The organism is Microcoleus sp. AT3-A2 (assembly GCF_036705685.1).
Taxonomy (GTDB): Bacteria; Cyanobacteriota; Cyanobacteriia; order Cyanobacteriales; family Microcoleaceae; genus Microcoleus.
The window spans coordinates 1-57513 of record NZ_JAUBVF010000005.1 but is presented as its reverse complement, the minus strand read 5'-3'; the positions used below and the strand labels follow the sequence as shown (position 1 = coordinate 57513).

General features: G+C 45.9%; 56 protein-coding genes (1 of these 56 only partly in view). 33 read left to right on the top strand and 23 right to left on the bottom strand.

What is annotated here, in order from left to right:
- The 3 genes from QUB37_RS05105 to rppA form a co-directional block, all read left to right on the top strand.
- Positions 1-86, top strand: partial view of a hypothetical protein gene (locus QUB37_RS05105; protein ID WP_333159732.1) — the end only. It extends 172 nt beyond the left edge of the window; the window shows 86 of its 258 coding nt (coding positions 173-258); the start codon falls outside the window, past its left edge; the stop codon is at positions 84-86.
- 503 nt (positions 87-589) lie between these two features.
- A complete protein-coding gene (locus QUB37_RS05100) occupies positions 590-1240 on the top strand; it encodes a glutathione S-transferase family protein (RefSeq protein ID WP_333159730.1) in 651 nt (216 codons plus the stop codon).
- Positions 1241-1292: 52 nt separating this feature from the next.
- Positions 1293-1979 (top strand): two-component system response regulator RppA, encoded by a 687-nt coding sequence (rppA, locus tag QUB37_RS05095; protein ID WP_333159728.1) that lies wholly within the window; start codon positions 1293-1295, stop codon positions 1977-1979.
- Between the two features lie 155 nt (positions 1980-2134).
- Here rppA and QUB37_RS05090 read toward each other — a convergent pair whose 3' ends face one another.
- The 4 genes from QUB37_RS05090 to tmk all read right to left on the bottom strand — a co-directional run bounded on the left by QUB37_RS05090 (position 2135) and on the right by tmk (position 5795).
- On the bottom strand, positions 2135-2971 hold the full coding sequence (locus QUB37_RS05090) for a metallophosphoesterase (protein WP_333159726.1): 837 nt from the start codon (positions 2969-2971) through the stop codon (positions 2135-2137).
- Between the two features lie 548 nt (positions 2972-3519).
- Positions 3520-3993 (bottom strand): peptide-methionine (S)-S-oxide reductase MsrA, encoded by a 474-nt coding sequence (msrA, locus tag QUB37_RS05085; protein WP_333159724.1) that lies wholly within the window; start codon positions 3991-3993, stop codon positions 3520-3522.
- A gap of 39 nt (positions 3994-4032) precedes the next feature.
- On the bottom strand, positions 4033-4995 hold the full coding sequence (locus tag QUB37_RS05080; protein ID WP_333159722.1) for a DNA polymerase III subunit delta': 963 nt from the start codon (positions 4993-4995) through the stop codon (positions 4033-4035).
- Between the two features lie 131 nt (positions 4996-5126).
- A complete protein-coding gene (gene tmk, locus QUB37_RS05075) occupies positions 5127-5795 on the bottom strand; it encodes a dTMP kinase (protein WP_333159720.1) in 669 nt (222 codons plus the stop codon).
- A gap of 105 nt (positions 5796-5900) precedes the next feature.
- Between tmk and QUB37_RS05070 the strand changes: the two genes are divergently transcribed.
- A complete protein-coding gene (locus tag QUB37_RS05070) occupies positions 5901-6248 on the top strand; it encodes a hypothetical protein (RefSeq protein ID WP_190659999.1) in 348 nt (115 codons plus the stop codon).
- A gap of 197 nt (positions 6249-6445) precedes the next feature.
- On the opposite strand, the gene QUB37_RS05065 is transcribed toward QUB37_RS05070, so the two are convergent.
- Positions 6446-8965 carry a heavy metal translocating P-type ATPase gene (locus QUB37_RS05065; RefSeq protein WP_333159718.1) on the bottom strand — a complete coding sequence of 840 codons (2520 nt, stop codon included), beginning with the start codon at positions 8963-8965 and terminating at the stop codon, positions 6446-6448.
- A 300-nt stretch (positions 8966-9265) separates the two neighbouring features.
- Here QUB37_RS05065 and QUB37_RS05060 point away from each other — a divergent pair, with 300 nt between their 5' ends.
- On the top strand, positions 9266-9451 hold the full coding sequence (locus QUB37_RS05060) for a DDE transposase family protein (RefSeq protein ID WP_333159716.1): 186 nt from the start codon (positions 9266-9268) through the stop codon (positions 9449-9451).
- Between the two features lie 384 nt (positions 9452-9835).
- Here the strand turns inward: QUB37_RS05060 and ctpC are convergent, their stop codons facing one another.
- On the bottom strand, positions 9836-11191 hold the full coding sequence (ctpC, locus tag QUB37_RS05055) for a carboxyl-terminal processing protease CtpC (RefSeq protein WP_333159714.1): 1356 nt from the start codon (positions 11189-11191) through the stop codon (positions 9836-9838).
- Between the two features lie 346 nt (positions 11192-11537).
- Positions 11538-12758, bottom strand: a complete 1221-nt coding sequence (ispG, locus tag QUB37_RS05050; protein WP_333159712.1) for a (E)-4-hydroxy-3-methylbut-2-enyl-diphosphate synthase — start codon at positions 12756-12758, stop codon at positions 11538-11540.
- 79 nt (positions 12759-12837) lie between these two features.
- Between ispG and QUB37_RS05045 the strand changes: the two genes are divergently transcribed.
- The 9 genes from QUB37_RS05045 (at position 12838) to QUB37_RS05005 (ending at position 17144) form a co-directional block, all read left to right on the top strand.
- Positions 12838-12978 carry a hypothetical protein gene (locus QUB37_RS05045; protein ID WP_333159710.1) on the top strand — a complete coding sequence of 47 codons (141 nt, stop codon included), beginning with the start codon at positions 12838-12840 and terminating at the stop codon, positions 12976-12978.
- Between the two features lie 74 nt (positions 12979-13052).
- Positions 13053-14408, top strand: coding sequence for a serine/threonine-protein kinase (locus QUB37_RS05040; RefSeq protein ID WP_333159708.1), 1356 nt, complete (start codon positions 13053-13055; stop codon positions 14406-14408).
- 302 nt (positions 14409-14710) lie between these two features.
- A complete protein-coding gene (locus QUB37_RS05035; protein WP_333159706.1) occupies positions 14711-14980 on the top strand; it encodes a DUF4258 domain-containing protein in 270 nt (89 codons plus the stop codon).
- A gap of 2 nt (positions 14981-14982) precedes the next feature.
- A complete protein-coding gene (locus QUB37_RS05030) occupies positions 14983-15225 on the top strand; it encodes a YgiT-type zinc finger protein (RefSeq protein ID WP_333107999.1) in 243 nt (80 codons plus the stop codon).
- Positions 15226-15242: 17 nt separating this feature from the next.
- On the top strand, positions 15243-15539 hold the full coding sequence (locus QUB37_RS05025) for a hypothetical protein (protein WP_333159703.1): 297 nt from the start codon (positions 15243-15245) through the stop codon (positions 15537-15539).
- A complete protein-coding gene (locus tag QUB37_RS05020; RefSeq protein WP_333159701.1) occupies positions 15526-15750 on the top strand; it encodes a hypothetical protein in 225 nt (74 codons plus the stop codon). Before QUB37_RS05025 ends, QUB37_RS05020 begins: the two co-directional genes overlap by 14 nt.
- 121 nt (positions 15751-15871) lie before the next feature.
- Entirely contained in the window at positions 15872-16120 is a 249-nt protein-coding gene (locus tag QUB37_RS05015; RefSeq protein WP_015174616.1) for an AbrB/MazE/SpoVT family DNA-binding domain-containing protein, read from the top strand.
- Positions 16114-16389 carry a type II toxin-antitoxin system PemK/MazF family toxin gene (locus QUB37_RS05010; RefSeq protein ID WP_333159699.1) on the top strand — a complete coding sequence of 92 codons (276 nt, stop codon included), beginning with the start codon at positions 16114-16116 and terminating at the stop codon, positions 16387-16389. The genes QUB37_RS05015 and QUB37_RS05010 overlap by 7 nt, the downstream gene beginning before the upstream one ends.
- A 251-nt stretch (positions 16390-16640) precedes the next feature.
- A complete protein-coding gene (locus tag QUB37_RS05005; protein ID WP_333159697.1) occupies positions 16641-17144 on the top strand; it encodes a DUF2243 domain-containing protein in 504 nt (167 codons plus the stop codon).
- A gap of 71 nt (positions 17145-17215) precedes the next feature.
- Here the strand turns inward: QUB37_RS05005 and QUB37_RS05000 are convergent, their stop codons facing one another.
- The 3 genes from QUB37_RS05000 to QUB37_RS04990 all read right to left on the bottom strand — a co-directional run bounded on the left by QUB37_RS05000 (position 17216) and on the right by QUB37_RS04990 (position 25677).
- Complete coding sequence (locus QUB37_RS05000) at positions 17216-18178, bottom strand: Rpn family recombination-promoting nuclease/putative transposase (RefSeq protein ID WP_333159695.1); 963 nt, start codon at positions 18176-18178, stop codon at positions 17216-17218.
- A gap of 125 nt (positions 18179-18303) precedes the next feature.
- Positions 18304-18669, bottom strand: coding sequence for a hypothetical protein (locus QUB37_RS04995; RefSeq protein ID WP_333159693.1), 366 nt, complete (start codon positions 18667-18669; stop codon positions 18304-18306).
- A gap of 342 nt (positions 18670-19011) precedes the next feature.
- The gene (locus QUB37_RS04990) at positions 19012-25677 is read right to left on the bottom strand and encodes a translocation/assembly module TamB domain-containing protein (RefSeq protein WP_333159691.1); all 6666 of its coding nucleotides are present in this window, start codon (positions 25675-25677) and stop codon (positions 19012-19014) included.
- A gap of 383 nt (positions 25678-26060) precedes the next feature.
- Here QUB37_RS04990 and QUB37_RS04985 point away from each other — a divergent pair, with 383 nt between their 5' ends.
- Both QUB37_RS04985 and murQ read left to right on the top strand, forming a co-directional pair.
- Positions 26061-26435, top strand: coding sequence for a DUF3110 domain-containing protein (locus tag QUB37_RS04985; protein WP_242720559.1), 375 nt, complete (start codon positions 26061-26063; stop codon positions 26433-26435).
- Between the two features lie 241 nt (positions 26436-26676).
- Positions 26677-27591: an N-acetylmuramic acid 6-phosphate etherase gene (gene murQ, locus QUB37_RS04980; protein WP_333159687.1), complete on the top strand. Its 915-nt coding sequence runs from the start codon at positions 26677-26679 to the stop codon at positions 27589-27591.
- Between the two features lie 31 nt (positions 27592-27622).
- Here the strand turns inward: murQ and QUB37_RS04975 are convergent, their stop codons facing one another.
- The 4 genes from QUB37_RS04975 to QUB37_RS04960 all read right to left on the bottom strand — a co-directional run bounded on the left by QUB37_RS04975 (position 27623) and on the right by QUB37_RS04960 (position 31523).
- Entirely contained in the window at positions 27623-28150 is a 528-nt protein-coding gene (locus tag QUB37_RS04975) for an adenylate kinase (protein ID WP_333159685.1), read from the bottom strand.
- Between the two features lie 172 nt (positions 28151-28322).
- Positions 28323-29594, bottom strand: coding sequence for a CAP domain-containing protein (locus QUB37_RS04970; protein WP_333159683.1), 1272 nt, complete (start codon positions 29592-29594; stop codon positions 28323-28325).
- 522 nt (positions 29595-30116) lie between these two features.
- On the bottom strand, positions 30117-30791 hold the full coding sequence (nblB, locus tag QUB37_RS04965) for a phycobilisome degradation protein NblB (protein ID WP_333159681.1): 675 nt from the start codon (positions 30789-30791) through the stop codon (positions 30117-30119).
- Positions 30792-31061: 270 nt separating this feature from the next.
- Complete coding sequence (locus QUB37_RS04960) at positions 31062-31523, bottom strand: CBS domain-containing protein (protein ID WP_333159679.1); 462 nt, start codon at positions 31521-31523, stop codon at positions 31062-31064.
- Positions 31524-31766: 243 nt separating this feature from the next.
- Between QUB37_RS04960 and QUB37_RS04955 the strand changes: the two genes are divergently transcribed.
- The 3 genes from QUB37_RS04955 (at position 31767) to QUB37_RS04945 (ending at position 34731) form a co-directional block, all read left to right on the top strand.
- Complete coding sequence (locus QUB37_RS04955; RefSeq protein ID WP_333159677.1) at positions 31767-32093, top strand: (2Fe-2S) ferredoxin domain-containing protein; 327 nt, start codon at positions 31767-31769, stop codon at positions 32091-32093.
- An 81-nt stretch (positions 32094-32174) separates the two neighbouring features.
- Positions 32175-33617 carry a D-alanyl-D-alanine carboxypeptidase/D-alanyl-D-alanine endopeptidase gene (gene dacB / locus QUB37_RS04950; RefSeq protein WP_445300004.1) on the top strand — a complete coding sequence of 481 codons (1443 nt, stop codon included), beginning with the start codon at positions 32175-32177 and terminating at the stop codon, positions 33615-33617.
- A gap of 217 nt (positions 33618-33834) precedes the next feature.
- The gene (locus QUB37_RS04945; protein ID WP_333159673.1) at positions 33835-34731 is read left to right on the top strand and encodes an alpha/beta hydrolase; all 897 of its coding nucleotides are present in this window, start codon (positions 33835-33837) and stop codon (positions 34729-34731) included.
- A 149-nt stretch (positions 34732-34880) separates the two neighbouring features.
- Here QUB37_RS04945 and QUB37_RS04940 read toward each other — a convergent pair whose 3' ends face one another.
- Positions 34881-35105, bottom strand: a complete 225-nt coding sequence (locus QUB37_RS04940) for a helix-turn-helix transcriptional regulator (RefSeq protein WP_333159671.1) — start codon at positions 35103-35105, stop codon at positions 34881-34883.
- Positions 35106-35134: 29 nt separating this feature from the next.
- On the bottom strand, positions 35135-35608 hold the full coding sequence (locus QUB37_RS04935; RefSeq protein WP_333159669.1) for a Coq4 family protein: 474 nt from the start codon (positions 35606-35608) through the stop codon (positions 35135-35137).
- A gap of 613 nt (positions 35609-36221) precedes the next feature.
- Here QUB37_RS04935 and QUB37_RS04930 point away from each other — a divergent pair.
- A complete protein-coding gene (locus tag QUB37_RS04930; RefSeq protein WP_333159667.1) occupies positions 36222-36941 on the top strand; it encodes a hypothetical protein in 720 nt (239 codons plus the stop codon).
- Positions 36942-37060: 119 nt separating this feature from the next.
- Here the strand turns inward: QUB37_RS04930 and QUB37_RS04925 are convergent, their stop codons facing one another.
- Complete coding sequence (locus QUB37_RS04925) at positions 37061-38545, bottom strand: NarK family nitrate/nitrite MFS transporter (protein ID WP_333159665.1); 1485 nt, start codon at positions 38543-38545, stop codon at positions 37061-37063.
- 300 nt (positions 38546-38845) lie between these two features.
- Here QUB37_RS04925 and QUB37_RS04920 point away from each other — a divergent pair, with 300 nt between their 5' ends.
- A complete protein-coding gene (locus QUB37_RS04920; RefSeq protein ID WP_333159663.1) occupies positions 38846-39283 on the top strand; it encodes a hypothetical protein in 438 nt (145 codons plus the stop codon).
- 294 nt (positions 39284-39577) lie between these two features.
- On the opposite strand, the gene recA is transcribed toward QUB37_RS04920, so the two are convergent.
- Both recA and QUB37_RS04910 read right to left on the bottom strand, forming a co-directional pair.
- On the bottom strand, positions 39578-40714 hold the full coding sequence (gene recA, locus QUB37_RS04915; protein WP_333159661.1) for a recombinase RecA: 1137 nt from the start codon (positions 40712-40714) through the stop codon (positions 39578-39580).
- 187 nt (positions 40715-40901) lie between these two features.
- On the bottom strand, positions 40902-41123 hold the full coding sequence (locus QUB37_RS04910) for a hypothetical protein (RefSeq protein ID WP_333159659.1): 222 nt from the start codon (positions 41121-41123) through the stop codon (positions 40902-40904).
- Positions 41124-41498: 375 nt separating this feature from the next.
- Between QUB37_RS04910 and QUB37_RS04905 the strand changes: the two genes are divergently transcribed.
- The 3 genes from QUB37_RS04905 (at position 41499) to QUB37_RS04895 (ending at position 46611) form a co-directional block, all read left to right on the top strand.
- Positions 41499-43115, top strand: coding sequence for a glycosyltransferase family 39 protein (locus QUB37_RS04905; protein WP_333159657.1), 1617 nt, complete (start codon positions 41499-41501; stop codon positions 43113-43115).
- Positions 43116-43596: 481 nt separating this feature from the next.
- A complete protein-coding gene (locus tag QUB37_RS04900) occupies positions 43597-44922 on the top strand; it encodes a transposase (RefSeq protein ID WP_333159655.1) in 1326 nt (441 codons plus the stop codon).
- A gap of 147 nt (positions 44923-45069) precedes the next feature.
- A complete protein-coding gene (locus QUB37_RS04895) occupies positions 45070-46611 on the top strand; it encodes a peptide ligase PGM1-related protein (protein ID WP_333159653.1) in 1542 nt (513 codons plus the stop codon).
- 166 nt (positions 46612-46777) lie between these two features.
- Here QUB37_RS04895 and lepB read toward each other — a convergent pair whose 3' ends face one another.
- Positions 46778-47386: a signal peptidase I gene (lepB, locus tag QUB37_RS04890; RefSeq protein WP_333159651.1), complete on the bottom strand. Its 609-nt coding sequence runs from the start codon at positions 47384-47386 to the stop codon at positions 46778-46780.
- An 89-nt stretch (positions 47387-47475) separates the two neighbouring features.
- Between lepB and QUB37_RS04885 the strand changes: the two genes are divergently transcribed.
- The 3 genes from QUB37_RS04885 to QUB37_RS04875 all read left to right on the top strand — a co-directional run bounded on the left by QUB37_RS04885 (position 47476) and on the right by QUB37_RS04875 (position 49531).
- Positions 47476-48798: a dihydroorotase gene (locus QUB37_RS04885; protein WP_333159649.1), complete on the top strand. Its 1323-nt coding sequence runs from the start codon at positions 47476-47478 to the stop codon at positions 48796-48798.
- 61 nt (positions 48799-48859) lie between these two features.
- A complete protein-coding gene (locus QUB37_RS04880) occupies positions 48860-49186 on the top strand; it encodes a DUF433 domain-containing protein (protein WP_333159647.1) in 327 nt (108 codons plus the stop codon).
- A gap of 3 nt (positions 49187-49189) precedes the next feature.
- On the top strand, positions 49190-49531 hold the full coding sequence (locus QUB37_RS04875) for a DUF5615 family PIN-like protein (RefSeq protein WP_333159645.1): 342 nt from the start codon (positions 49190-49192) through the stop codon (positions 49529-49531).
- A 16-nt stretch (positions 49532-49547) separates the two neighbouring features.
- Here the strand turns inward: QUB37_RS04875 and tsaE are convergent, their stop codons facing one another.
- Together tsaE and QUB37_RS04865 are read right to left on the bottom strand one after the other, a co-directional pair.
- Positions 49548-49997: a tRNA (adenosine(37)-N6)-threonylcarbamoyltransferase complex ATPase subunit type 1 TsaE gene (gene tsaE / locus QUB37_RS04870; RefSeq protein ID WP_333159643.1), complete on the bottom strand. Its 450-nt coding sequence runs from the start codon at positions 49995-49997 to the stop codon at positions 49548-49550.
- 133 nt (positions 49998-50130) lie between these two features.
- The gene (locus QUB37_RS04865) at positions 50131-51531 is read right to left on the bottom strand and encodes a gluconeogenesis factor YvcK family protein (protein WP_333159641.1); all 1401 of its coding nucleotides are present in this window, start codon (positions 51529-51531) and stop codon (positions 50131-50133) included.
- A gap of 171 nt (positions 51532-51702) precedes the next feature.
- On the opposite strand from QUB37_RS04865, the gene QUB37_RS04860 reads away from it, so the two are divergent.
- The 4 genes from QUB37_RS04860 to QUB37_RS04845 all read left to right on the top strand — a co-directional run bounded on the left by QUB37_RS04860 (position 51703) and on the right by QUB37_RS04845 (position 55494).
- Entirely contained in the window at positions 51703-52485 is a 783-nt protein-coding gene (locus QUB37_RS04860; RefSeq protein ID WP_333159639.1) for an ATP-binding cassette domain-containing protein, read from the top strand.
- A gap of 230 nt (positions 52486-52715) precedes the next feature.
- Positions 52716-52976: a four helix bundle protein gene (locus QUB37_RS04855; protein WP_333159915.1), complete on the top strand. Its 261-nt coding sequence runs from the start codon at positions 52716-52718 to the stop codon at positions 52974-52976.
- A gap of 90 nt (positions 52977-53066) precedes the next feature.
- A complete protein-coding gene (locus tag QUB37_RS04850; protein WP_333159637.1) occupies positions 53067-54557 on the top strand; it encodes an MlaD family protein in 1491 nt (496 codons plus the stop codon).
- Between the two features lie 181 nt (positions 54558-54738).
- Entirely contained in the window at positions 54739-55494 is a 756-nt protein-coding gene (locus tag QUB37_RS04845) for a Uma2 family endonuclease (protein WP_333159635.1), read from the top strand.
- Between the two features lie 217 nt (positions 55495-55711).
- Here QUB37_RS04845 and QUB37_RS04840 read toward each other — a convergent pair whose 3' ends face one another.
- Positions 55712-55918, bottom strand: coding sequence for a hypothetical protein (locus tag QUB37_RS04840; RefSeq protein WP_333159633.1), 207 nt, complete (start codon positions 55916-55918; stop codon positions 55712-55714).
- Positions 55919-55974: 56 nt separating this feature from the next.
- On the opposite strand from QUB37_RS04840, the gene QUB37_RS04835 reads away from it, so the two are divergent.
- Both QUB37_RS04835 and QUB37_RS04830 read left to right on the top strand, forming a co-directional pair.
- Positions 55975-56370: a tetratricopeptide repeat protein gene (locus QUB37_RS04835; RefSeq protein WP_333159631.1), complete on the top strand. Its 396-nt coding sequence runs from the start codon at positions 55975-55977 to the stop codon at positions 56368-56370.
- Positions 56371-56417: 47 nt separating this feature from the next.
- Entirely contained in the window at positions 56418-57464 is a 1047-nt protein-coding gene (locus QUB37_RS04830) for a class I SAM-dependent methyltransferase (RefSeq protein ID WP_333159629.1), read from the top strand.
- Positions 57465-57513 lie beyond the last annotated feature (49 nt).

Sequence of the window (57513 nt, the reverse complement as noted above, 5' to 3'; positions counted from 1 at the left end):
TCTCGTTCCATGTGGAATCAAGCGTGTTCGATCAAGCCCCCCGATCGAAGTTTGCAGAAAAACGCGGAACGCTGGGAGGCTGTTAATTTGACAACTCTCCGCCCTAGAAGGGCAGAGATTCTTGTATCATTCAGTCCACTTAATAAGTACAGCTTCCTGTACTTACCGCAAGATGGTTCTGTCCTCAAGCTTTCGACTCATTGCAGAGTCTTGTTCCCGTGTGCCCCACGGTACAATTCAAAACCCAAAATACTGGTTTCTAGGCGTACTTGTTGCTCGAAGTTTTTACCCGCGCAAGCTTTTCTGCGCCCAAGCCCATAACTTCAGTTTTCAAGGTGCGTTGCCTTCCAGCGACTGGGTTTTTAATGTGGTTGAATACCCTAGCCACATTACAATATTATCACGACCAAGAATAAAAAGTCGTCCTAGAAGGACGGGGCTTTAGACCCAATTTTTTGGTAAAATGCTTGCAGAGGCTGGTGCAGAAAACGGGCCGATCGCCTGATCGCCATTGTGTGTCACGCCTTTGTATATTCAACTCTAAAACTTAAAATTGCACGGGCGATCGGAAATAGCTGACAGCTACATTATGACCAAATTGACTCTGGTAATCGGCAACAAAAATTATTCCTCTTGGTCGCTGCGCGCTTGGCTGGCGATGAAACAAGCTGGACTGGAATTTGCCGAGGTGAGAATCCCCTTAGACTGGCCGACAACGCATGAAGAAATTCGGCGCTATTCTCCTTCGGGAAAAGTGCCAGTTTTAATCGACGGCGATCTGAAAGTGTGGGAATCTTTAGCAATTTGCGAATACGTTGCAGAACGCTTTGCAAATGATTTGTGGCCGACAGATGTAGCCCAACGGGCGATCGCCCGTTCCATCTGCGCCGAAATGCACGCGGGGTTCCAAAATTTGCGCGACAATATGCCGATGGACTGCCGCAACCGCTATCCGGGAGAAGGGATGACTCCCGGTGTAGAAGCAGAGATTCATCGCATCTTTGCCATTTGGCGCGAATGCCGCCAAAAATTCGGAACAGGCGGCAATATGCTATTCGGAAAATTCACAATTGTTGACGCTATGTTTGCCCCCGTTGTCATGCGTTTTATCACCTACGGAGTCAAATTAGATTCAGTAGCAAAAGCTTATGCGGATGCGATTTTTGCCTTGCCTGCAATCCAGGAATGGCTAGCAGCAGCTTGCAGCGAAACGGAAAGTATTCCACACATTAAAATCTAGCAAAAATCAGTTTACTTAACCTAAAATCTCAAATCTCAAATTTGAAATCAGGATGCGGATTCTTTTAGTTGATGATGAAGTTGAGTTGACTGACCCTTTGAGTCGAGTCTTAAGCCGCGAAGGTTATACAGTTGATGTGGCATTTGACGGAGAAAGTGGCAGCAATTTAGCCATGCAGGGCAATTACGATTTGCTAATTTTGGATTGGATGCTGCCGAGACAAACCGGACTGGCAATTTGCCAGAATTTGCGATCGCAAGGAAGGAATACGCCAGTGCTATTTCTCACCGCCAAAGATACCGTAGACGATCGCGTACAAGGACTCGACGCCGGTGCAGACGACTATTTAGTCAAACCTTTTGAACTGCGAGAACTGCTAGCCAGAGTCCGCGCATTGCTGCGGCGGCCTCCTACTTTTGATGCCGAGGTTGCTGTCGGCCGGCTGCAAGTTGGAGATTTACAGCTAGACTACGACAATCAATTAGCTTATCGGGGCGATCGTACAATTGACTTATCAGAAAAAGAATGTCAGTTATTAGAATACTTAATGCGCCATACCGGTCAATTGCTAACACACGAACAAATCCACCAGTATTTGTGGAGTGAAGCCGAAAAACCCAGCAGCAATGTATTAGCCGCTCAAATTCGCCTGCTGCGCCGCAAAATAGAAGCCCCTGGCGAATCTGTGCTAATTCACACAGTCTACGGCAGAGGCTATCGTTTTGGAGAAGCAAATTAAAAATAATAGCAATTGTACAAAAATCCCTCTTTTCTCTTCCATCGGACTGACATCCATGACATCCGTTACATCCGTCGAGCGAATCCGTTGCCGAACTTCCTTTTTCCTTCGGCTATATTATCTATTATCGGGAAAGTGTGCACCCTAAACAGCCTTTACGTATCTTGACAAACCAAAGTAATTACTGTCACCTCCGGCGGACAAAATAGCCTCCCCGGCGAATAAGTTCCCAAACCCCGATTTACGTACAGCAAATTACTCCCAACCTGATGCAAACCGCTAGCCCATTCCCAGTGAGTAACTACTCGATCCCAAGCCGACATAAAAGGAATGAACTTTCGGATTCGTTTAGGAATCAAATAGCCAATTTTTCTGACCCAAGCGTACAAAGGGCCGATACCAGGAATAACAATTTGACCACCGTGAGTGTGCCCAGAAAACTGCAAATCAATCCGCCAATTTTGCAGCTTTTCAGCAGTATCAGGATTGTGAGACAAGACAATCCGAGGAATCGCGGGATTTATGGATGTCATTACAGGTTTAGGCGCAAAATCGCCCGACCAAAAATCTGCTAACCCAACTAAAGCCAATTCAGAACCCAAAGGATAGATTGCTTCGTTGTACAAAACCCGAATCCCGACGCTATTTAAAGCCTTAGTAACCTCTCTTTTTGCCTCCGGCCAGTAGTGGTCATGATTGCCCAAAACCGCGTAAATTCCCACCCGACTTTGCAAGTTTTTCAATCGCTGCACTAAGCCGTAAATAGGTGCGGGGTCATAGCTAATAAAGTCACCAGTTAAAAAAATCAGGTCTGGTTCGGCTTCATTGGCTGCTGCAATCGCCTCTTCTAGCAACCATTCCGACAGTCGCACCCCGTCATAGTGAAAGTCTGTAAGCTGTACAATTTTAGTACCGGATAGATTTGCTGGAAGATTAGCGATTGGTATTGTTAAATACTCTATTCGCAGTTTCCCAGTTAATAACCTGTGCATAAATCTAAAGTTTATTGATGACAGAGCGCCACCTCTAGCTTAGCAAATAAACAAGCAAGACTGCCAAACTAGATATTCTTCCCTTTTCCTTCTGTCATCTGACTAATGACTACAGTCCAGGACGCAAAAAGTGGGATTACTCAAGAAAATTGAGACAGAAATGCCCAATCTTTATTTAGGCTTTCTTGCAAAATTGTTTGGGTATTACGCGCCAAACTACTACAGCATTTTTATAATATTATGAGTGGCGTAACAAGCTGTTTAAAACGCGATCTTCTTCAGAGTGGCATTCCCCGCCCCGCATCTATATTCTTTTAGCAATTGTCAAAGCTTAGATTCGTGTCGCATCCCCATCGCATCGACCTACCACGGGGGGATTTCCCCTACCAAACACTATCTCATCACTAATGATTTATTACTAAGCAGGTGGAAATAAACATGGCTTGGGAGAGGCAGAGTTTTGCATTAATAATAAACTGGCGGCTAGTATATATCATTGCCTTATCCGCCCCTACGATATTTTATTTTTTGTCGAGTTTGCCTACTTTTTAACTAATAACTTTTGACGAATGCCGCTTTTTCTCAATATATTGCTGGTGGTAATCCTCTGCCATATAAAATTCACCAGCAGGTTTTATTTCGGTTGCAATATCTTTGTCGTATTTACCGGAAGTTTGCAATTTTTGTTTGGATGCGCGAGCGGCTTTTTCTTGTTCGGAATTGTGATAAAAAATCACAGACCTGTACTGTTCGCCTCTGTCGGGGCCTTGGCGGTTGATTTGGGTAGGATCGTGACAGTTCCAGAATATTTCTAGCAGTGCTTCGTAACTCACCTGCGATCGATCGTACTCTATCAGCACAGATTCAGCGTGACCAGTGACTCTAGCACAAACATCCAGGTAGCAGGGATTCGGCCAGTGACCTCCTGTGTAGCCTGCAGCAGTCGAGACGACACCAGCAACGGCGCGAAACTTGTGTTCAACTCCCCAAAAACAACCGGCGGCAAATGTGGCTTTTTCCATCGTGTTACTCATCGTATTGCGCTCAAACTTGGCACTAGGTTATGCTTGACATATTCCCATCAGTGTGCATTCCCAAACTAATCGCGGCTGTACGTAGTTTAGCAAATATTGTCGTGCTTTTTCCAAGGGCTCTAAGGGCGATCGACTAATTCCCCCTGCCAAAAATTGCTGCCAATAACAGTGTTGTAAATAATCGATTAACCACAACTGAGATTCAGTATCTAAAGTTTTATCAATTTCCTTTGCCAATTCCAAAGCAGACCGCAGATTTTGAGGCAACTGCTTCACCTTTTGCAGCAAATCATCGGGTATTGATTGCAGTTGCTGCCAAATAGCAATTGCCTCCCCAGGACTGCCCTGAGCCATGCCCAGTACCTCGGAATGATCCAAAATCTCTGCGAATCCCGCTTGCTGCAAAACTTGTGCCATTGCTTCGGGATTCAGTCGTGAAAACTGGATTTTTTGACAACGGGAAATCAAAGTTGGCAGCAAAGTTTCCACAGTTGGAGCAATTAAGATTAGCGCTGCTTTTCCCGGTTCTTCCAATGTCTTCAATAAGCCGTTAGCGGCTCCCTCACCCATTGTTTCTGCTTGTTCCAAAACTACGACTGAACGCGCAGCTTCTAGCGGCGGTCGGCTGAGAAAATCACCGATTTCTCGAACTTGTTCTAAGCGAATTTGTGGTGGTGCTTTCCGCTTTAAACCGGCTTCCTCTGCTTCCTTTGGTGTAAGCCGTTTGCCTTGGTTCATATAAGTTGGTTCTACCCAGAGTAAGTCTGGATGATTTCGCTGCCGCACGCGATTTTGAACGGAGGCTATTAGTCTGGTTTCCGGAAGATTGGCTGAGAATAAAAGCTCGATGAAAGACTGAGCAGCTAAACTTTTGCCGATGCCGTTAGAGCCGATAAATAAATAACCAGGAGCAATTCGGTTTTGCTCGACTGCTTGAGTTAGCAATTCTACTGCTCGCTCTTGTCCGATTAATGATGTAAAATAATTCATGTTTGTTAATAATACCAAAATGTTATTGTGTTTTAACGGACTGCTAAATAATTGTTGAGAGTTAAAAATGTTAAATTGTAAGTTGCCGGAGCCGGACAGGGCATTGCCGTTTCCCTACAGATTATGTAGCGCTATTTTTCAGAATTGGTATTATTTAAATATCCCCAAGCTTCTAACCTGCGAGTTACAATAGTTTGAATTTCCTGAGCGACTTCATATTCATGCCGATCGGCATTTATCGGGACAATTCGAGATTTATTTGCCTCGGCTAACTCCGCAAAACCTTGCTGCACAAGGCGGTGAAACTTCAAATCAGCTTGCTCGATCCGATCGCACCCTCCCCGAGCCCTTACCCTCGCCAAACCCTCCTCCACATTAATATCCAGCCACAAAGTCAGATCGCTTTCCAAGCCGCCGGTGGCAATTTCATTCAACTGCTTAATTAAATTTAAGTTAAGACCGCGGCCGTAGCCCTGATAAGCAATCGTAGAGTCAGTAAAGCGATCGCATAAAACAATCGTTCCCTTAGATAACTCGGGTTTAAGAAAAGTTTCGACGTGTTGAGCGCGATCGGCAGCGTACATTAGTAATTCTGCTCGATCGGATACTGATTCGCCCCCATCTTGTTTCAGCAACAAATGTCGTAGTCCCCTTCCCAACTCAGTACCCCCCGGTTCGCGAGTAGCCACCAAGCGGACACTCAGAAAGCAACTTGCTTGCAGGAACTGTATCAAGCGCTGCATTTGCGTAGTTTTACCCGCACCTTCAACCCCCTCAAACACGATAAGTTTGCCCTTCATTGCCCTAAATTCCCATCTCAATAAAATAAATCTATATTGTTCTGTGGATCTGTTCTAGGTTCGGTATGATAATAAAGTCTAAATGCCTCACGGCTGGAGTTGTCTATGGCTCGCTATACTGGTTTTTTTATCGTTGCCGTTCCGATCGACCGTCTCCGTCAATCCCTGATTGAAATTTTAGAGTCATGCAATCTTGATATTATCTACAATACAGGAGATTCCGTCATGGCTCGCGAGCTCCCAGGTCAAGTTTCGATTGCCAAACTTGTCACCGCAGAAGTCCTAATTGAGAAAAACACGGCCAGCGACTCAGAGGTTCGCATGAACTTCGTGATTAAAAACGAAGAACTGCCCCTGCAAACCAACAACCACTGCCGTCAAATGTTCGAGCTAGTGAGTCGTTCAATTATGAACAACAATAACTGGCGACTTTTGGAAAGTATGGCACTGTAGCCATCAGTCAGTCGATTTTAGATTTTAGATTTTAGAGTGACTCCACAGATAAATCTGGGGCCTCGAACTAACGTCGAAACTTCTTTGGTCTCGACTCCTGGTGTGGGGGGCTTGTATCCGTCTTGGGATGAGGTCATTAGTCATTAGTTTCTAGCTAATGACCGATGGCCTCCGACTTTTATATGCAATCCCTAAATTTAAGCTCGAAATCCCCGGCGCAAAAACAAAGAATTTGTAACCACGCTAACAGAACTAAACGCCATAAATGCTCCGGCCGCGGCAGGACTGAGTAGAATTCCGGTTGCAGGCAGCAATATACCCGCGGCCACCGGAATTCCCAGAGTATTGTAACCAAAAGCCCAAAATAAATTTTGGCGAATCTTATTAAAAGTAGCGCGCCCCAGCTCGATCGACTCAACAACATCCATCAAAGCATTTCGCATCAGCACAATTTGAGCAGTCTCAACTGCGACATCAGTGCCGCAGTGCAAACCGATACCGACATCAGCTTGAGCCAAAGCCGGGGCGTCATTGATACCATCGCCCACCACAGCCACTTTACAGCCTTGGGCTTGCAAAGTCGCGATCGCCCTCGCCTTCCCCTCCGGCCGCACCCCGGCCAAAACATCAGCCGCCGTCAAATCTAGCTGCTGCGCCGTCGCCGCCGCCGCAGACGGCGTATCCCCCGTCAGCATCATCACCCGCAATCCCATGCCCCGCAAACGTTCCACCGCCGCCTTAGCATCCGGCCTCAGAGTATCTTTTAGCCCGATTACCCCCAGCAAAACGCCCTCAGAAGCCACGTAAACCGCCGTTTTGCCTTGCAAAGACTCCGACAATTCCGTCGCCACAGCGACCCCCTGCTCTTTCATCCACTCAGCATTTCCCGCGAACACCCGCCGGCCCTCCACCAAAGCCGAAACCCCCAATCCCGGTTCCGTGCAGAAATCCTCAGCAGCTAGCAGCGGCAAACCTTGCTGTTGAGCTTCCAGCAAAATCGCTGCGGCGATGGGATGACAAGCGCCCCTCTCCACCGCCGCCGCAATTTGCAGCAGTTTTGAGTCAACTCTGCCAGAAACTCCATCAATTGTGGAACAAACATCTTGTTTGTTGCCAACATTAATATCTGAGTTCAAATCCCACTCCGAATTCTGGAAAATCGGCAAATAATCTGTGAGTGTGAGATTTCCGGTTGTCAGAGTGCCAGTCTTGTCAAAAACCACCGTATCTAATTGATGTACCCGTTCTAAAACATCACCACCGCGAATTAAAAGCCCGCGCTCCGCCCCGATGCCAGAACCGACTAAAATTGCAGTTGGGGTAGCCAGTCCCAAAGCGCAAGGACAAGCAATAACTAAAACTGCGATCGCCAATTTCAAACTTAACAGCAAAGGCGATTGATAATGGATAATTGGCAATTCATTTCCCATGCCCAATACCCCATGCCCGATGCCCATTGCCCCATGCCCCATATCGTGTCCTAAAAGCACAGAAGGCCAAATATGAGTGCCGGCAAAATACCAAAATAGGAAAGTTAAAAGCGATATCCCCATTACCCCATAAACAAAATATCCGGCGACAGTATCAGCTAAATTTTGAATCGGCGCTTTGCGAGTTTGGGCTGCCTGCACCAAAGCCACCATTTGAGCTACAGTTGTTTCCTTACCGGTGCGAGTTGCCCGCATCACAACTGCCCCGGATTTATTGATAGTTCCCGCCGCAACTGTATCTCCTGGTTGCTTCAAAACCGGCATTGATTCGCCAGTCAGCATCGACTCATCTATTGTTGTTTTGCCTTCGCAAATTTCGCCGTCTACTGGTATTTTTTCCCCTGGCAAAACTTGCAGCCATTCTCCGACTCGGACGCGATCGGCTGGAATTTCAATGTATTGTGGATCGTAGGCTGCAGATGTCGAGTCTAAAGGCAATTCTTCCGATCGCAAATCTAAACTCGCAAGTTTAAAATCAACTAAGCGGGCTTTCGCAGGTTGCAATGCGATTAAAGCTTGCAAAGCTGATGCAGCGCGCCGTCTGGCTTGCTGTTCCAGAGTTTTGCCCAACAAAATAAAGCCCAGCAGCATCACCGGTTCATCAAAAAAGCACTCCCATCCCATCCGTGGAAACAGCAGCGCCGCGTTGCTAGCGGTGTAAGCTGTAACAGCGCCTAAAGCTACCAAAGTATTCATGTTGGGTGCATTTCGCCACAAACTGCGGCACCCGTCAACGATAATCGGGCGGCCCGGTAGCAGCAAAGCTAGGGTGGCGAGTCCCCAGTGAAACCAAATATTGCTGAGAATAGGGGCTTTTGTGCCGAGTACGTGACCTAAACCGGATAGAATAATTAAAATTAGGGCGATCGTCAATTGCTTGATTTGCTGTCGAATTTCTTGCCCCCGCCGTTCAATTGTTGCCGCTTCGGCTTCCTGCTGATTTTCACCAGAACGAGACTGAGAGGGAAATCCATTATCAGTCAGCTTTTTCGCTAAAGCCTCTGCATCGACAGCCCCCGGTTGACACTCAACCGTCGCGACTTCTACGGCCAAGTTAACGCAAGCTGAAATTACGCCTGAATACTGCATGAGTTGGCGTTCCACAGCTTTCGCGCAGCCGGCACATTTCATCCCGCTGACATCGAAAGTAACAAGTTCTGGCGGTGATTCGTTAACTGGTAGGATTTCTGGTTGAATTTCGGGGATTGTTTTGGGCAAAAATTGCATGGTTTTTTTGGTATTGATTAGAATATTTCGCCACTTTTGAAATGGTTTAATGCCCTGTTTAGACAAATGTCTATATTTTGATCATAGATAAATATTGTGGCATCTTCCGAAAGTGTTAGTTTTTTTTAATTCTTATTAATTCCATGCGGTTAAATCCGCAGTCCGGTAGGGGTTTCAACTACTGTCGGACTGCGAGTTTAACGCTAAGACACGCCTTGGGCAGGGTAGTGCTGTTTGCCTATTTGATATAATGAGCCAATTGCCTAGTTAGTATCCAGCTTTTATTTGACGAATTTAGCTATGACAGAAACACCCAAATTTTATATTGTCAAACGTCCTGCGGGTAATTGCGAAATTTTGCCAATCGCGCAACTCGAAGAACAAAACCCCAGTATTATTGAAAAGTGGGGCCCTTACGATTCGCCTGAAGATGCGATCGCCCGCCGCATCGGATTAATTCGCGCAGGTAAATGCCAGCCGCAATGACGAATTACTATTACTTTCCTCCGCATCGCGAAAGCTAACGTGATATCAAATCTGTTAGCATCGGAATTATTCATATATTTATTCTCGACCTCTGCGTGAATCAGCGTCAATCCATTGTCATCTGCGGTTAATACATTCTCTTTTTAAAACCGCAGATACAGGCAGATAAACACAGATTAACGCAGATTAATTAGATCGATTTCGGTTGCACGGTCCGTGGTTGACTTTTGGCTGGATTTTACGCCCGACGATGCTACCGGATTTGATATGACTCGCAATGACGCATTGCAAAAAAGAGCGAAGCATTCGAGTTTAAAATCTTGGCTTTTAGCCTTAAATCTTCCCCCGAATGCTTTTTTTCAACTGAAACCCTACACAGGTTTTCTACTTAGATTTAGAAGGTGCCGCACTCGGTTTTGCTTGCGCCGCAGTCGGTTTAGGTGGCGCAGCATTCGGTTTCGACTCCGCCTTATTGTTCCCTGTTTTACCAGTAACTTGCTGTGTCAAAACTTCCATAGCTTTCGCGTACTGCGGATCGCCTGTCGTAGCAATTTTATCCCGATCGCGCCTCAATTCCTGTTTTTGAGCGTCGGTGAGTTCTACCTTAAAATCTGGTTCGATCCCGGCGTGGTTGATATCAGTGCCGTTGGGAGTAAAATACTTTGCAATTGTCACCGCCAAACCGGCACCATTTCCCACGCCGCGTACTGACTGAACTAAACCTTTACCAAATGTCTTTGTTCCCACCAAAACCGCGCGTTTGTTGTCTTGCAAAGCACCGGATAGAATCTCGCTAGCACTTGCTGAACCGCCGTCTACCAGTACAACTAACGGTTTGTCGGTGAGTTCTGCCTTATTTGCAGTTTGTCGATCAGCCTCACCGACTCGATCGACCGTCGAGACGATCGTACCTTCTTTGAGCCACATCCGAGCAATTTCAATACTTCCGTACAGCAACCCGCCGGGATTGGAACGCAAGTCTAAAATATAACCCGTTACCTTTTTCTGTTCCAAATCCTTAATTGCCGATCGCATTTCCGATGCAGCATTCGCACTGAACTGATTTAAGCGAATATAGCCGATGTCTCCGATCGGGCTTTTGTGTACCGACTGCCGTACAGGATGTATTTCAATTTTAGCGCGTTTCAGTTTAAAGTCTAATTCCTTGTTGTCCCGCAAAATAGTCAGCGTCACCTCAGTATTCACCTGACCGCGAATCAAATTTACTGCTTGATTCGTATCCATGCCTTCTGTGCTCTTGCCGTCAATCTTAGTAATGATATCTTTTGCCAGAATACCAGCACTAAAAGCAGGGGTATCTTCGATCGGCGAAATCACCACCAACTTCTTAGTTTCCTCATCTTGAGTCAACTGAATCCCAACTCCTGTCAGTTCCCCAGAAGTTTCAACCTGCATATTTCTGAACTCTTGAGGGTCCATAAACCGCGTATAAGGATCATCCAGCTTCTTCAGCATTTCCCGAATTGCTTTGTAAGCTGCCTCGTCGCTGGTATAAGTCCGGTTCAAATAGTCATTCCGCACCGCTTTCCAGTCAACCTGGTTAAAAGTGCCATCCACATAACTTTTGTCAATAATTTGCCAAACTTCATCAACTAACTCTTTAGGGCTTCCCCGAAAAGAAGCCAGAGATTTAGAACTGCAACCAGCGTTCGCAAGAGTTACAGCAGTGAGTACCACTGCTGCTGCACTTAGAACAAGCCCTCGTTTTGTTATAACCATTTGTCTGACGCGCGGGAGGAAAAGAGTTCAGAATAATTACGCTCAATCTAACACAGGCAAGGCCGGCTCGCCTTTGGCGTACAGATATTATTCAACTTTGCCGAGTTCTGCGGTGTCAACTTAAGACTGAAACCTTCTATCTCTTTCGTTTGTATCAAAGTCTCGATCCCCCTAAATCCCCCTTAAGAAGGGGAGTAGGGGTTGACTTTGAGCGTTATTGTCCCCCCTTAACAAGGACTTTGAGCGCTCTTGTCCCCCCCTTACTAAGGGGGGTTAGGGGGGATCTCCGGGTTTAAAAACACTCCCTAGGGACGATCCTCTCCGAGGGCTGCGCTAACGACAGCAATTAAGGATCGACCCAGCGATCGTCCGATTTAATCAAGTCAATCAATTCTGCCACCCCTCGGTCTTCCGGCACTTTCTTAATTTCTTCCCGGCCTCGGTACAGAGAAATATAACCCGGTTGCTTCCCGACGTAGCCGTAATCAGCATCAGCCATTTCTCCGGGCCCATTGACAATACAGCCCATTACTGCTATATCCAAACCGGTGAGGTGCTTCGTCGCCTCTCTCACTTGGTGTAACACTTCCTCTAAATTAAACAAAGTGCGACCGCAGGAAGGACAAGCGACATACTCAACCATCGTTTTCCGCAGTCCCAAAGCTTGCAGAATGCTGTAGCAGACGGGAATCTCCTTTTCTGGGGCCTCTGTCAGCGAGACGCGGATAGTGTCGCCGATGCCGTCAGTCAGCAGCGGTGCGAGGCCTGCGGTGGATTTGATGCGGCCGTATTCGCCGTCTCCTGCTTCCGTGACGCCCAAATGCAGCGGGTAATCCATGCCGAGTTCGTCCATCCGGTGCACCATCAAGCGGTAAGCAGCAACCATCACGGGCGCGCGGGAGGCTTTCAGGGAAATTACGATATTTCGGAAGTCGAGGGATTCGCAAATCTTGATGAATTCCAGGGCCGATTCCACCATCCCTTCGGGCGTGTCGCCGTAGGTAAAAAGCATCCGTTCGGCGAGGGAACCGTGATTAACGCCGATTCGCAAAGCTTTGCCTTGGTCGCGCAGGGAAATCACCAGAGGTTCCAGGGTTTCGCGGATTTTTTCCCCAATTTCGGCGAATTCGCTGTCGGTGTATTCGCTTCTGTCGGCTTTCGGCTTCTCGAACACGTACAGTCCGGGATTGATTCTCACTTTGTCTACGTGTTTGGCCACTTCGAGGGCAATTTTCATGCCGTTGTGGTGGACATCGGCGACGAGGGGCACGGGTTGGTAGGTGGCGTGCAGTTTTTGCTTGATTTCGGCTAATGCTTTGGCGTGGGCCATGCTGGGCACGGTGACGCGGACGATTTCGCAGCCAATCTCGTGCAAGCGCCGAATTCCGGCGACTGAACCGTCGATGTCGAGGGTGTCTTCGTTAATCATCGATTGTACGACGACGGGGTTGCCACCGCCGATCGTCACGCTACCGACTTTGACGGGCCGGGTTTTGCGGCGTTTGATGGTGGTGTCGAAGGTTGGTTCGGTGGTGAGGGTTTTAGTGGGGTTCGGCAGAGTTTGCATAACTGGTTGCTAGGGTTCTTTAATTAGAGTTTATAAAATTGTGTCTGCTGTTTTTTAGGTTTGCACAGAAACGGTCAGTTTGGGCAATGAGGTTTTGGGATTTAGAATTCTTAATGAAATTGTGCCGAATTTGTCGATCGAATTATGTCGGAAAAGGGCGATCGAACTAAAAGCCAACCATCACCGGGAAGGCGAACTGAAGTTGGGCCCGTGGAACTAAACCCAACTTAGAAAATACAGTTAAAATACAGGCTATGCCGAGATAAAAATTAATATTGGTTGGCGGTGAGGAGAATGGTTTGGACACCGGGGCAGGGGTTAAATGGCGATCGGTATATCATTGAAGGCAAGTTAGGTGAGGGCGGCTTTGGGGTCACGTACCTAGCGCAGAAGGCGCCAAACAGGCAGCGGGTTGTCATCAAAACGCTGAAAGACGACTTATTGAGAGATCCAAATTTTGCCTGGTTTCGGGACAAATTTCGCGATGAGGCGCTACTGCTATCTTTGTGCCAACATCCCAATATTGTGCAAATAGACAACTATTTCATTGATGGTAATTTGCCGTGCATTGCGATGGAATATGTGGCAGGGAAAGATTTGTTGAATTTGGTAGAAAAGCGCGGTATCCTGTGGGAAACAGAAGCTTTAAACTACATCCGCCAAGTGGCAGAAGCGGTAATAGTAGTTCACGAAAAAGGTTTGCTACATCGGGATATCAAGCCACAAAACATTATGGTACGCGACAATTTTGATGCAGTTTTGATTGACTTTGGTTTGGCACGGGGTTTTATTCCAGATCGCACTCAGCAAATGACTTTGGGGCTAACACATGGTTTTGCGCCTCCCGAACAGTACGGGGAAATGGGCAGATTTGCTGAGTACACAGATGTTTATGCTCTGGCAGCAACGCTATACTATTTGCTAACGAAAACACAACCAACTCCTGCATTTATGAGAGCTTTAAATCATCCTTTAAAGCCGCCGTTTCAGATTAATCCTAATATTAGCGATGCGGTGCATCGGGCAATTATGAAAGGGATGGAAATGAATGAGACAAAGCGCCCTCAGTCGGTTCAAAAATGGTTGGCTACGCTTCCCCAATCCCCCGGCAATCGGGGGCAAAGAGGGGGTGTTTCACCAACGATTCCTAGCCCGCAGCCACCGCCCCAACCTGTAAAATTGATTTCAGCAAAAGGAGTTGATTATCGTCAACTCGATCGGCTGTTGGCTAGCGGAAAATGGCAAGAGGCGGATGGGGAAACGGCAAGAAAAATGCTGGAAGTAGCGGGGAGAACAAAGGATGGCTGGCTGAGGGGTGAAGATATCGATCGATTCCCCTGTGAAGACTTACGAACTATTGACCAACTTTGGGTAAAATACAGTAACGGACGTTTCGGCTTTTCGGTGCAGAAACGCATCTATGAAAGTCTGGGGGGAAGCAGAGAATATGATCGGAAAATTTGGGCAGCTTTTGGCGATCGGGTAGGTTGGCGTGTGAATAGTAGTAAATGGTTGCACTATAATGATCTAAAATTCAACACCAAAGCACCTATAGGACACCTCCCGTGTGTGAAGGGAAAGTTAACTGATGGGGTGGTTGGTGGGGGGCTTGTTGTGGGGCGTTCTCTTCTCTCGCGTCGAGACTTGTAGACTGTAACATCTAAGGGTTACAGAATTTTATAAAGATTTATTACAAAGGCAAAAACCACGAAACCACGCCAGTTCTACGTTTCCGATACCTGGCACTGGCAGTCCTCACTTTACTTTTGGCTTTCGCGTAGTTTCTTGTAGTATCTGCCCCGCCACTTGCGGGTTATAACAGTTAGCAAAAATAAATTTTTCAGCCACCGCTAAAAACTCTGGATTTTCTGCATCCCACTCTCCCTCGCGGCCAAATCATCTTTCAACGAATGAATCTCAACGATATTATAGAAGCAATATTATAAAATCGGGTGCGAATTACAGACCATGCTGATGAAGAAGCAGAGGATGATAATCTCTCATTTGATGAAATCTACTTTTCCGTCTTTTATGGTGAAATCATTGAAAATTATCCCAAAGAAAAACCCTATCCCCGATACTTAATTTATGGTGAAAGCTTTAGAGGCGATCCTATTCACAGTGTTTGGTCTTATGTCCCTAGTAATAAACTAGCCATCCTAATCACAGTTTATCGTCCAGATGCAAATCGATGGATTAATTGGATACAAAGGAGAAATTAACAATGCTATCTGTAGAAAAATGCCCAATTTGCGGCGGTGAAATAGTTATCAAAGAAGTGGATAAACTTTTACGGGGCGGCAAGCATACTGCTATCTTAAAAGTATCCGCTGAAGTTTGCCTAAGCTGTGGAGAACGGTTGTACTCTGTGGAAACAGTTAGGAAATTTGCCAAAATTAGACAGCAATTGCAGCGAGAAGAGACTCAAGAATTCCAAGCGATGGGGCAATCTTTTCGCGTTGGATAAGTTATACGAGAAAAAAAATGAAAAACCTAACTCAATTAACCCAGCTTGAATTAGTGCTGCTGGAATTAGTAGCTAAAGGTCAAGGAAACTGGAGTTGGTACGAACTCGCGAAAGCACTTTCCCGTCGAGATGTACCGCGAGCACCTGACATGATGGTTGTCTTAAAAAAACTGGCTGCTGATGGCTTGGTTCAGCGATATATAGAAACAGGTTCGCCTCGCGATAGATGGGAATTGACAACTGAGGGGACGATTTTGTTGACAGATGCAACTGCTTCTGAACTGACTACTTTATGCAAATATGTTGAAGTTTAACTTAGAAACACAATTTGTAGTTTGCATTAACAATCAAGACTATCAAGCATCATTGGAAGTGCGAAAAATTTATCGAATAATACCGGATAATCACGCTGCGGAACATCAATTTATCCGAGTTATTGATGAATCCGGCGAAGATTATTTGTATCCAGTCGCGTATTTCGTGCCGATTGAATTGCCGAAAGCCGTAGAAGCAGTATTTGCATAGACAAAGGTTCTGTAGGGGCAGGTTCACCAACCTCTATGTTTATAAACAGCAATCTCAATAAACCCGCCCCGCCCAATATTCTGTTACAATAAATAAACCTGAGTGTTAACATCGCAAATGTATGACAGCCAAAATACACATCAGCAAATTAGGTAATTCCTTGGCTTTGCCAATACCAGACTACATAGTAAAGTTTCTCAACCTTAAAGCCGAAGATTCAGTAATTTGCAGCATAGAAAATGGGAAACTGGTCATAGAGCCTGTAAATAATAAAATATCAAAGTATACCCTAGATGAATTATTGGCAGGCGAAATAGAATCTAGCGAAGAAGTCTCTTGGGGAAAACCAGAAGGAGAGGAAGTTTGGTAAACTATATCCCCGAACGAGGTCATTTTATTCGCCTCAATTTTGACCCTCAATCAGGACACGAACAAATGGGGACTAGGCCTGCACTGGTGGTGAGTCAAACTAAATTTAACCAAAAAATGGGGTTTGTGTTTGTTTGTCCCATCAGCAACACACAACGCAAAAATCCGTTTTATGTCCCCATTCCCGAAGGTGAAGCGATAACAGGTGTAATTATGACGGATCAACTCCGTTATGCAAGATTATCGCGCAAGGCAGGCAAGTTTTCTTAGTGAATGTCGATCAGATATAATTGAGGAAGTTTTGAGGCGAATTCAACCTATTTTGTTTGAGAATATGACTGTTGATGAATAGTTAATCAAATTATAAACTAGATTTGTAGTTGGCATTAAGCATCAAGAGTATCCAGAAATCTCTCTCGCGGATGATGCGATCGCCCCTCCTCCCCAGCAAAACTAAAAAATGTACTGGCAAATCCCTTCACAGACCCAGGCTCAGCATTTAAAGCATCGGAGGTTTTCCATTGGACGATCGCACAAACGCACCAACCACCGCTGTTAACAACCGCCGACCTCTAATTATCGCCGGAATTCTCCTCGGTATCGGTCAATCCGGCTTTTTTGACGGAATTGTGCTGCACCAACTCCTCCAGTGGCACCATATGTTTAGCAGCGTTAAAACCGATGCTACCGTTGCCGGTTTAGAATTAAATACCCTCGGAGATGGATTGTTTCACGCTGCGGATTGGTTGGTAACAGTGGCGGGAATCTTCTGTTTGTGGCGTGCTGTGAATCGCAAAGATGTTCCTTTGTCAACTCAAACTTTTTTCGGTTCAATATTAATTGGTGCTGGATTATTTGACTTTGTTGAAGGCATTGTTGACCATCACATTTTGGGAATCCACCACGTCAAACCCGGTATCAACGAGTTAGCTTGGGATTTAGGATTTCTCATTCTTGGAGTTAGTTTAGCGCTGTTAGGTTGGATGCTGGTACAGAGGGAAGTTCCCGCAGATACTAAAATTTAAAAGAATGCAGAGATTGGGAATTCTATCAAATCCACGTTAAAAATCCCCGAATCTCTTTTTAACTCATCAGTTCATCCCGCCGCCGAATCCAACCACGCGATCAAATCCTCTTTACTCCTAAAATCCAACAAAGCTTCTCCCAAATCATCTAACTGTTCCCCAGATAACCCCTGGATGCGAGTTTGAACTTCCAGTGTAACATCACCCACCCGCCGCACTATCTGACGCATAATTAATCCTATTTCCCCCTCAATTTTACCCCTTTCGATTCCTTGTTCGATTCCTTGTTGTATTCCCTGTTCAATCCCCTGTTGTAGACCAATTTCTATCCCTTTCATCACAGACCCGATTTGGTCTTGGATAAACATTTCTCGTTTATCTACATCATTCAATTCGTCTAGTGTCAAATTTGCTCGGTTGGCAATTCCCAGCGCAGTATTAATCTCTTCAATAGACCCCAATGTATCTGGTACTGCTTCCAAAGAGGGCGCGTTTTTCATAAAGTAAATCCATTTTTCCGGCAAAGTTTCGAGTTCATTCAATTCTTTTTTGAATTTCGGTAACTCGACAAACACTAACTTTAACTCGCAGTTGGGATAAACGAATTTCTCTTCAGTTTCGGTGAATTCAAAATTTGAAATTAGTTTTTCGGTGTTTTCAAATAAAATAAAATCCGTGATGGTTAAAGCAATGACTGGATTTAACTTTAAATAACCTTCTCCGGCTTTTAGTTGAGTAGAATAGGTTTTGGCTGCATTGTATACTACCCGTTTTTCAAAGGCGGCGACGTTGAGTACCTGCATTTCCACAATCACGGTTTTGTTCCCGGTAATCTTGGCTTTGACATCCAGGTAAGTGTCTTTCAATCCTGTAACGCTTCCTGCTGAATAAGGGTCAATTATTTCTAATTCTTGGATTGTTGGTTCTCCGTTATACAGCATTGCATTTAGGAAACTGATTAAAATTTCAGGGTGTTCGGAAGAAGCGAATATTTTTTTGAAAGCAAAGTCTGTTTTGGGGCTGATGAAACGCATATTATAGAAGGAAGAGGGAAGAGGGAAGAGGGAAAAAGGAAGAAGAAAAATGCAATATTTTAGGAATTTTTAGGTTGGTAGTTGCGCTTTACCACCCTTAGCGCAACTACGAAGTTTTTCAATTATCAGCCTGTGGCTTGAGTAGTAGCTGCAGCGGACATCTCTAGCTTTCCATTTATATCCATAGTTGCAAGCTTCAGGACTTCATTAAAAGCTAAACCCCGAATTTTGAGTTCCCACCGAATGCCTTTTGCTTTCATTCGCTTGGCTTTCCGCATATCGACATCAGCAGCTTTTTGATGCAAGAGCAAATACTTCATTGCTGCTGTAGCTTCTACTTTTGTGGGAAATGCAATATAGGCGATAAATCCCCCGTCCCAGTGATTGGCGTTGCGGACGCTGCTGATAGTCGCAACTCTCGGACTAAATCGGTTCCAGTAAAAGTCGCTGTAGCCGATCGACTCTGTATTAACTTGGAGTTTGTTTGCCATTTGACTTAACTCCTCTAACCTTGTGTGTGGGGTTAGCAGTACCAATTTGCTGCTCTTACTATTATAGCAAATTAATTGGTAATGAGTATGGGGAATTGCGATTATGATGTTCGGTTATGCCCATTTAAAAAAGTCTTGCTACAGTCCTTAATTTTATGCCAATTATTAAAAGTCGCCTCGCCTCGCGCCGGACACGAAAATGCCGTTCCCCTACATAATTGGTTTTATATCGATCGGGATACACGGTGGTATGGCAGAATATGCTATTAGTTCACTCCGCTGTCGCTGCCTTGGCGACAATTAATGACTGCTGACTTTTGGCTGTTGGTTGTTGGCTGATGCCTAAAACCTCACTTCATATTCAGCAGTGACACGGTTGTCTCCTTGAAAATTACTGGAACTCCTGAGTAAAAGTTTATCGCTCAATCGATAGCGCACAGTAAATTCAGTCGGTTGATTTGCTGACAACACTCGAATTATTGATGCTGAAATATTGCGCGTGATGTCAAACCCAACTTCTAAACCTAAACCCAGAGAACCCGCACCAGAACTGGAACTAGCAGCTTGTGCTTCGTTGCCTCTAATCCGAGTGGGAAATAAGCGAAATTCGCTCAATCCTGTGGCGTTAGTAATCGCAGATTGAATGTTGTTCAAGAAACCCGCACCCGCTAAATTTGCGATCGCCAGCGTACTGTCTCCCTGTCCCAAAGTCTGCACGAAACTGCCACCCAACAGCGCTACAATCTCTGTGTCCGATCGACTCGGAGAACTCCTTAACTCCAGATTTTCCCCCAACTGAGAAGCTCTTCCCTGCACTAACGCTTGAACTCGGACACTCCGCACGCTGCCGAAAGTTGTCGGTTCGTCTGCTATTTCAGAGGCTACAGATGTGCCGGGAGTGCGGAACCGCGTTACTTCCTGCACCGAAGTTGCTAATCTCACATCCAGCGTCGGATCGAGTCCTTGTGTTGGTACAAAGGTAGCAGTCTGCGGGTATCCTCGATCGAGTTTAAACTGCGTTGTAAACAAATTCACCGACCCCGAAGTCAACCGAATCGTACCCTCCGGGCGAAGGTCATCTAAAGTTCCATTTACCGTCAAACCCCCAGTCGCCTGAAAACTCAATATCGGCGCACTCGTTACCCGAATTCCCCGGCCCAAATTCAGCCGCAAATCGTTCAATCCAACTTCAAAGGAAGGGGAAGTCGGAGTTGCACCAGAAGCAGAAACCTCAGTTGTAGGGGAATCAGAAACCTCAGTCGCAGGGGAAGCAGAAGATGTCGAATCAGAATCAGAAGCAGAAGAGGAAGAAGCTAACTCAGTTCGACCGGCGCCGGGACTCCGGAGAAATACTTCACCGTTGTACAGTTCAATATTACCGCTCAACTGCGGACGCCTAGCCGTGCCCCTTGCCTGCACTTGACCGACTACGCCGCCGCTGTACAATCCTCTGAGGTTCACTGCCAACTTGTCTAAATTTACAGTCAAAGGATTAGCCACATCGACATCGCCCTCAGCAAAAGGCACAGACAGCGGAATCACGCCAGCGGCGACCACTTCTCCCTGACTCAACTGTCCCCGAATTCCTTCTACCCGAATACGATCGCCCTCAAAGCGCACCGTCCCAGTCAGCCCTGTCAGCGGTTCTGGGAAGGCTTGCGCGCGGACGGTTGCATTTTCAAAATTCGCAATTCCTTGCGCTACAGGATCTTGCAGCGTCCCTCCCACGCGAATTTGCACCTGTCCCTGACCGCTGACCCACGCAACTTGCGGAGTCAATACATTAATAATTGCCAAACCTTCATTTTGCAAATTCGCCCTCAAATCAATTTGATTGCTATCAGCTTTCACCGCTGCAAACGGCAACTCAAAAGGCAAACTTCCCTGCACTTCAATCGGTTCGGTTTGAGTTACCAAAGCGCTGCCGCCAAAATTCAGGCGGGCATCGCTATAACTGAAACTGCCGTCGGCTTGTTTAATCGGTTCTCCGTTTAGCGTACCGTCAACCAAACTCAATTCCCCGGTGGCTTGTGGGTTTTCCAAACTGCCGGCCAAATTCGCCCGCAAATTCAAATCTCCTGTGACATCCACAAAAGGCAATTCCACCAGTTCTGCCAACTCTTCCACGGGCACATTTTCTACCCGCAACTGCCCGGATTGAGCTTTTTGCCCGAGTTGTCCCGAAAAGCCGATCGCACTTTTGCCCGATCGAATTTCCAAAGGCAAAACAGTTAATATCCCGTCCTGAAAACTACCTTCAAGGCTGAACTTTTCAGCGACATATTCTCCCCACTGCCAGTTATCACCTTCCACGTCAAATTGAGCTTCCACACCCGTTTCCAACGAACCGGCGACAGCAATTTCTGCGTCAAAAGTGCCTTGCAATTGAGATAAGGGAGGCAATTTTTCTGAGGATTTTACTGCCTGCTGCTGCTGCAAAATTACTTCTATTTCTGCCAAGCGGCGCAACTGTTCGATTAGCGGGGCTTCTGGTTCTCCCACCCCTACAGTTTGCACGTCGGCGGCGCTAGCGTAAACCGGAGGTTTTAAGCCTCTCGCCAAGTCGCCTAAATTGAAATATTGCAAAGCGGTTAAAACCTGCTGCAACTTGCCTTCCTGTACCTTAACTTTCCCGGCAAATTTCGGGTTTTCGCCTGTTTCAACCTTGCCGGAAATTAAGTATTGACCGCTGCCTTGGCGGAATATGCCATCTGTGAGAGTAGCGACGCCGTTATCGTAGCTGAATTCGGCTTGGAAACTGTCACCTTTAATGTAGCCGATCGCCGGTTGGGCGATCGCAATTTGTCCGCTTGCTTCCAAAGTCGCCGGATTTAACGGCATCTTCCAACCGGACACATTCACTTGTCCCGACGCCGTACCGGTTATCGGCCCCAAACCGGCCTGTTTCCCCGGTGTGAGATTCAAAGCAGCCAGGGGAAAATCGCTTAAATTAACTCGCAAAGTTTCTCCCTCGGTTTGACCACTAGCGACGGATTCCCCGCGTTTAATTAAGAAAGATGTCGGCAGAAAAGATTCATTTAAAGCTACTTCGATTTTGTCGCTGGCGCCGGCCAAACGCAAATCTACACTTTTCCCAGCATCCGCATTCACACTCCCCGCCAGTACCGGGTCAAAAGCGATTTGATTTACTGCTAAATCCCGCACTTCCACGTCGCCAACTAAGTTGAGGGCGGCGGGGGTTCCGCTGAGGCGGCCGGTAAAATCGACATTGCCGCGCAGAGGCTGGTTGTTCTGTGAAGGATTGTTGACATTAGTTGCTGTCAAAAATCCGAGTTGTTCAGTTGGTAACGCTGCCAGGTTAAAGTTGGCGAGTTTGACATCCAAATCTACGTTGGAAATTGAGGGCCCTCCTTTACCTTCGAGTTCGACGTTAACAAAGCCGTTTGCTGTCAAACCGGGAGTTGTGGCGTTCTCAATTTCCACCCGTTGGCCGTCCCAATTAAATACTGCCTCAAAAGGTTGTTTCAAAAACGGCAATTCCGAGATGCGGAAACTGCCGCCGGCGCGAACATTTTGTGGGGAAGCGGCAATCGGGCCGGATAAATTAATATTGCCGTTAAACAGTCCTCCAAGCTGGGGGAGATTTTGGGCACCAGATACTACACCTCCGCTTTGCAAGCTTTGGCGCTGCGACTCAAATGCTTGCTGGAAGCGGCTTAGAGCAATTTGCTCGCCCTCGATTGACGCGCGCCAATTCCCCGATGCGGCGCTGCCCTCAGCATTGACAATTCCTCCGCCGTTGGCGAGTCGAATTTGTCCGTCGCCGTTGGCAGTGATGCCGCTGGCGGTTAAATTATCTACTGTTCCCAAAATGCGGACTTTGCCGTCGAGGGTTCCGTTAATTTCTGGCGGTAAATCCGCTGTCAGCAAACCTGTTTGTTTGAGGGTTTGTTCTAAATTACTGACGGCAATTCCGTTGGTTTCCAGCAATGCTTCCAAGTTGCCGTTTTCTAATTTTGCCGTAGTATCGATCGCCCCGAGTCGATCGACCACAATCACTCCTTCCCCGCTAGCACTAATTCCCTTTGCTGTCAAGTTATCCAAACTACCCGCTGCTTGGAATTGGCCGTTAATTCTGCCGTCTAATCCTTCAGGCAAAGTCGCCGCTAGGGTAATGAGTTGGGTATTGCGGATTGTTTGTTCTAAGCGACTGAGAATAACTTGATCGGCATCGGCGAAAGCTTGCCAGCGTCTGTCTTCTAATTTACCTCTAAAAGCAATAGTACCGTCCGCTATATTGAGTTTGCCGCTGCTGTTGACGGCTATGTCGGGGGCGGTTGAATTATCAAGATTGCCACTGGCTTGAATTTGATTGGATATTTGTCCGTCAAGCGATTTAAGATTTTGGATTTTGGATTTTAGATTATTGATATTGGCGACTGTTTGGGGATTGTCAGCAGTGAAAGCTAAGCCAACATCTAACAGCGGCAATCCTAAATTTACTAAGCGGTTGATGGAAGTGCGATCGGTTTCTGCTGTTGCTTGCCAGTTTCCCGCTGCCAATTCTCCTTTAAAATTAACATCACTGCCGGCAAGATTGAGTCTGCCGCTGCCGCTGGCATTGATGCTGCTAGCAGTCAAATTGTCAAGACTTCCCGATGCTGTAAATTGACTCGATAGCAGTCCGTCAATCGATTTTAGATTTTGGATTTTGGATTTGAGATTGTTGAGATTGGCAGATTGCTGATTTTCGGGATTGAATGCTGAAGCCACATCTAAAATCGGCAGTGTCAAATCTACCAAGCGGTTGATGGAAGTGCGATCTGTTTCTGCTGTTGCTTGCCAGTTTCCAGCTACCAATTCTCCTTGTAAATTGACATTGCTGTCGGCAAAATTGAGCCTACCGTTTCCAGTAACATTGATGCCACCAGCAGTCAAATTGTCAACATTTCCCGCCACTCTAAATTCCCCCGCTAGCTGTCCGCCGAGCGATTTTAGAGTTTGGACTTGGGATTTTAGATTGTCGAGATTGGCAGGCGTTTCCCGTGCTAAAAACGGCAAGCCAATATCAATTAATTGATTGATAGCAACTTTTTCAGTGTTGCCAAAAACTTGCCACCTGCCCGATTGTAGTTCGCCATTAACATCAACAATGCTGTCAGCAATATTCAGCGTTCCTTTTCCCCTCGCAGCGATCGCATTTAAACTCAAATCGTCCAGAGTTCCCGCAGCTTCGGCAGTTCCGCTGAACAAACCCGCTAGTTCAGGAGGCAAATTAAGCCCTGGTACGACTTGCTGCAAACTGTTGATATCAACGAGATCGCCCTCGATCAAAGCTTGCCACTGACCGTCTTTTAACGCCGCATCCACGTTAACAGAAGCGTCGCCAATTTTCACAACTGTATTTTGCAAATCCGCCGAATTTCCTCCGGCTCGAATTTCGCCCGCAGCGGGGAAAGTCCCTTGCGGTGCTTGCCATTGAACTCTAGCTTGAATGTTTTCTAACGGGCCGAAAATTTGAGCTCTTGCGGAGACAGTGCCAATTTGAACAGTAGCAGGAATCGGGAGATCGTAAATTTGGGCGATCGCATCTGCAGGTACATTTTCAGCTTGGAAGTCAAACACCAAACCCGATGCCGAATTCTTACTTCCCAAAGCAATATCGACTTCACCTTTGCCGCTAATTTTACCCCCCGCCGCCGGGACTACCAAAATATCGCTCAAAGTCAAAGCTAAAGAGGAAAACGGGGGAATAGAAGATTGAGAATTGGGAGTTGGGGTTTGAGCCATTCTCCCGCGTTCCAATTTAAAATTAGTGCTAATATTGTTTAATTGCAGTCGATCGACCGTAGCGGGTTTTGTCGAGGCGATCGTACCTGTCAGCACCGGCATTGCAACTGTTCCAGTCAGCTTGGCATCCGCCTTCACTTCCCCCGCCACAGCCACGGGCAATACTACTTTCTGCCCTAACTCTGTTTCCACCGCACTGACAACACTTGCAAAATCGACTGGTTGCACGTTAGTTGTCAGATTGAAGCTAGCTTGTTGGAGATTAAAATTAGTTCCAGTTGCAACTGTTCCTGCTATTCTCAGCGGAATTAAACCGTAGTTAGCCGCCAGACTATCGACAATCAAATTAGTTCCCTGGAACCGCAACTGACCGCTGGTATTTTGTATGATTTGTTTCAGCGGATCAATACTCGCTTGCACTCCTGCAAAACTAGCCGCTCCGGTAATTCCCGATAATTTATTGTCTCGCAGTTGCACTGTCAAATTGCCGTTAGCCAGACCTTTTTGTAAATAAATACCGCGAACTTTCAGCAATCGATCGAGTTCGGGTAAAGGCAAATTTTGACCTTGCAACTGCAGGTTAGTTTGAGCTGCAGGTAAGAGAGAATCCGCTTTTACTATAAAATTATCGTTGTTAGTAAACTGACCGTTAAGTTCGTAGAGAATGCGCTGATTTTGGTCGCGAAATAGAGCACTGCCATTTTTCAGACTTACAGAAATCGGAGCCGAAGTTGTCTGTCCGACTGGGGAACTCGGCACCAAAAGCGCGCTGGCATTTTCAGCTCGAATTGCTTCAACTTCAGTTTTAAATAAACCCGGAGATTTTTGCTCCGCAGTTGGAATATTAACCCAGCGGCCTTTAGCATCCTGTTCGATATAAGCGTTGGGTTTAACTAAGGTAATATCTAATTTGAGAGTGCGGGTGAACAGCAGTGGCCAGATTGAAAATTTCACTTCCACTGCTTCTGTAGAAGCGTAATCCGGATCGGTAGGAGTTGCAGGTAAAGTCGATCGGCCAAACCGCAAACTTGTCAGAGAAAATCTCTCCAAACGTCCGAGTTGTACAGGCCGCTTCAGCAACTGACTGACTTCAGTTTCCACCAAAGGAGCTAACTTTTCCCGCACCCACTGGTATCCTAGCGCCGCCCCAACCAAGGCGATAATGCCCAATCCCGTACCGCTAAGCAGCACCAGACGCCACCAGCGGCGGTGGGGATGGGGTGCGAGTTGATTTTTGTTATCGTCCGAGTTAGTCATGGGTGTTTCTCAGAAATCAGAGAATTCAGAAATTATAGGGAATCAGCCGATTGGAGACAGGTATAATCTCTGTGATTCGCCAGGATGGCTTCTGCCTTTGGTAGACTCAAAAGTGAGGTAGGAAGTGCCGATCCCAGGATCGAAGGCACGCAAAAGGCACGCCCCTACTCCAGGGTAGACTCCAGAAACCTTTACCGAACTTAATCAAAACACGCAACACGACCTAACACCAAATCCTCCAACTCCCCTAAATCCTCTCGATCCCGCTAGTGCTGGATCGATCTTCAATCTAAAATCTAAAATCTAAAATCTAAAATCGACTGATTGGTTGCCCGATCGCTTCTAAGATAAAAAAACGGTGGTTAAGAAGGTCTTTAAAACTTATGCGAGTGTTCGTCTTACTCTTCAATGCCCGCACCGAGAATGAGGGAATTCATACCATTCAACTCGGCGACCGCAACAAAGTTCTGATGTTTGAGTCAGAAGACGACGCCACCCGCTTTGGCGTGATGTTGGAAGCTCAGGATTTCCCAGAGCCCACGGTTGAGGCGATCGACGAGGAGGAAATTAAGGAGTTCTGCGACAGTGTTGATTATGATTGGGAGCTTGTGCCCGCGGGCGCGCTGGCTATTCCCCCAGAAGACAATGTAACACAGACTCAGTGGCAGCCGGAGTCCGAGTCCGAGCCCGAGCCTGATTCTGAGGTTTCCCAAAACGAACTGGATTCTATTCGCCGCCGACTCGAAGGACTTTTGTAATAGTCATTAGTCATTAGTCAGCAGTTATTGGTAATTGGTAATGGGTAATGGGTAATTGCCTGTCTCTCGGAAGTAGATTTAGCCGATCGCCAGAACCGCAAATTTCGAGCCTTTGAGTCACGATTTAACCAAGCTCACCAGCGGGCAAGCAATGCTTACCCTATTTTGTAGACCTAATGACTGTTGACTAATGATAATGACCAATGACCAATAACTAATAACTAATGACTAATCAAAAAACATGAAGAATTTGGAAGAACGGGGCCATCTGCTGACTGAACAGGTGAATACGAACAGCGAGAATTTAGACCAACTCAGTTCGATCGAATTAGTGGACTTGTTCAACCGCGAAGACGCCCAAACCTTAAGCGCGATCGCCCGTGCCCGCGAACAGTTAGCCCAAGCGATCGACATTGCAGCCGAGTCTCTACGTCAAGGAGGCCGCCTGTTTTACGTCGGTGCGGGTACTTCCGGGCGTTTGGGGGTGCTGGATGCGGCCGAGTGTCCCCCCACCTTCTGCACGCCGCCAGAACTCGTACAGGGCATAATTGCCGGGGGTGCGGGGGCTTTGGTGCGGAGTTCGGAGGATTTGGAGGATCGGGCTGAGGATGGGGCTGAGGCGATCGCCCACCGTCAAATTACCAACTTAGATGTAGTTGTCGGCATTACGGCTGGAGGTACGACGCCGTTCGTCGCGGGCGCTTTGCAGGCGGCGCGCCAGCGGGGGGCGAAAACTGTGTTTATGGCCTGCGTACCCGTCGAACAAGTGAATTTTGAGGCTGATGTTGATATTCGGTTGTTGGTTGGCCCGGAGGTAGTGGCGGGATCGACGCGCTTGAAAGCAGGTACAGTAACAAAAATGGCTTTGAATATGATTTCGACTGGGGTAATGGTGAAGCTGGGGAAGGTTTACGGCAATCGAATGGTTGACGTGGCGGTTACTAATAAGAAATTGCGCGATCGGGCTGTGCGGATGTTGCAGGATTTGACTGATTTGAACCGGGATGAAGCGGGTTTTTTGCTCGAAAAAAGCGGCAAGTCTGTTAAATTAGCTTTGATGATGCACTGGACTAATTTGGAGAAGGAAGAGTGCGATCGAATTTTGGGCGAGTTTCAAGGGAATTTGCGATCGGCTGTGGCATCAATTAGTCATTAGTCATCAGTCATTAGTCATTAGTCAACAGTCATTAGTCATTAGTCATTTGCAATATCGAGTCAAAAAATTGTGAAATCTCTCCAGTGGATCTGAGGTGATAAACACTTTTGGTATTTTGAGCCCGATCGACATACTCGCGATATCTGGGAGTCAAATAGTTGTGACACAACCAAAGAGCACGGTAACTATTAATTGAACTCTTCAATATCGGACTGTTTTGGGGCCAGCCTTCTGGCGGTATAAACTTACCTGTAATCAGCCGTTTAGTCACCCACCAAAAATGCACGTATAGGGGCAGATATACAAAAACCAGAGTATCTGCCTCGTTGAGTCGAAGCCAGACGGTTTCCATACAACCAAAACCGTCTATAATCCATCGGTGAGTAGCCAAAATTTTCTCATGGGTATGCTTATATTCTTCATTTGGAACCTCAGCGCCCCCAGATTGATATTGAATCTTATCCAAGGGGTAAAGTGGCAAGCCAGTGATTTCTGATAATCTCTTGCTGAAAGTTGATTTACCGCCTCCAGCGTTGCCAAACACGGCTACTTTTTCCATAGTTACCCCTCTTAGGAATGATGCAGTTTGTAGCACTACTTGATATTATTACTAAAATAATCAATCTATCAAAATAGCCCCCCTGATTATCCTCTCCAAATTCAACGTAAAGCGCTCTTGTTTTTAGATTCCCGACTTCTTGGAGGAGTCGGAAATCTGGGTATGCTGTTTTTTAGGCGTTGACAAAAACAGAAGATGTAAGCTGACTTTGACTTACACCCTGCACGATTCCCAAATAATTACTACCAGACTTAATCGCCGTAGAAGCGATGCTTGCACCTCCATCCAACTGCAAACTCACAGCTTCAAAAGTCAAGTTTGCAAATCCGATACCGTCAGTCAAACCAATGTTATCCCCGATCGCAAAATCGACAATTACATCGGCACTAATTAAAGTAGCCGCAGCAGACAAACCTCCCGCCAGAATAAACGTATCATTTCCGCCGCCGCCCGTCAGAATATCTTGCCCGCGATCGCCCGCCAACAAATCGTCACCGTTACCGCCCATCAAGATATCATCTTCTTTGCCGCCGCGAATAGTATTGTTACCCTCAGATCCAATTAGTCGATCGTTATCGTTGTTGCCGCTGATAAAATCATCGCCAACACCGCCATCAATTACATCGGATTCTTTGCCGCCGGATAAGCTGTCATTGCCTCCTGCGCCATTAATTGTATCCGCACCTTGCATTCCATTAATGCTATCAGCACCTTCTCCCCCCGTGATATTATCTTTGCCGGAAAGGGCAAAAATTGGCAATCCCGCAGCATTTGTCGGTATTTGAGTATCGGCACTATCTGATAAGAAATAATTGCCGTTGCTGGCTATATTTTTGGCTGCTGTCGTCGGGCTGCCGTCCCCTGTAGCATTGGGTATTGGCGAAGTAATAGATATAGTGTTTGGTGTGGGAGTCGGTGTCGGTGTCGGTGCGGGATTGACACTACCGTCAAGAGAAGTCGCAAAAACTTGCGTCCAATAGTGATTCCAATTTTCTGTGCCAGTATCGTCGGCTAAGAAATAGTAACCAATCCCAATTTCTTTGAGATTAGGGTTAAGAATGTTAGTCCGGTGGCCGCTGCTGTTCATCCACGATGATACAACTTGTTCGGGTGTAGAAGAGCCCGCAGCAATATTTTCTGCCGCCGCTGAGAATTGATAGCCCGTTGCAGAAATCCGACTTCCTAATGACGAACCATCTTTTCCGGTATGGGAAAAGAAGTCTTGCAGTGCCATGTTTTGGCTGTGATTTGCCGCCGCATTTAGTAACTGAGTATTTAAGGTTAGCGGGGACAAACCTAATTTGCTGCGTTCGATGTTGGTAAGTTCTAAAACTCTATTAATAAAGTTTTGATTGGTTGGGCTTGGTGCTACTTGAGAGGCCGATCGCTCTCCTGTTAAAATGTCCAAGGACTGAGAACCGGAATTTTGTAGTTGTTCAAGCATGGGGATGATAAACTGTTTTAAGACTTGGTTTTGCTGGTAGATGGCTTACCGTCTTAACGATAGTTTCCCCGATCGCTAGCTGGCTGGGCACAATTCCATAATTGTGTTAATCCCTGCCGCTGCTGTATTTATTCTAATTATAGCTGTTGTCAAAGTGTGGATGTCAAGAGCCCGGCTATGATTGGGAAAGGGAAGAGTGCGATCGAATTTAAGGAGAGTTTCACAGAAATTTGCGATCGCCCGTGGCATCAATACAATTTTAGATTTTAGATTTTAGATTTTAGATTTTAGATTTTTCCTGATTAGTAAGGTTTGCGCTACGCACCCAGCGTGCTGGCTGGCTGGCTAGAAACCCGGTTTCTACGAGTTTTGCAGAGAGGAACGACAAATATAGGAAGAAACCGGGTTTCTGAATTCTATGTGCGATCGCCAACTAAGTTTTTAGTAGAATCCTCACAAAAAAATCTAAATTAATTCAAAATTCACAACCGCCCAGGGTTGTTCGGGACCACAAAAGCAATCTCAAGATTTCAAACTATTTTCTTGTCCGACTTTAGCCTCCTGAGCAACTTGATCAACCTCATCTTTGGCGAGAATTTCCAAAGCTGTCTGTGCTTCTGCACCGCCCAACCGCCCCAAAGCTTGGGCGACTCTGTAACGGATCTGCCAATCTGCATTGGAAGCGTAGGGAAGCAGCAGCGGCAGCGCCCGTTTATCTCCCAATTCACCTAATGCACTAATGGCAATGGTTTGGATCAATTCGTTTTCTGAAGTCAGGGCATTTTCTAACATCGGAAAGGCTTTCGGATCTCCCATTTCTCCCAAAGCCGCGACGATGCTCAGTTGCACCAGCCATTCAGAGGTACTGCTATAAACTTGCTGCAAATCTTCTAAAGCATCGGTTAATTTCAATGCGCCCAAAGCATCGGCTGCTGCTGCTTGCACGTCGGGTTCGGGGTCGTTGTTCAGGCTGTTTCGCAGTACCTCTAAAGCGTTCGGCAGATTCTGCGTACCGAGGGTTGATAATTGGCTGACTGCTGCGTAGCGAACCCGGACGTTTTTGTCGCCGATCGCAATTTGAATTAGTTTATAGGCAATCGCGGGGTCTAGTTGCCGCAGTTGGTTGACTGCTCGCAGTCTTTCGCCAAAATCCTCGGAATTCAGCAATTGTTCGACAGACTCAGGGGTAATGCTCATTCGATTTTAAATTTGATAATTGGGAAGAAGGAAGAAGGAAGAAGGAAGAAGGAAGAAGGAAGAAGGAAGAAGGAAGAAGGAAGAAGGAAGAAGGAAGAAGGAAGAGGGAAGAAAAAAAAATAGCTCTGCGTGTATTCCTAACTTCCTTGTCGTCAATCTCGGTAATTGGTAATTGCAAAAAGTCAGCGAGATTGAAAGAGCGATTCCCTACGGGATAGCTTCGCTTCACGACTGGTTTTCTGATACAGTCCTGGAACTGCAACAATTAATTTAAGATTCGGCAGCCATCGAGCGAATAATATCTCCCCTAGTGAGGATGCCGATTACTTTGCCCGCAGTATCAAGCACTGGCAATCGGTGGATACTGCGATCGTGCATCAGTTTGGCAGCTTCTTGGACAGATTTGTCTGGCTCGATGGTAACTGGCTCTGTACTCATCGCTTCTCCTACTGTTTGTCCTAAAGCCTTGTGGAGTTCTCGCTCATAACGAGATGGATTTTCCAAATAAATCACGCTATCGAGCACCATGATATAAGCGGGCGGAGTTACGCCGGTTTCCCGCCACATCAAGTCGGTTTCGGAGATGACTCCTACCAACAAGTCATTCTCATCTACGACGGGAAGACCGCTAATGCGTCGATCGGCTAAAATTTTAATCGCTTCGTTCAAGGGCATTTCGGGTCGCGCCAAAATCGGCTCGCGGCTCATTACATCGGCTACTGTTTTTGGCATGATTAGCGGTTGATTGAGTTTTCTCTCCTTATCGATCATATAGGGAAAGGGCGGCACAGACTGAAGAAAGGCAGCTCTGCTGAAGGGATTCGTTAGAAAGTAGAAGCAAGGAAAAAGTTTGAATGCCAGAATTTTGCTGTTTTTTCGATCGCACTATAAAATTCTGCCGTTTGCCTCTCTCCGGCGAGCGATCGGTCTGACAAGATTGTTAAGATATCTTAAAGAGCGGATAAATCCTTACCAATGCCAGAATCTCCAGCCCGAGAACCAGACTCCCAACCAGAAGCGCGCTGTGTATTGGTTTGCCAGTATCAATCTTGCCTGAAAAATGGTTCAGCAGCAGTGCTAGCTGCTTTTGAAGCTCAACAAGTTGCAGGGGTGAAAGTGGAGGCCTGTAGTTGTCAGGGACAGTGCACCACTGGCCCGACTGTACGAGTTACCCCGGACGAAATTTGGTATTGTCGAGTTAAACCGAGTGATGTACCGTTAATTGTGGAACAACACCTCAAAGAGGGAAAACCTGTAGAGGCGCTGTTCAATCCGAGAATTCATGCGCGTTATTATTATTAATATTGACTTGATTCGGGGAAACTTCCAAGCTCTGGTGCATCTAATTTTAATAGTTATTGTTAAGGAATTGGCACTTTGAAAATCCAAGGAATTGCGCTTAGTTTGTTAGTCCTAATTCTGGGGCGTCCGTCTACGGTTGCTGCTCAAACGTCGGCGGTTGCTGGGGATATTTGTCCTGCGGATTTGGGAGCGCAAGTAGATGCGATCGCCAACCGTCCCGAATTTAGCCGATCGCGCTGGGGCATTTTGATTCAACCTCTATCTTCTACTACTACTCTCTACAGCCGCGACGCCACCAAATATTTTATTCCAGCATCAAATGCCAAGCTGCTAACTACAGCCGCTGCTTTGCAGAAACTCGGTGCAGATTTTCGGATTAAGACATCGGTTTACAGCGGCGAAAATGGAAGTTTGTACGTTGCCGGCAGGGGAGATCCGAGCATTGCTGAGGCTCAGTTGAAATCCTTGGCGCAGCAGTTGAAGCAGCGGGGAATCAGTCAAGTTAACCAGTTGATTGGCGATGACAGCTATTTTCAAGGCAGTGCAGTTAATCCGAATTGGGAATGGGAAGACGCGCAAGCAGGCTATGGAGCGCCGATTAACAGTTTAATTTTCAATCAAAACGCGATCGACCTTCTTTTGTCCCCACAGGCTCTGGGGCAACCTCTGAAAGTTACTTTTGTCGAAGCAAAGCTGGCAAATCAGTGGCAACTTCAGAACAATACTGTTACCGTCGCTCAAAACGAATCTGAGTTTATTGAAATTGGTCGGGAGTTGGATCGACCTATAATTCGAGTGGGCGGACAGTTGAAAGTTGGTGCAGAACCGGAATCAGCTTATGTCGCAGTTGTCAACCCCGCTAATAATTTTTTGCAGTATTTTCAACAAGCCCTGGCGGCTGAGGGAATTCCTGTTAAACAGGCTTTAGTTGCATCGGCTTCTCGCAATTTAAATCAAGAATTAGCGACCGTTGAATCGCCGCCACTGGCGGAATTGGTGAGAGAAACTAATCGCGAAAGCAACAATCTTTATGCAGAAGTTTTATTGAGATTGCTGGGAAAAGTTACAGACAAGATGCCTGTGCCACAAGAGAATACAGGTGAAAGCGGTTTAAAAGAGCTAAAAACAGTTTTAACTCAATTAGGAGTAAATCCAAACAGCTACATATTAGCCGACGGTTCCGGCTTGTCTCGGCACAATTTAATTAGCCCTGAAGCCTTGGTGCAAACTTTGAGACTTATGGCCAATTCACCTGCTGCATCTATTTACCGCCAGTCACTGCCGATCGCTGGCGAGAGCGGCACTTTGAAAAATCGCTTTAATATTACACCAAACCGCGTAATTATGCAAGCAAAAACCGGAACTATGAGCGGAGTTTCGGCGCTGTCGGGATATATCGAAGTTCCGAATTACGAGCCGCTGGTGTTTAGCATTATCGTCAATCAATCTGACCTATCGACTGCAAAAATGCGATCGGCAACGGACGAAATTGTGCTATTATTGAATCGCCTGCGCCGCTGTTAAAACAATACATTTAAGGTGATAAACTTCAACTCAGTAGTTACACCTAAAACACAGGACACCCCAAAATCCTACAAGTTTTAAGTTTCATTAGATTGCAGCGGCGGGGATCGAAAAGCAGCTACAATAAAAGTAGAAAATTTAACACCATTGGGACGTTTTAGCCTGCTACCAGTCGGCGGGTTCTGTACTGACCAAAAATAAGTCTAACTTTCCAACTATGAATTCTTTCGATTCCGAACAGCAACACATCTTTGTCGAAACCAATAACATCCGCCTGCACTGCGTTTCTCAAGGAGAAGGCGAGCTCGTTCTCCTCCTGCATGGGTTTCCAGAGTTTTGGTACTCTTGGCGTCATCAAATTCCTGCTTTAGCGCGTCATTTCAAGGTGGTAGTGCCGGATTTGCGGGGCTACAACGATTCCGATAAGCCGGAAAGCGGCTATGATTTAGATACGCTGAGCGCGGATATTCGCGGTTTGATTTCGAGCCTCGGTTATACAAAAGCTCACGTTGTAGGTCATGATTGGGGAGGGGCGATTGCGTGGCACTTAGCTCAAAAATTCCCCGAACAACTCAACCGCTTGGCAATTTTAAACGCTCCGCACCCGCAGCGATTCATGCAGGAAATGGCGAGCAATTTAGATCAAATCCGCCGCAGTTGGTACGTTTTGGCATTTCAGGTTCCCGGCATTCCAGAATTGTTGATCCGCCAAAACTTGAAAGATTTTGTTCACAATGTTTTCCAAGGACAAGCTGTTCGCAAAGGAGCTTTTAGCGCTGAGGAAACTAAGATTTATCAGACTGCTTTAGAAAAGCCGGGAGTATTAGCCGCCGCTATCAATTATTACCGGCAGATGTTTCATCCGCAGAGGCTTTGGAATTTGGGGCAGAAATTAGAACCTGTGACAGTACCTACTTTGGTGCTTTGGGGAGAAGAAGATGCGTTTTTGAGCCACAAACTGGTAGAAGGTTTAGACAGATTAATTACGGCTCCGTTTAAGTTGAAATTAGTTCCTCACTGTGGTCACTGGATTCAGCAGGAAGCGCCGCAAACGGTGAATCGAGAATTGCTGAGTTTTCTGAGAAATTCTTCTCGTTCTGTGGCTGTGGCATAGAAGGTTTTAAACATTGCAAATGAAAACCCGGTTTTACAGCTAAACCGGGTTTTCATCTGTCTAGGGATAGGTTTTTTTTAGGGTGCATCGTGCCTAGAGTTTCTGGATTACCACAGAATTCAAGCTAGCTGACGCACCCTACTTATTGATCAGTCCCAGAGCAAATTTTCTTGGATCAGCAGTGCAATCATCGCAGTTCTGGAACAAACACCGAGTTTGATAAAAATCCGCCTCACGTAAGTAGCAACCGTCCAGTGACTGATATTTAAATTTTTGGCAATACATTTGTTTGGCAGGCCTTGGGCTACTAATTGCGCGATCGCTCTTTCGCGTGGGCTCAGGCTAATTTCCGGTTTGTAACTTTGGCTTTGCATATTTTTGCAATGAGGTAACGAGTTAAAATCTAATCAATTAAGGGTTGAATTCCGAGTTTTTCTCGAACTTCAGATAAAGGAGTTTCCCAATCAGATGCAACGTCCCAATTAATTAGCCGAGTGGCTAATTTTCCATGTTTTAAGCCTTTGATAATTTGTCCGATCGCGCATTTGCCGCCGATTAGTCCAACTAACACTAAAATCGCACAAGAAGGACGAAATACTTGAGCGCGAGTAAACGCTTGAAGTACCAGTTCATCTTCTGTTGAAGCTGAAAGACCGGTCAGCACGTGCCAAACGTCGTGGTTTCGCTGAATCCAGTCTCCCGATGCGATCGGCTCAAAGCCTTGTTCGTCTAGAAATCGCGCCACTTCGCACCCTAATGTTCCTGCTGGCAGTTGGCGCAACTTTGCCAAGTCTATTTCAAAGTGTCGATCGCTCTCTATTTGAGGATTAATTGTTTGAGCCATCTTTAATATAACTCCTAATTGACCGTCAGCCATAAGTTATTCTCCCTTCGACAATGATTTAAGTTTCGGGCAAATTAATTGGTGTTTGTCAAGTTCATTTTTGCGCTGAATCAAGACGACTTTTTTTTACCTACTCAACTTAGAAACCGTACTTTCTGCCACAGCAATTGGGTTTCAGGAGCTTTTACATTTCTTTACACACAGTCTCAGAGGTGAAATCTGCCAGTTGCCAAAATCTGGCTAGTGTTACTTGGGGCAACTTGACCCACCCGGAAGTAGCCGTAAAATCCACAGTATCTAGCGTTGATTGGAACTCCCTTACTTACGTATATAAATTTATTCTGCTGCTAATTATTAGAACTTGCAATGAGTCAGAAGTGGAAGCTTGCAGGCATCGTGATGCAGGTGCATACAAGTGAAGAGAGGTGAAGCGAGCTGAAGCAACGTGAAGTTATACAGAGTTGATTTGTCGGAATTACGCAGTAGTGCCCATCCCCCGTGGTTGCCGAATTTGTAGTGGCAATCATGGGGGATTGCCCGTATGTCGTTAGAATGTCGCTCAAATGAGTGACACTTATTTGAGCGACTGGCTAAGTATTTTCACCAACAGCTATAAATAGAGTAGAGATTCATACGAGGTGTTGCTGTGAAAAAACTTGACATTTGGTTATCCACAGGAGTTGTGTCATTAATTTGGTGCGCGGCTGCTAGCGCTACCACTTATGTTAATCCTAACGGTAAAACTACTTTAAATCTGTCAGAAAAAGGGAACAGTCCCAGCGGTTTTTACTTGACCAAAGTAGGCAATCGGGAATTTTTGGGCAATATTCAAATTACCCGTTCCGAAGGAGCAGCAGGCTCTTACTATTACAATGGGACTTTCAAAGACAGTGCGACCGGCCCTGGCAGAAAAATTGTTTGTTCTGGAGATATTGCCATTGTCAGGCGTCAAGTTGGAAGAAGCAGCCAATTGGGAGCCGAAGTTACTTGGAAGGTGAAAGGAGGAGAAAATTGTCCTTCTATGGGCCAGACATTTAAAGTAAATTTAGTCGAAGCTTTACCGCGTCCTAATGCAAGTGGCGACTATACTTCTAGCAATGCTAATACTTGGTCGAGTCAAACAAATGGTTTTGTAACTTGGCCTGCTTGGCGAGTCACCTCGCGAGATGGACAACTTAACTGCCGCAAGACCGCAAACGGAGCAATTCAACAAGTTTACCGCGCAGATAAAGATACAGTTGCTGCTGAACTTAGGGGAGCAAATGCTATTACGATGGCGAACGGTCAACCCTGGTTGCTGACAAGACAAGGCTGTTATGTGCGCGCTAATTCTCAATACATTCAGCCCGTTTCTATGCCGCAGTAAGTGACAAAAGTGATAAATAAGCTGCTGCTTATCTCAAAGCCTGACTTCTTAAATAAAGAAGTCAGGCTGCTGGGTGTTCTGTAGTTTTAAGTTGTTCTACTTAAAACCTGATTTGCGATTTAGTGGCCCAGCAGCATAGCTTCTTCTGCCAAATCTTGGCTTTCAATAACCTTCGGTTCCTTCAGGGTAAAAACACAAAGGAAGCAGACAACTACAGCAGCAGTTCCGAGTACCTCAAAGAAGCTGCGGTTGCCTGCAACTGTTTGGGGAAGAAAGCTATAAAGGGTGGCGTAAATTACAGAGCCGACACTGCCGTAAGCACCGATATTGCCGGCAATTTGACCAGTTACTTCTCGTTTGATTAAGGAGGCAATGCCAAAAGTGGCGCCTGCGGCGGCGAAGACAAAGAAGGCACATAACATGGTCATGATAATCACAATTGCTAAATGCCAGTTGGCCGTAATTTGGCTCATAATTAAATACCCCAATCCCACTCCGCCGATCGTCACTGTCAGCGTCCACTTGCGGCTGCCGATTTTGTCTGAAATTAAGCCTCCGGCTGGACGGCTGACCAAGTTCATCATGGGATAAGTAGCAGCTATGGGCCCAGCGATCGCATGATTTATATTGAAGGTGTGTTCAAAAAATTCCGGTAACATGGAAACCACAGCGAGCTCTGAACCAAAGCTGACTGCATAAGCTAATTCTAATAGGAATACTTGACTGATTTGATAGCGTTCTTGAGGTGGGTAATGTTTTTGACCGGTGACAACTTCTCGGTTAACTTGCCAGGCTTTGTAAGCCTGAATTAAATACAGTGCTGTCAAACTAATCCAAATAGCGTACATCACATTTGCAGTCAGAAAATTGGCTTTCTGCAAGCGCCACACGATCAAAGCTAAGGCACCAAATAGAGGAATATTGGTTATTGACAGTGCCCAAAAGCTTTTGGCGCTAGTGACTTCCATTGCGCCGTTGCGGGCCGGGCGCTGATAAACTTTGCCGGGAGGAGTGTCTTGAACGTTGCAGTAAAAAATGACTCCAAAAACTGCTGTGGCAATCCCAGTAAGGGCGATCGCCAGCCGCCAATTTGTGTGCCCGACTGAGAGAAAAGCTGTTCCTGCCGCGATCGCTGGTAACGCTGCTTCTGCGGCAAAAGAGCCAAAGTTACCCCAGCCGCCATAGATACCTTGAGCGAAGCCGATATCTTTTGGGGGAAACCATTCGGCAACTAAGCGAATGCCAACTACGAATCCAGCGCCGACAATTCCCATTGCCAAACGGCTCAAAACCAACTGATTGAAGTTTTGGGCAAAGGCGAATGCCAGTGTAGGAAATGCTGCATACACCAGGAGTGAAGAGAAGGTGATGCGAGGCCCGAAGCGATCGAGCAACATCCCAATAATAATACGTGCAGGAATTGCGAAAGCTAGGTTGCACAGACTGATGATTCTGGCTTGCCCAACTGTCAATCCCAAATCGTGCTGCACCGTTGTGCTGAAGGGTGCGTAGTTGAACCACACTACGAAAGTTAAGAAAAAAGCAAACCAACTCAGGTTCAGAATCCGAAAAGGCCCTCTGAACGATAAAAGTCCTTGAAGCATATATAACTTGTCCTAATAAATAATACAGATTATTAATTTCGAGTTGACTTTCTAACTGTTTGAGGTAACGGTTTTTTTACGATCGCGCTTTGATGTTGCGTTCCAATTCAAGTGGATGTCGAGAGGAAAAATTGTATACAAAGTTACTGTTTGTGCTCAAAACCCCACCTGGCGCATTGAATAAATGCAGATATTGCATTTAAATCTAATTTTAGTAATAAATGCTTATTGCGTTAAAATCCAAAAAACAGTATATTTGAATACAGAAATTAAATTTATTTTAAAAACAGGTAAGTAAAAATGCTTGTACGCTTAACCGAAAGAGAAACTCAGCAAGGCGATCGCCACTCAATCAGTGCCATGAACAACGGATTAAAGGTTAAATCAAGACTTTTTAGTTTCCTGACAGTATGTGTAGCAGTGGCTGGATGCTTGGGAACTGCTTCTGGGGCGATCGCCCAGGAAGCTCAACCGCAAGAAAAAGCACAGGCGATCGAGCAATCCAATCAGCAGCCAGTCAACAGCACGACAAGTCAACCTACTGCTGCGCCTCAATTCGATGCAGTAGCCCAAGAAGACATTGCTCAGATGTTGCTGGGATTTATCTATTTTGTTTTGCCAGTGGGTGTGGGCTTAAGTATTTTTCTGCACGACAAATATGCTCAGAAGCGCTCTGCTACTCTCAACCAGCAGATAGAAGTTTTAGAGATTTCCTTTCACCAAACTCCTCAACATTAAATAACGTGGTGAAATACTCTTATTTTAGAACCCCGACTTCATCGAAGAAGTCGGGGTTCTTTGTATTTTCTCAAATGCTTTATATCATTTCCGGTTACACCGGAATGATGTTGACGGTTTACGGTTTACGGTTGACAGTGAACAGTGAATAGTGAACAGTGAACTCGAATTTACTATTCCGATGCTAACGGATTTGATATTACCCCTAGATATTAAAAAAACAGAATAAACAGAGCCCCGACTTCTTTAAAAAGTCGGAGCTCTAACACCTATCGGATTTATTGACTAAAAAACTTAGATTTCTTCGCCCAAACCATCTACATCATCTACATCATCTACATCATCTACATCATCTACATCATCTACATCATCTACCTCAATAGGAGCGACAGAATTAGCAGAAACCAGAGCACCTGTCTCAAGTTTCTTTTTAACTAGCTCCTCAATTTCATTTTTGAAATCGATGTTTTTCTCCATGTGCTGGATCACTTTGTCTCGTCCTTGAGCTATGTTCTCTCCGTTGTAGCTATACCAAGAACCTTTTTTCAGAATTACTCCCATTTCGTCGGCTAAGTCAGTCAGACAGCCTAAAGTAGAAATGCCTTTGCCAAATACAATGTCAAATTCGGCAATACGGAAAGGCGGAGCAACTTTATTTTTAGCAACTTTAACTTTCGTGCGGTTGCCGTATTCTTCGGTACCTTTTTTCAAGCTTTGAATGCGGCGAATATCGAGCCGCACGCTGGCGTAGAATTTGAGTGCATTGCCGCCGGTTGTTGTTTCCGGGTTGCCGTAAGTTATGCCGATTTTCTGCCGCAATTGGTTGAGGAAAATGACGGTACAGCCGGATTTGCCGATGTTGCCGGTGATTTTCCGCAAAGCTTGGCTCATCAAGCGCGCTTGCAAACCCATGTGGGAGTCGCCCATGTCGCCTTCAATTTCGGCGCGGGGGACGAGGGCGGCTACGGAGTCAATTACTACGATATCGACGGCGACGGAACGCACGAGTTGATCGACTATTTCTAGGGCCATTTCGCCGGTATCCGGCTGGGAAACTAAGAGATTTTCAATATCGACGCCTAAAGCTGAGGCGTAGGTGGGATCGAGGGCGTGTTCGGCATCCACGAAGGCTGCGATTCCGCCGGATTTTTGGACTTCGGCGATCGCGTGGAGGGCTAGAGTGGTTTTACCGGAACTTTCGGGCCCGTAAATTTCAATGACTCGGCCTTTTGGCAAACCGCCGCCCAAAGCAATGTCCAGCGTCAGGGCTCCGGTGGGAATGGTTTCTACCTTCATGCGAGTGGAGTCTCCCAATCGGACGATCGCCCCTTTGCCAAAGCTGCGCTCGATTTGGGAGAGTACGGAAGTTAGAGCTTTTTGCTTTTCTGAGTTTTCAGTGGAAGTTTTTATAGACGCTTCTTTTTTTGCCATTTGCGGTAAGCGGGTAGACCCCTTGCGGAGCTTGTTGATTAACTGTACAACACGTATGTTAGCAGTTATTTTTGGGGTCTGGAGGTTCTGGGAGGATCTGGTTGAAGATTCTTGATTTTGGGGAGGCCCCGGCCACTCGCGAGCTTTCACTCGGGCATGGGCCCGCGCAGGGCAAACAGGGCATACCTCACCACGCGATCGAACCGCTATAGTGGGTATCGATCGCTCCTTGAGTGATGTGTGAAATACCCAAACTAAACGGAGTACCGTTATAATTCGGGCTTCGTGTCTCGTTTGCCGTCGCTCTATTGGGGATATTCATTGCTGAATATTCGTCATCAAAGACGATCGGAGTCTTACACAGCATCTCTGGGCTTTTACGCCCTTTATCCCCTCGTAGGGAACCCACGCAGAAGTCCTATTTCCTAAGACCAAAAACTCTTTTCGTACAACAAACATGGGTTATTTTTTACAGCAGGGCATACCATACTAACCAGCGGTCTGCCTTTTCCTCCTTTCTCTCGCAGTTTCCCGGTAAGCATATTACTGCTACTATGACCGTTTTGTTATTACAGCCGAGTGAGTGGGTCGCAACCATTTATATATTAACTCAAATCAACTCTATATGCCAACTCTTTCTATATTTTTGTTTGGCTTATATCCCAACACCGAACCGGGTACAGTTACGGTGTGAGACTTACGCCAATTGAGTTAAGATGGTTTGCAGTTCCACGTTCCGTGAAGCGTAGCTATCCCGGAGGAAATCGCCACAATTAGGACAAGCATGGGATCTACAACACATCAAGACACATCTGTTAATACCAAAAATTCCCGCTGGCTGATGAACTTATTGGCGATCGGCATTTTACTAGGTATCGGATTTCGGTTTTTTGAGATTGATCGCAAACTGTACTGGCACGACGAAGCTTACACATCAATCCGCGCCGCTGGTTTCACCCGCCAAGAAATCGACAACGAACTATTCCAAAACCGGATTTTTACCGCACCCGAATTGCAAAAATATCAGCGGATTAAACCGGGAAGTACAGAAGCAGACACAATTCGTTCTTTAGCACTAGAAGACCCGCAGCATCCGCCTTTATACTTTCTCATGGCTCGTTGGTGGATGCAGGAATTTGGCAGTTCTCTAACAGAATCCCGCACTTTGCCAGCAATATTGAGTTTGCTGTCGCTGCCTTTGATGTACGCTTTAGCTGAGGAACTTTTCGCCTCGAATTTGGCGGCGTTATTAGCAACAGCACTTTTGGCTTTATCTCCCTTTGACATATTGTTTGCTCAGACAGCAAGGCAGTACAGTTTGCTGACAGCCACAGTTATTGGCAGCAGTTGGCTGCTGCTGAGAGCAGTGCGGTTGCGGGGTTGGAAAAATTGGGTATTTTACTCGCTGGCGATCGCCATTGGTTTCTACACTCACCCTTTTTTCAGTTTAACACTCATCGGACACGGAGTTTTTATAATTTCTTACTGGTTGTTTTTCAAAAAAACAAAATTGCGAGGTCATGTAATTAATTCCCAATTTTTTTTAGCAGTAACAGCAGCTTTAATATTGTATATCCCCTGGATTTACGTGCTGGCGACCAACCTGGAACGTGCCTCCTCTACGACAGATTGGACGCGAGTATCTCCGGGTTGGCTGTATCTTGTCAAATTGTGGACACTCAGCTTTACATCCTTATTTTTTGACTTCGACTTCGGGTTTGATAATATTTGGACTTATCTGCTGAGATTGCCATTTTTGCTGTTAATGGCGGCCGCCCTTTACAAAATTTGCCGCCGGACTAGCAGTTCAACTTGGCTGTTTATTGTAACATCAATTTTTGTACCTTTTTTGATCCTGGCGTTACCGGATCTAATCCTAGGCGGCAAACGTTCCGCCGTCAGCCGTTATCTGATTTCCTGCTTTCCGGGAGTGCAGCTAGCAGTTGCTTACTTGCTCGCAAGTAACGTGAAAACTCAGCAGCGGTTTTGGCAAGTCATTTTAGCCTTGGTATTTACAGCAAGTATAGCATCCTGTACCGTCAGCGCTTTTTCTGATACTTGGTGGAGCAAAGACTTGAGCTATTTTAATGCTGAAGTTGCGAAAATTATTAACAAAGAGGCGATAGCTAATCGGTCGATTAAAGATACAATTGTAATTAGCGATCGCGGCAACGATTTTACTAACATGGGAGATTTGCTTTCTCTGAGTTATTTGCTCGACAAAGACGTGCGGCTGATGCTGATGAGCGAGTCGCCAGATATGGAGATGCTGAACAAATATTCGGCTCCCCTGGTGTTCCGTCCTTCGGAAAAATTGATCTCGGCACTCAAGCAAAATCAACGTCGCTTAGAGCCGATATTGGAATATGCCAGACTGTTCCGAGCGCGGCGAGCTTCTTAGAGCAGATTGACAGAAATGGAAGCTCGTGCGCGGTAGGGTGCGTCAGTGGATTTTAGATTTTAGATTTATTCCACAGATGAATCTGGGAGATTAAACTTTGGTCTAAAATTTTTGGATATTCACGATAGGAGTACGTGGCATGGTATCGGTTTTTGGGCGGGGGCAGAAAAAACTGTTTGAATTGCCTCAAATATTTCGACTGACGCACCTTAAATCACTATTTGGGTATTTTTGTCAATATTCCTGGTAAAGTGCGTCAGACAAAAAACTGTGTGAGTTGTCTCTGGTATTTGGGCGGACGCATTTGACATGATCAGCAATAATTATCAGAGAAATGAGTCTAAAACCCCGTCCCTATAGGACGGCTTTGTAAGTAGAAGTATAAACATTAAACCATCTTTGGTCAAGAAATATAAAAGATACAAACACGCAAGCACTTCACTGTATACTAACAGTAGCCCCCAAAAAGAAGGAGTTAAACTTGTTAACAAACTATGTCTACAAGTTGCGCCCAAATCAAACACAAGACTTAAAAATGTCCAATTGGGTGGATATGTTGCGAAGTCACTTCAACTGGTGTCTTAATGACAGAATCACTCAATATAGTCAACAGTTCATTCAAGGTAACTATTGCGACATTAGAACGCAAAGTGAAGCCAGTCCATTGACCAGTTGTGTCAGTAAAAACGGTGCCACGGGAGAACCTTGGAAAACAGGAAAAACAGACCAAGAGGGGAATATCAAAAACCCTCGACGCCACCCAGGTGATATTCAAATCACCGCGTTGCCCGAATTAAAAGCAGCTAGACCCTGGTTTGCTGGGATAGATTCGACAGTTCTACAACAAAACGTCAAACGGCTGGACACTGCCTATAAATTTTTTTTCGAGGGACGTGGCTTTCCTAAGTTCAAAAACCGCAGTAACTTTACTTCTTTTACTTTCGTGATGGGGGTAAAAATACAAGGCAGTAAAATCTACTTACCAAAGTTAGGCTGGATGCGTTTTTATAACTCGCGCCCAATTCCCAACGGCTTTACCATTAAAGCGTGTACAGTAAGAAAGCGACAAAATGGCTGGTACATATCCGTCCGCATTGAAAACAAGTCTGTCCCCGATTACACGACAAAATCTCTTAAGGATGTCGTCAAAGTAATTGGCTGCGATATGGGACTTACAAAATTAGTTCATCTCTCAGATGGAACTCAAATTGAAAATCCCAAGTTTTCAACCACAAAAAAAGCTAAGCGCACTCTAAAAATTAGGCAGAGGCGGGTTAGCCGAAAAATAAAGGGTAGTAAAAACCGCAAGAAAGCAGCTAATAAACTAGGACTTTTTCACCAGAAGATTAGCGATAAGCGTCAAGCTTACCACTGGAAGGTTGCCAATAAAATAGTTTTCCGTAACGTTGACGCGATTGCTCTGGAGGACTTGAATATTTCGGGAATGATGCGTCGATGTCGAGTGAAGGTTGACGAAAAAACAGGTGAATTCCTGAAAAATGGGCAATCAAGAAAGAAAGGTTTAAACCGTTTTATCTCTGACGCGGGTTGGGGCGACTTAGTTCTGAAGATCGAGTATCTGGCTGCAAAGCAAGGAAAGGTCGTAATCAAAATTAATCCCAAACACTCCAGCCAAGAATGTCGGAACTGCGGTCATATCGATAAGTCTAATCGAGACGGCGAAAAGTTCATTTGCGCTGAATGCGGATATCACGAGCACGCCGATATCGGTGCAGCAAAAACTATTCGCGATCGGGCTTTGAAATTGGTACGCGGGGACTCCGCGAAACCGGGCGTTCGCGCCTAAACGCCCAGAAGATATCCTCACGCTCATTTGAGCAAACGTGAGGAGTCTGGGAACCCTATAAATAGGGAAATTGAGGTAGAAATCCCTCAAGAATCCTCGCGCCTTCAGGCCGAGTGAGTGTCAATTGAATACTTAGGATAAAACGCAATGCAAGAGTTAAATAATTCATCTTCCGAATCCGCGCAGAAGTTTCGCAATCTTCAGACAGAATTACGCGAACGTTGGCGAGCAATCGAAGAATTCGACGGCGGAGATTGTGACATTATTATCATTCCTTCTCTCAGCTTAGATCAGCAAGAAATGCAGAAAGTTGAGGGTGCTTACCATTACGAAGAGCGGCATTTATTTTCATTGATTCGCCTGCGAAATCCCCGCACGCGCTTAATTTACATTACCTCGGAGCCCTTGCACCCAATGATTGTGGATTATTACCTGCAATTGCTGCCGGGAATACCATTTTCTCATGCGCGCGATCGGCTTGTGCTATTCAGTGCTTACGATGCTTCTGCCAAATCCCTCACACAGAAAATTTTAGATCGTCCCCGCTTAATGGAGCGCATTCGTCAAGCAGCGCGGCCGACAAAATCCTATATGGTTTGTTATAACTCGACGCCCTTGGAACGCGAGTTATCTGTTCAATTGGGGATTCCTTTGTGGGCTAGCGATCCCGATCTGTTATACTGGGGAACCAAAAGCGGTAGCAGGCAAATTTTTAAAGAATGTGGCGTGCCTTATCCTGACGGTTCCGAGTTGGTTTGGAATGCGGAAGATTTAGCGGAAGCTGCGGCCGAGTTGTGGGCGCGGCAGCCGCATTTGCAGCGGATAGTAATTAAGTTAAATGAAGGTTTTTCGGGGGAAGGAAATGCAATTTTAGATCTGAAGTCCCTCGCAGGTAAAGCGCCTACAGAAAGAGCGAAGGCAATTGGCGAGCACTTCCATAATTTGCGCTTTCAAGCAACGGGCGAAACCTGGGAAAATTTTAGCAGCCGCATTCCCGAATTAGGGGCAATTGCCGAAGCATTTATCGAAGGAGAAGAAAAGTTCTCGCCCAGCGTTCAAGGCAGAATTGTCCCCAGTGGCGAAGTAGAAATTCTCTCAACCCATGACCAAATTTTAGGAGGCCCAGACGGTCAAATTTTCTTGGGTTGCCAATTTCCGGCGGACGAATCTTATCGAATAGCGTTGCAGGAGTTGGGATGGAAAGTAGGGAAAAATTTAGCCGAAAAAGGTGCTTTAGAGAGATTTGGAGTAGATTTTCTCGCGGTGCGGCAATCAGACGGCAACTGGGATATGCAAGCAATAGAAATTAACTTGCGGAAAGGAGGCACAACTCATCCGTTTATGGCGCTGAAGCTCTTAACAAATGGTCGGTACGATCGTACTACCGGATTATTTTACAGCCTGCAGGGCCGTCCGAAATATTATGTCGCTTCGGACAATTTGAAAAAAGAGCGTTATAGGGGATTATTACCGAACGATTTGATGGATATTATTGCTGACAATCAACTGCATTTTGACAGCGGTACAGAGACGGGGAGTGTGTTTCATTTAATGGGTTGTTTGTCGGAGTTTGGCAAATTAGGAGTGACGAGTATCGGCAATTCGCCGCAAGAAGCTGAGGATATGTATAACAAAGTTGTGAAAGTTCTCGATCGCGAAACGTCAGGCGATTTGAGGTTTGAGATTTGAGATTTGAGATTTGATCCAGCCAGTCAGCTTAGATCCCCGGCTTCTTGAAGAAGTCGGGGATCTAATATCGCTCGCGTTTTGTATAGCAAACGATCAGACGATTAGGATGTTCTTAATCACTCAAATCATTGCTATTATTGAATTGGCCTTCTTGGTTCCATTAGAGCTAATTTTTAGCGGGATAAATGGGCGTGGGATCGATCGAACCTGTGCGGTTGAGCGGCCAAAAACGCACAATCGCCCTACCGATAATATTTTGCTTGGGTACAAAGCCCCAGTAATGGCTGTCACAGCTTGCGTTGCGGTTGTCGCCGAGCACCAAGTAAGAATTTGGAGCTACAACTACAGGCCCGTAGGGATACTGCGGAATTTCTTCAATATATTTTTCCTGTAGCGGCTGCTTGTTAATAAAAACTTTTCCATCTCTGACTTCCACACTGTCCCCCGGTAGTCCGATCACTCGCTTGATATAGGCATCTTTGATCGGTGGCGGCTGTCCCGTACACAAACTAGCCTGGTCAGGAGGCATAAATACGATAATATCTCCTCGCTGGGGCTCTTGGAATCGATAGCTTACCTTATCTATAATTAATCGATCGTTAATTTGTAAGGTTGGGAGCATCGAGCCGGTGGGAATGTAGCGTGCTTCGGCAACCAGGGTGCGGATACCAAAGGCCAAAAATGCTGCTAAGCCGATCGTCTTAATTCCTTCAATCCAAGGATTTTCGGTGTCTTGCGGAGGTTTTTCGTCGGCTGACTTGTCTAGACGAGTCATAGGGTATTGTAGTGACTGAGCTGGATACGAATTATAAACTTAATAATGCTTCCATGCTAGCACGCTGTTTACTGAATTAAGGATATCTTATGACTCCCCAATCAAGTTTGTTAATCCGTCGCGCTCGCATTCTTTTGCCCAATGGTGAGTTTTTGGTAGGAGATGTGCAAATCTGCGATCGCAAAATTGTCAAGGTTGCTGCTGAAATTGTCGAATCTGGCAATCGAGAAATAGATGGGATCGGCTTAACTCTGTTACCCGGAGTAATTGATCCCCAGGTACACTTCCGCGAACCGGGTTTAGAACACAAGGAAGACTTGTTTACGGCTAGCTCTGCTTGCGCTAAAGGCGGCGTGACCTCGTTTTTGGAAATGCCGAATACGCGACCGCTGACCACAACCCAAGCTGCCTTAGATGATAAACTAAGTCGCGCTGCCGAGAAGTGTTTGGTGAATTACGGCTTTTTTATTGGTGCAACGCCTGAGAATTTGCCGGATTTGTTGAACGCGAATCCGACTCCGGGAATTAAGGTGTTTATGGGTTCGATGCACGGGCAGTTGTTGGTCGATGGAGAAGCAACTTTAGAGGCGATTTTTGCTGCAGGCGATCGACTAATTGCCGTGCACGCAGAAGACCAAGCTAGAATCAACCAGAGGCGTCAGGAATTTGCCGGGATTTCCGATGTTGCCGTGCACTCGCAAATTCAAGACAATCAAGCAGCTTTATTGGCCACTCAACTAGCAGTAAAACTTTCTAATAAATATCAGAGGCGACTGCACATTCTGCACCTTTCAACGGGGGATGAAGCTGAGTTTTTGCGCCACGAAAAACCGAGTTGGGTAACAGCAGAAGTTACGCCGCAGCATTTGTTGTTAAATACCAGCGCCTATCAAAAAATTGGCAGTTTAGCTCAGATGAATCCGCCTTTGCGCGAGCCCCGCGATAACGAAATACTTTGGCAAGCTTTACTCGACGGCGTAATTGATTTTATCGCCACCGACCACGCGCCGCATACATTAGCAGAAAAAGCTCAAGATTATCCGAATACGCCGTCTGGAATGCCGGGAGTCGAAACTTCTTTGCCTTTGATGCTGACGCAAGCAGTAGAAGGAAGATGTACAGTGGCGCAAGTTTCTCATTGGATGTCGGCGGCAGTTGCTAAGGCTTATAAGATTCCAAACAAAGGGGCGATCGCTCCGGGTTTTGATGCAGATTTAGTCTTAGTTGATTTGGAGAAATACCGCCCGGTGGTCGGCGCAGAGATGGCGAGCAAGTGCGGCTGGAGTTCCTTTGAAGGTTGGAGTTTGACTGGATGGCCAGTTGTGACTGTTGTGGGAGGAAAAGTTGTTTTTGAGAATGGTAAATTGGATACAAATGTGAGGGGAGAAGCCTTGACATTTGACGCTGAGTAAGCATGACTTTAACTCAAGTGTTATAATTGGGTATTCCTGCATCGCAAAGGCAATATTACCCATGCTTCTCCAAGAACTAGAAACACAACTCCTGGCCTTAACTCCGACTGAGAAAGCTGAAGCCATCCGGCTTTTAACCCAAAGTTTAAACAATAGCTGGCCAGGAATTACCAAAACTCCCGACGTGTGTGGCGGCGATGCTTGCATTGCCAAAACTCGCATCCCAGTTTGGCTGCTTGAAAGTTTTCGCCGTGAAGGTTCAAGCGATGCTGAACTTCTACAATTTTATCCCCATCTCAGCGCGGCCGATCTAGTCAATGTTTGGACTTATGCTGATGCACATCTGGAGGAAATCGAAGAAGCAATCTGCAAGAATGAGGAAGCCTGAGTCATGCTGAATTTGTATGCAGACGAACAATTTCCTTTGCCCGTTGTGCAATTGCTGCGCGCTTTTGGTCACAATATCCTGACGGTTCAGGAAGCAGGAAAAGCAGGACTTGGGATTCCAGATCCAGAGGTGCTAGCATTTGCTATAAGCAAAGATAGAGCTGTTTTGACATTAAATCGGTTTGATTTTATCGGACTGCACAACCGGCAGCCCGACCACGCTGGTATTATTGTTTGTACCAAAGATAGGAACGTAGAAAAGTTGGCAACACGCATTAATGATGCTATTGCTGGTGAGGAAACTTTGAGAGGTAAATTGATTCGAGTCAACCGCCCGCCACAGTAAATTCGATCGCCTTTTCTCAAATTTCCCATTGCCCATCCAATAAGTCGCCATTACTAATCACTTCAATTTGCCGCCCGTTATATAGATAACTCAGACAAATTTGCAAATAATTATCTGGTTTGTACTGCAATCTTTCCGGCCATTCGATCGCCACAATTCCCAAATCCATTTCTAACCCGTCCCAATAACTTTCTAAGTGCAAAGCCTCCACTTCTTCGGGTTCTAGTCTATATAAATCTAGATGATACAGCGGAACTCGCCCTTCAAAATACTCGTTAATCAGCGTAAAAGTAGGACTCTCAACCGAGTCTGATATTCCTAAACCTTCAGCGATACCTTGAACCAAGGTAGTTTTGCCAGCACCTAAATCTCCTTGTAATAAGATTACAGTGCCGGGGGGGAGCGATCGACCTAACGCAGCACCAAACTTGCGCGTAGCCTCAGAATCGGGAAGCAAAGTTTTCATTTCAATAATTAGTCCTTAGTCATTTATTATTTGTTATTTGTTATTTGTTATTTTTACTCGCTGGTGGCTGCCAATAACCAATAACTAATAACATTAGTCAACAGTCAACAGTCAACAGTCAACATTCAGCAGCTTAAATGTTTTGTGCGCGGCCGTACCAACGCAGCAACATCCCCGCCAACCTTTGAGAATTGTGGCGAATTAAACCCGTATTTTGATCTTCATCCATGACATTGGCGATGACAACTCGCCGCCCCAATTGCGTCACGGCTTCTCGATCGAGTACAACCGGATAAGAATTCTCCTGAGAATAACGGATCAAAGCTTTTGCAGAAGGGACTTTTCCTTGAACTACTACAGCATCGAACAGCGGCCTGCCGCAAGCGCGGTCGATCGCCCGAATGTGGTCTGCAACACTGTATCCGTCTGTTTCCCCCGGCTGAGTCATAATATTGCAAACATAAATGCGCGGAACTTCGCTGTTGGCGATCGCATCAGCAATTTCCGGCACCAACAAATTCGGAATGACACTCGTATAAAGACTCCCCGGCCCAATAATAATAAAATCCGCTTCCCGAAGTGCTTGGGCTACCCTGGGCAACGCCGGAGGATTAGCAGGAGTGCAGCCAATTTTGATGATTTGCCCGTTAGCTTTTGTAATGCTGGACTCCCCCTCAATCCTCCGGCCGTCAGCCAGTTCTGCCCACAAAGAAACATCGCTAAGAGTAGCCGGCAGCACCTCTCCCCTAACTGCTAAAACTTTAGAACTCGCGGCGATCGCCTGTTCCAAATCTCCAGCAATATCGCTCATCGCCGTCAAAAACAAATTCCCAAAACTGTGACCCACCAAACCGTCACCAGCCCTGAAACGATATTGAAATAACTCAGTTAATAACTTTTCCTCATCTGCCAAAGCCGCCAAACAATTGCGAATGTCTCCCGGCGGCAATACCCCAATTTCCCGTCGCAGCCGCCCGGAAGACCCCCCATCATCCGCCACCGTGACAATAGCAGTGATTTTGGCGCTGTAATCCTTCAATCCCCTGAGCAAATTAGAAAGACCCGTACCGCCCCCAATTGCCACAATTTTCGGGCCGCGGTGCAAGCGGCGGTGGTTGAGAAGTCGATCGACCAATTCCTCATTCCCTTCGGGCATCAACACTTGAGTAATAGAGTTCAAACTGCGAGTTTGCCCCCACAGAATTAACAAAATCCCGCCAGCAATGATGATCGGCCCCGACACGTAATTGGGAATAACTTCCGCAATCCACGCCAAAAAATTTCTCAACAATTGCAATAAGAAGAAAATGGGAGTCATCCCAGTCCAAATTGCTAAACCCAAAGTGGCAAGTACCACGCCGCTGGCACTGATCAGCAGCCACCGTTTCACTAAAAGTCCGGGGGCTAACCACTTAAACCACTGGTGAACTCGCCCGTGCCGCAAAGAAGGGGGGTAAGGATTTCTGGATTGGGCAAAAACCTGCTTGGCTTTAGCCAAGACACGGAGGGCTTTAGGAAGTGAACTAATTGACATGGTTAATTAGTCTTAAGGGTATTGGAACAGCTCGAGCTGACAAATTTACAATACAAGAGAGTTTTGATTTTGGCAGTCAATTTTAGTTATTAGTCATTAATCATTAGTCAGGAGTCATTAGTCATTAGCTAGACTGAGGACTGAGGACTAATAACTTATTGATAACATTTTATGGCTGAGCCACTAATCGAACTCAAGGGGGTAAGTAAGTCCTTCGGCCAGAACCCGATCCTTGATCGAGTCGATCTGAGGATTTATCGGGGAGAAGCCCTGGCAATTATTGGCCCTTCCGGGACGGGGAAATCTACGATTCTGCGGATAATTGCGGGTTTGTTGGCCCCGGATGCCGGTGAGGTTTTTGTTCAGGGACAGCGCAGGGTCGGATGGGTGGACGACGTGGCAGATCCGATCGGAATTGGGATGGTGTTTCAGCAAGCGGCTTTGTTTGATTCGCTGACGGTGGAGGAGAATGTCGGTTTTTTACTTTACCAGCATTCTAAGCTCCCGCGCCGCCGCATTCGGGAATTGGTGCAGGAAAAGTTGGAGATGGTGGGTTTGCCGCGAATTGGCGAACGCTATCCGGCGCAGTTGTCTGGGGGAATGAGGAAGCGGGTAAGTTTTGCCCGCGCTATCATGGCGAATCCTGATAATGACAGGGATAATCCAGAGGTTTTGCTGTACGACGAACCGACGGCGGGTTTAGATCCGATCGCTTCGACGGTAATTGAAGATTTAATCCGCGACTTGCAGGCGGCCCAAGGTGTTTGCAGCACTTATGCGATCGTCACTCACCAAGACAGTACCATCCGCCGCACTGCCGATCGCATCGTGTTTCTTTATCAAGGCAAAGTGCAGTGGGAGGGAACCGTCAATGACATTGCATCGACAGATAATTTACTGATCAGACAATTTTTTAGCGGCAGTGTTACTGGGCCTATTCAAGCGCTTGGATAGTCATTAGTTATTAGTCATTAGTCATTAGTCATTAGTCATTAGTTATTAGTTATTAGTCATTAGTTATTAGTCATTAGTCATTAGTCATTAGTCATTAAAGTCGAGGTAATATGGCTACAAAAAGTTTTCAGGAGTTGCGGGTTTATAAATTATCAGAACGACTAGCTGATGAAATTTGGACAACTGTTAACACTTGCGAGCCATTTGCAAAAAATACGATCGGCTAACAAATTGTCCGTTCAGCCGATAGCGTCGGTGCTAACATAGCAGAAGGAGTCGGACGAGGCAGCTATCAAGACAATAAACGTTTTGTCAAGATAGCTAGAGGTTCTTTATATGAAACTCAACACTGGTTGAGACGAGCTTACACTCGAAACCTTTTAACTGTTGAACAAGTCAATATATTCACAGCAATCATTAATGACTTAGCTCCTCAATTAAACTCCTACCTACAATCTATCGGATCATCCCCTAAAAATCACGATCAATAACTCACAAATAATAACTGAGGGCTAACAACTAACAACTAATGACTAATGACTAATGACTAATAACCAATGACCAATGACTAAGGAGGTAATATGCGATCGCGAACTGTAAGAGAAGGTTCTGTCGGGTTCTTAATTTTAGTAGGAATCGGTTTATTTGGCGGCTTAGTGCTCTGGCTGCGGGGCGTGCAGCTAGGGAACCGCAGCTACAAATTCGCCGTAGAATTTGGCAGCGCCCAAGGAATGCAAATAGGCACGCCCATCAGGTATCGCGGGGTTGCAGTCGGTAAAATTACCGCCCTCAAACCGGGTTCCAACGGCGTAGACGTGACGCTGGAGATTGCCCCCGGTACTTTAGTGATTCCCAGGGATGTTACGATCGAAGCGAATAAATCGGGTTTAATTGGCGAATCGTCGATCGACATTACCCCCAACTCGATTTTGCCAGAATCCTTACTTACCGCCAATCCCGTTAGTGCCGACTGTCCCCCTGAGATTATCTGCCAAAATTCGCGCTTAAAAGGTCAAGCTGGAGTCACTATCGACGAACTAATTAAATCCACAGTCCGCCTAGCTAATTTCTACACTGACCCTGCGCTGTTCAACAATATTAAATCCTTGGCAGAAAATACAGCTAACACAGCTAAAGGTGCAGCTAAACTCACTCAAGATTTATCGAATTTAACTCAAACTGCCCAAACCGAAATCAAAAATTTAAATCAATCTGTCAGGGGAGACATTGGGACATTGAATCAATCGGTTAAAACCGAAATAGCCAGTTTGAATCAATCATTAAAGGGAGAAGCCAGCAGTTTAAATCAATCATTAAAGGGAGAAGCCAGCAGTTTAAATCAATCGCTAAAAGGGGAAATATCAGGAATTGCCGCTGATGTTTCTAAAGTAGCAGCTACGGCGGACACTTCCACAAAAGCCGTATCTGCCGCTGCGATAAATTCTGCTAATTCAGTAACTCAAGCAGCCAATCAAATTACATTAACAGCCAACCAAGTCAATTCTTTAGTAGCAACCAACCGCGGCAGTTTAGTCTCAACTCTAAATAACATCAATCAAAGCAGTCAGGAACTGCGGGTAGCTGTCAGCAGTTTGAGTCCGACAATTAATCGAATCAACCAAGGACAATTGCTGAACAATTTAGAAATTTTATCAGCGAATGCTGCCCAAGCTTCTAGTAATTTGCGAGATTTATCCAGCCAGGTAAATAATCCCGCCACTTTGTTATTATTGCAGCAAACTCTAGATTCTGCACGAGCTACCTTTCAGAACGTGCAGAAAATTACTTCCGACGTGGATGATTTGACGGGAGATCCGGCTTTCCGCAACAATATTCGCAGGTTGTTCAACGGATTAGGAGGCTTGTTGGGTTCGACAGAACAACTGCGACAGCAAGTTAAAGTTACTCAAACATTAGCTCCCCTTTCTGAGAAAGTAAATGCGAGTACGCCTGCCAGAAATCAATCAGTAGAGCCTGGATTTCCCAGCTTGCAAAAACAGCCAAAATTGCCTGTTATACCTTCTCAAACTGCAAGATCAGCAGAACCACTTGCTCCCGAAAATACTCCCTAAAACAGGGTATCATTGAATAACCGCAATTATTGCAAGATTCGTGACTTCCTCTAGTTAGTAAGGTGCGTAATGCACCCCGATTACAGCTAGTTAGTAGGGTGTGCATTGCACACCCCGATATTAAAGTTCTTGTGCAAATCCTATTTAAAAAAAACTGTGTGAAGCGAAACCGAGAAAACCAATGACGCAAACATTATCGAAACCGGAAGAAACAAAAAACAAGTATACTATAACTTGGGAAAAATTGCCAGACGACTTTAAATTACCCGACGAGCCTGTGGAAAACATCGACCAACCACTTTTAGCCGCGGCCCTCCGAGAAGCCTTGGATCTCGCAGGATTTATCCTAGCTTCAATGCTAGTAGCTTCCAATTTTGGACTGTGTGCCAAAGTTAACGAAAAAACAGTAGTAAAAGCACCAGATTGGGTGTACGTTCCCTCGGTATTGCCAGCAGAACCAGGAGAAGTTCGTCGCAGTTATACGCCCAATGCTGAGGGAGAAGTCCCCGCAGTAGTAATGGAATTTTTATCGGATACTGACGGCAGTGAATATTCAAATAAACCGACATATTCTTACGGAAAATGGCGGTTTTATGAGCGAATTTTGCAAGTGCCGATTTATGTAATTTTTGAACCAAAATCGGGAGTTTTGGAAGTGTACAGACTATCGAATTCGGGAGAGTACGAATTGCAAGAACCGGATACTAATCAGCGATTCTGGATAGAATCAATGGGTTTATTTCTGGGGGTTTGGGAAGGTGAAAAATCTCAGAGAACGGGTTATTGGTTGCGCTGGTGGGATGAGAATGGCAATTTGCTGCTGTGGGGTGCGGAACGGGTGGAACAGGAACGCCAGAGGGCCGAAGAGGAACGCCAGCGCGCCGATCGACTAATGGCATACTTGAGGAGTCAGGGTATCGATCCTGATGGCATTTGAAGGTGTGAAAGGTCGATCGACCTTTCGGCCATTAATCCAATCCCATTTTGATTGCACAATCGAGTCAGCAAGGGCGTTTGAGATTAAAAATAACCACAATTAAGGAGCGATCTGCAGGACTGCAACAACATTAGAAGAAAAATTAGATCGGCTTCCTGATGACTTAGCCTCAGCACTAGAAGCGGAACGCCAGCGTGATCCTGAACTCGAATCTTTGCTAGCGCGTTACCGAGCTCGGTTTGGCGAATTGCCTGAGAGTAACGGCTAAAAAGTAAGGGTGCGATCGCCCTTCACCGATCGAGATCGCCAGCGTGTTATTGTTACCTAAATGTCCTTGACAAATCTCAGTTTTTGTGGGGTGGCTAGGATGGGTCTCAAATTTTAAATTGCGAAGGGCGATCGTTTTGCGATCGAACTTGGGCATTCTAGAGATTAGGTGCTTTGCGAGTGCCTGGAAAACAGCGACACCAAGAGTTAGCAATGGAAAGTACACAGAAAAAATCTAGTGATAGTCGGGTTCATAGGAGCGATCGAATTAAGCAGATTTTTGCGTTAGTATCAATGGTTGGCTTTGGTGGTTCGGCAATTTTTGGTATGGTGAGTCTGTTCGGCAGCGGTTTGAGCAGCCAGCACCAACAAAAATCAGCTCCGCCGGTAGCAGTTTCCCAGGAATCTTTGCTAGCGGCGCAGGAACGGGGATATGAGACGGTTTTGCAGCGGGAACCGCAGAATCAGACGGCTCTGGAGGGGTTGGCAAATGTGCGGTTGCAGATGAATAATAAGGTGGGTGCGATCGAGCCTTTGGAGAAGTTGGTGAAGCTCAATCCTGACAGACCTGATTATAAGGTATTGTTGGGGCAGGCTAAGGGGAAGTAAGGGGCTAATATAAAAAAAACATAAATGAAGTTTTTTAAGGGAATATAATGCATCTAATCCATCGCAAAACTTGCCGTGTCTGTGGTTCTCCGGCTCTTACCAATGTCATCAATTTAGGTGAGCAGCATCTGCAAGGTTCATTCATAAAACCAGGCAAAGAAGAACCGCCCTTGAGAAAAATTCCTCTTTCTCTCGTGCGCTGTGACCCGCTGAAAGATGAAAAAGCTTGCGGTTTGCTTCAGATGGAACATACCGTTCCCCCAGAAGTGTTATATTCCGCCTACTGGTATCGTTCCGGTACAAATCAGACTATGCGAAGTCACTTGCAAGGAATTGCAGAAGAAGCTTCATCGCTAATCGGCAAAGACAAAGCGCTTGTCTTAGACATTGGTTGCAATGATGGCACTTTACTCAATTGCTATCCAGAAGAATTTATCAAATTTGGCGTAGATCCGTCTGACTTAGCTCAAGAAATTACTGGAGATATTACTGTTATTCAAGATATTTTCCCTTCGGAAGAACTCATTACACTCCTGAAAGGCGAAAATTTTGATATCATTACATCTATCGCGATGTTTTACGACCTTGAGAATCCTGTCAGGTTCTGCAAAGAAATTAAAAAACTGCTAGCAGTTGATGGAGTATGGATATTAGAAATGTCATATATGCCATCAATGCTCAAAATGAATTCTTATGACACAATTTGCCACGAGCATTTGGAATATTACAGTTTGGCAGTGCTGGAGTACATTCTAAAACAAGCAGAACTGAAAATAGTGGATGCTGTAGTCAACGACATCAACGGTGGCAGTATTCGCTGTTATGCGACACATATTGATAACTTTGCATTTAAGAACAAAGAAGCTTTGCAGCGCATCAATCTGTTGCGTCAAGAAGAATTTGATATGGAGCTGGATACTGATAAACCCTACAAAAATTTTCAAGACCGTATAAACGTACACAAAGAAGAACTGAATTGTTTACTTAAAAAATTGAAAAAAGAAGGCAATACGGTTCATCTATACGGTGCTTCCACCAAAGGCAATACTATATTACAATGGTGTGGGTGCGATTCGTTTAACCCAAATGGGTAGCAATACTCAGGGAAGGTTAGCCTAACCAACTGGTTAGTATAACTGAATA

Bases quoted from the DNA above. Each gene is read 5' to 3' on its own strand.
- QUB37_RS05100 (WP_333159730.1), top strand. From the start codon at position 590: ATGACCAAATTGACTCTGGTAATCGGCAACAAAAATTATTCCTCTTGG.
- rppA (WP_333159728.1), top strand. From the start codon at position 1,293: ATGCGGATTCTTTTAGTTGATGATGAAGTTGAGTTGACTGACCCTTTG.
- QUB37_RS05090 (WP_333159726.1), bottom strand. From the start codon at position 2,971: ATGCACAGGTTATTAACTGGGAAACTGCGAATAGAGTATTTAACAATA.
- msrA (WP_333159724.1), bottom strand. From the start codon at position 3,993: ATGGAAAAAGCCACATTTGCCGCCGGTTGTTTTTGGGGAGTTGAACAC.
- QUB37_RS05080 (WP_333159722.1), bottom strand. From the start codon at position 4,995: ATGAATTATTTTACATCATTAATCGGACAAGAGCGAGCAGTAGAATTG.
- tmk (WP_333159720.1), bottom strand. From the start codon at position 5,795: ATGAAGGGCAAACTTATCGTGTTTGAGGGGGTTGAAGGTGCGGGTAAA.
- QUB37_RS05070 (WP_190659999.1), top strand. From the start codon at position 5,901: ATGGCTCGCTATACTGGTTTTTTTATCGTTGCCGTTCCGATCGACCGT.
- QUB37_RS05065 (WP_333159718.1), bottom strand. From the start codon at position 8,965: ATGCAATTTTTGCCCAAAACAATCCCCGAAATTCAACCAGAAATCCTA.
- QUB37_RS05060 (WP_333159716.1), top strand. From the start codon at position 9,266: ATGACAGAAACACCCAAATTTTATATTGTCAAACGTCCTGCGGGTAAT.
- ctpC (WP_333159714.1), bottom strand. From the start codon at position 11,191: ATGGTTATAACAAAACGAGGGCTTGTTCTAAGTGCAGCAGCAGTGGTA.
- ispG (WP_333159712.1), bottom strand. From the start codon at position 12,758: ATGCAAACTCTGCCGAACCCCACTAAAACCCTCACCACCGAACCAACC.
- QUB37_RS05040 (WP_333159708.1), top strand. From the start codon at position 13,053: ATGGTTTGGACACCGGGGCAGGGGTTAAATGGCGATCGGTATATCATT.
- QUB37_RS05030 (WP_333107999.1), top strand. From the start codon at position 14,983: ATGCTATCTGTAGAAAAATGCCCAATTTGCGGCGGTGAAATAGTTATC.
- QUB37_RS05025 (WP_333159703.1), top strand. From the start codon at position 15,243: ATGAAAAACCTAACTCAATTAACCCAGCTTGAATTAGTGCTGCTGGAA.
- QUB37_RS05020 (WP_333159701.1), top strand. From the start codon at position 15,526: ATGTTGAAGTTTAACTTAGAAACACAATTTGTAGTTTGCATTAACAAT.
- QUB37_RS05015 (WP_015174616.1), top strand. From the start codon at position 15,872: ATGACAGCCAAAATACACATCAGCAAATTAGGTAATTCCTTGGCTTTG.
- QUB37_RS05000 (WP_333159695.1), bottom strand. From the start codon at position 18,178: ATGCGTTTCATCAGCCCCAAAACAGACTTTGCTTTCAAAAAAATATTC.
- QUB37_RS04995 (WP_333159693.1), bottom strand. From the start codon at position 18,669: ATGGCAAACAAACTCCAAGTTAATACAGAGTCGATCGGCTACAGCGAC.
- QUB37_RS04990 (WP_333159691.1), bottom strand. From the start codon at position 25,677: ATGACTAACTCGGACGATAACAAAAATCAACTCGCACCCCATCCCCAC.
- QUB37_RS04985 (WP_242720559.1), top strand. From the start codon at position 26,061: ATGCGAGTGTTCGTCTTACTCTTCAATGCCCGCACCGAGAATGAGGGA.
- murQ (WP_333159687.1), top strand. From the start codon at position 26,677: ATGAAGAATTTGGAAGAACGGGGCCATCTGCTGACTGAACAGGTGAAT.
- QUB37_RS04975 (WP_333159685.1), bottom strand. From the start codon at position 28,150: ATGGAAAAAGTAGCCGTGTTTGGCAACGCTGGAGGCGGTAAATCAACT.
- QUB37_RS04970 (WP_333159683.1), bottom strand. From the start codon at position 29,594: ATGCTTGAACAACTACAAAATTCCGGTTCTCAGTCCTTGGACATTTTA.
- nblB (WP_333159681.1), bottom strand. From the start codon at position 30,791: ATGAGCATTACCCCTGAGTCTGTCGAACAATTGCTGAATTCCGAGGAT.
- QUB37_RS04960 (WP_333159679.1), bottom strand. From the start codon at position 31,523: ATGCCAAAAACAGTAGCCGATGTAATGAGCCGCGAGCCGATTTTGGCG.
- QUB37_RS04955 (WP_333159677.1), top strand. From the start codon at position 31,767: ATGCCAGAATCTCCAGCCCGAGAACCAGACTCCCAACCAGAAGCGCGC.
- QUB37_RS04945 (WP_333159673.1), top strand. From the start codon at position 33,835: ATGAATTCTTTCGATTCCGAACAGCAACACATCTTTGTCGAAACCAAT.
- QUB37_RS04940 (WP_333159671.1), bottom strand. From the start codon at position 35,105: ATGCAAAGCCAAAGTTACAAACCGGAAATTAGCCTGAGCCCACGCGAA.
- QUB37_RS04935 (WP_333159669.1), bottom strand. From the start codon at position 35,608: ATGGCTGACGGTCAATTAGGAGTTATATTAAAGATGGCTCAAACAATT.
- QUB37_RS04925 (WP_333159665.1), bottom strand. From the start codon at position 38,545: ATGCTTCAAGGACTTTTATCGTTCAGAGGGCCTTTTCGGATTCTGAAC.
- QUB37_RS04920 (WP_333159663.1), top strand. From the start codon at position 38,846: ATGCTTGTACGCTTAACCGAAAGAGAAACTCAGCAAGGCGATCGCCAC.
- recA (WP_333159661.1), bottom strand. From the start codon at position 40,714: ATGGCAAAAAAAGAAGCGTCTATAAAAACTTCCACTGAAAACTCAGAA.
- QUB37_RS04905 (WP_333159657.1), top strand. From the start codon at position 41,499: ATGGGATCTACAACACATCAAGACACATCTGTTAATACCAAAAATTCC.
- QUB37_RS04895 (WP_333159653.1), top strand. From the start codon at position 45,070: ATGCAAGAGTTAAATAATTCATCTTCCGAATCCGCGCAGAAGTTTCGC.
- lepB (WP_333159651.1), bottom strand. From the start codon at position 47,386: ATGACTCGTCTAGACAAGTCAGCCGACGAAAAACCTCCGCAAGACACC.
- QUB37_RS04885 (WP_333159649.1), top strand. From the start codon at position 47,476: ATGACTCCCCAATCAAGTTTGTTAATCCGTCGCGCTCGCATTCTTTTG.
- QUB37_RS04880 (WP_333159647.1), top strand. From the start codon at position 48,860: ATGCTTCTCCAAGAACTAGAAACACAACTCCTGGCCTTAACTCCGACT.
- QUB37_RS04875 (WP_333159645.1), top strand. From the start codon at position 49,190: ATGCTGAATTTGTATGCAGACGAACAATTTCCTTTGCCCGTTGTGCAA.
- tsaE (WP_333159643.1), bottom strand. From the start codon at position 49,997: ATGAAAACTTTGCTTCCCGATTCTGAGGCTACGCGCAAGTTTGGTGCT.
- QUB37_RS04865 (WP_333159641.1), bottom strand. From the start codon at position 51,531: ATGTCAATTAGTTCACTTCCTAAAGCCCTCCGTGTCTTGGCTAAAGCC.
- QUB37_RS04860 (WP_333159639.1), top strand. From the start codon at position 51,703: ATGGCTGAGCCACTAATCGAACTCAAGGGGGTAAGTAAGTCCTTCGGC.
- QUB37_RS04850 (WP_333159637.1), top strand. From the start codon at position 53,067: ATGCGATCGCGAACTGTAAGAGAAGGTTCTGTCGGGTTCTTAATTTTA.
- QUB37_RS04845 (WP_333159635.1), top strand. From the start codon at position 54,739: ATGACGCAAACATTATCGAAACCGGAAGAAACAAAAAACAAGTATACT.
- QUB37_RS04840 (WP_333159633.1), bottom strand. From the start codon at position 55,918: ATGCCCAAGTTCGATCGCAAAACGATCGCCCTTCGCAATTTAAAATTT.
- QUB37_RS04835 (WP_333159631.1), top strand. From the start codon at position 55,975: ATGGAAAGTACACAGAAAAAATCTAGTGATAGTCGGGTTCATAGGAGC.
- QUB37_RS04830 (WP_333159629.1), top strand. From the start codon at position 56,418: ATGCATCTAATCCATCGCAAAACTTGCCGTGTCTGTGGTTCTCCGGCT.